Below are 47480 nucleotides of genomic sequence, written 5' to 3'. Positions count from 1 at the left end.
CCGCTACGACAAACACCCCGACCGCTACCTCGCCGCCATCACCCTCGCCAGCACCCTCATCTGGCTCGACCGATGATCGACAAGACGCCCCCTAGGCCTTGTCCGGCCTAAGGCCGCGGGTACGAGCCCCCGAACCCCGCCGCGAGCGGCATCCGCAGACCCAGCGGCGGGGGAGCGGCCAGCGCGTCCGTCACGGGCCGGGCCACCGGCCGGGCGAAGAGCGAGCCGAGGGCGAAGTCCGCGGCGAGCGCCTGGACCTCGGCCGCGTACTGGCGCAGCGCGTGCCCGTCCGAGTGGACCTCGAAGCGGCAGGTGTCGCGGTTGGCCTTCTTCGCGCGCGCCGCGAAACGGAACGACAACTCGGGATCCGTACGGGCGTCGTTCGTGCCGTGCACGATCAGCACCCGGCGCCCCACCAGCTGCCGCACCGGCTCCGGCTCCGCCGCCACGTCGTCCTCAGGCAGCCACGGCGCCAGCGCCACGACCGCGCCGACCGCGTCGTGCCCGGCGGCCCGCAGCGCCGCCCGCGCCCCCATCCCGTGGCCCACGAGACAGACCGGGACGTCGCCGTACCGGCGTACCGCCTCCGCGACCGCCCAGGAGGCGTCCGCCGCGAGCTCCGCGTCCGTGCCGTTCCACCCACGGCCCCGATACCGCACCACATGCCCCACGAGCCCCTCGGCCCGCCCGGCCCTGACGAGCGCCCGCCCGAGCGGCAGAACCCCCAGATGTGCCCGTGCCGAAGCGCGCCGTCCCGACATCGGCTCACCGTCGGGCAGCAGCAGCACCACGCCGCCCACCGCCGCCGACCGGGAACCTCCAACGGGACGGCCGAGCCGGGGTCTCCGGGCCTCGGACGGCCCCACGAGTGCGTAGTGCGCCATGGTGGAACAGTCTCAGAAGCCGAGGTGTACGCCACCCGTACACGCGGTCACCGTTACGTATCGCCGGTGGACCGAACGGCCGCTAGCCCGAAGCCCGTTCGAAGCGGGTCGCGGTCCCGATGGCTTCGAAGCCCTTGCGGCCGTACCAGCGCTGGGGCCAGTCCGTCGGGCGTGCCGTCAGGAAGCGGGTGGTGCAGCCCGCGTCCGCGGCCAGGTGCAGCGCCGTGTCCAGGACGGCGCCCGCGTGGCCCTGCCCGAGGTGGGCCTCGGCCGTGACCAGGTCATCGATCTGCGCGATCCCGGCCGCCGGGTCCATGTAGAGGTCGACCCACGCCGCCACCTCGCCGTCGGAGGAGTACGAGGCGAGGAACCGTACGACCTCGGCGCCCCGCCGCCGGGCCGCCCGCCGCTCCACCATGTCGCGGACGTGCTCCGGCGAGGCGTCCGGCGCGAAGCGGCTCCAGGAGGCGATGGCGGGCTCCCGCAGCACGTCCAGGTCCACCTCCCGCGCCCCGCCGTGGGCGGGCACCGGGCCGCGGTGGCACATGACGAGGGAGGTCGAGTGCCCGTACCCGGCCCGCTCCATGGGCTCCCGGCAGGCCGCGGCGACCTCCTCGTCGAGGACCTGCGCATGGCGGTACGGGAGGGAGCCCTGGAGTGCGTCCGCGAGGCCCGGCAGCTCCTCGGGGTCGACCGGCCCGTCGACCAGCAGGTGGTTGTTCCCCCGCGACAGCGCGTACGCCTCGTCGAAGACCGCGAAGCCGCCGGGGAAGTCGACCGTACGGGCCGCCTGCCGACGGCGGAAGGCGGACAGGAAGCCGTGGACGCGCGGGAGTTCGGAGTCGGTGGTCAGAGAAGTCATGCGGGCAGACTAGGTGGGTCGGTCGTCGCCACGCACGTGAGAAATCCGGGTGCGGATACGGCGCCACGAGGCGCGCTCTACGCGCGTAGGGGCTAGAGTGCGGCAATGACGAGCCAGACCCCCAACGTCCCCACCGCGGACCAGATCCGCCGTGCCCCGAAGGTGCTGCTCCACGACCACCTCGACGGCGGCCTGCGCCCCGGCACGGTCATCGAACTCGCCCGCGACCAGGGCTACGAACAGCTCCCCGAGACCGAGCCCGACAAGCTCGGCATCTGGTTCCGCGAGGCCGCCGACTCCGGCTCCCTGGAGCGGTACCTGGAGACCTTCGCGCACACCTGCGCCGTCATGCAGACCCGTGACGCCCTGGTCCGGGTCGCCGCCGAGTGCGCGGTCGACCTCGCCGAGGACGGGGTCGTGTACGCGGAGGTGCGCTACGCCCCCGAGCAGCACCTGGAGGCCGGTCTCACCCTCGAAGAGGTCGTGGAGGCCGTCAACGAGGGCTTCCGGGAGGGCGAGCGGCAGGCCAGGGCCAACGGCCACCGCATCCGGGTCGGCGCCCTGCTCACCGCCATGCGGCACGCCGCCCGCGCCCTGGAGATCGCCGAACTCGCCAACCGCTACCGCGACACCGGCGTCGTCGGCTTCGACATCGCGGGCGCCGAGGCCGGCTACCCGCCCACCCGCCACCTCGACGCCTTCGAGTACCTCAAGCGGGAGAACAACCACTTCACGATCCACGCGGGCGAGGCCTTCGGGCTGCCCTCCATCTGGCAGGCGCTCCAGTGGTGCGGCGCCGACCGGCTCGGGCACGGCGTCCGGATCATCGACGACATCGAGGTCGCGGAGGACGGCTCGGTCCGCCTCGGCCGGCTCGCCGCCTACGTCCGCGACAAGCGGATCCCCCTGGAGATGTGCCCCACCTCCAACCTCCAGACCGGCGCCGCCGACTCGTACGCCGCGCACCCGATCGGCCTGCTCCGCAAGCTGCACTTCCGTGCCACGGTCAACACCGACAACCGGCTGATGAGCGGCACGAGCATGAGCCGGGAATTCGAGCTGCTGATCGACGCATTCGGATACACGCTCGACGACATGCAGTGGTTCACCGTCAATGCGATGAAATCAGCGTTCATTCCTTTCGATGAACGCCTGGCCATGATCAACGACGTGATCAAGCCCGGATATGCCGAGCTCAAGTCCGAATGGCTGTTCCAGCAGACCGCTGCGACCAGCGAAGCTTCCCGTATGGAGGGCTGAGGGCCGTCCTGCGGAAAGGTGCGGAGCGACCGGGTCGGCGCGACACCCGGTCGCTTTCCGGTGTTTGCGGAGGGGTCGCCCACTGGTTAGGTTGCAGAGCCGCTCTGCATTCCCAGGATTTCCCCTCCCGGCTTTCCCCGAAGCCCCCGGATTCCCCAAGGAAGATTTTCAGATGAAGCAGTCTGCCGCCAAGAAGCTCGGTGTCGCCGCTCTCGGTGCCGCTTTCGCCGCCGCCGCCGCGGGTACGGCCTCCGCAGCGCCGTCCCTGCCGGTCGGCGCCGACGCGCTGGGCACGGTGACCCAGGCCGTCCCGCTGGGTGACGGTCTCACCACGCTCCCTGACGGCGCCGGCGAGTCCCTCGGTGCCGGTCAGGGCGCCCTCGGCCAGGGTGTCGACCAGGGCGTGAAGCAGCTCCCGGTCGCCGCCGGCCAGGCCACCCAGGCCACCCAGAACCTCCCGCTCGACGCGGCGGCCGGCGGCCTCGGCGCCACCCCGCTCGGCCCGGTCTTGGGCCTGCTCGGCGGCCTGCCGGTGGGCGGCGCCCTCGGCTGACCTCAGCCGCACACGCCGAAGGGGCGCGCACCCGGAATCCCGGGCACGCGCCCCTTCGGCGTGTGCGGCTGCGCGCTGGACTACCAGGCCGTGCTCGCGCTCTTCTCCTGCGGCAGGAACACCCACAGCGCCAGGTAGATGAGGAACTGCGGGCCGGGCAGCAGACACGAGACCAGGAAGATCACGCGCATCGTCGTCGCGGAGGTGCCGAAGCGCCGGGCCAGCGCCGCGCACACTCCACCGATCATGCGTCCTTCACGAGGGCGGACGAGAGCGGCCATGGTGGGCTCCTTCGGAATCGTTTTCCGGGAGCCGCTCCGTCGGGCTCCCGATGACTCCATGGTGCCGCGGGGAGGGGGGACGAAGCGTCGGTCTACCGGGCGATCGGGACCCTGGGAATCGTCGGGGTCGAACCCTGAGGCGTCTCGTTCCGCAGGAGGGGGGCACCCTCACCCGGCCCCGTCCCCGCGGAAGACCTAGGGGGTGCCGCCGACCTGCGGCGCAGCCGCGCCCGGCCGACCGGCACGAGGAGGACATGGGCGAGCGCCACGCCCGCGGTGTTGAGGAGTACGGAGTCCACGTCCACGACCTGACCCGGTACGGCGGTCTGCAGCAGCTCCACGGCCAGCGACACCAGCGCGCCGGCGGCGGTCGTCCGGGCCAGCGAGGCCCAGCGGGAGACGTCGAGCCGCCCGTCGGCCATCGGGAGCAGCACCCCGAGCGGGGCCAGGAGCAGCAGTCCCTCGCCGATCAGCCGGGCCGCCTCGGCGCCGCCGAGCGCCAGATCGGCCCGGAGCCCGGCCAGCGGGATCGTGTTCGGCGCGGTCACCCAGGCCACGTCGCGTGGCCGCAGGCTGACCCAGGCGACGAGCAGCAGATGCGCGAGGAGGCCGATGAACCCCACCACGCGGACGACCACGGCGGCACTGCCGCCCGAACCTTGACGCTGCACGCCCCCCAAGACGCCCACCACGGCGGAATCGGTTCCGCCGCGTCGGCGCCGGACGGCGGAGCCGCACCCCGGACCGGCCGTCGGACCGGCCGCGGGCGCCCTCGGCCGGCACCGGGACGCGGGTGCCAGGGGCGACACCGGGGACGCGGTCCTGCCCGCAGCGGCCCGTCCGGCGGGGCTGTCCGCCGGGATCACCCCGCGGGACCGTTCGCCGGGATCACCCCGCGGGCGTGGTCCCCGGGACCGCCGGGCCGGTCGTCGTACCGCTCGTCTCCGTACCCGTCGGGGTGGCCGTCGCCGCGGCCGGAGGTGCGGTCGTCGCAGGAGTGGACTCCGGACGCTCCTTCAGCTCCGTCGTGCACTGGTAGCGCTTCGGCGCGTACGGGCCGGGGCCGGCGAGGAGGACCGTGTGGTCGCCCGCGCCCGCCGAGCTCGCCGAGAAGGTGCAGACGATCTGCGAGAGCGCGACCGGCGTCAGGTCCTCGGGCTGCCGGCTCAGCCGCAGCGTGCCCGCCGGGTCGCCCTTGTCTCCGCCGCCGACCACGAGCGGACCGCGCACCGCGGTCGTGAACCCGGCGTGCCGCTCGTCGTCGGAGGGCTCGGCGAGGAGCTGCGCGAGCAGCCCCTTGGCCGTCACCACCGGATCGCCGCCCGCCTTCTCCTCCGGCAGCGGGGTCCTGCGGTCCACGGCCTCCAGCTGCGAGCCGCACACCAGGAACACCCGGACGGGCACCCCCTGCGCGGCCGTCGCCGAGGCGCTCTCGCCGGTCACGCTGCACGGCACCCGGGACGGGGCCGCGCCCGCGTCCACCGGGACGGACGTCGTCCTGATGCCGCAGCCCGTGACGAGCGCGGTGAGCGCGGCGGCCGCCAGGACGCCCGTACCGACCGATCGGCCACGATTCGAACGGCCACGATTCGACCGGCCACCAGCCGGTCGGTCACCGGTCGGTCGGTCACCGGTCGACCGGCCATCTGCCGTACGGCCGAAGGTGCGGCGCCTCACGCTTCCTCCACCTCGCCCTGGCTGCTGCGGGTCTGGACCTCGCGGGTGATCCCCGAGGCGTCCAGGGGCAGCCGCAGCACGAACACCGCGCCGTCCACCGCCCCGTCCTCGCCGGTCGAGTTGGCGGCCGTGATCGAACCGCCGTGGATCAAGGCGTTCTCCATCGCGATCGACAGGCCGAGCCCGCTCCCGTCCGACCTGGGCCGGGAGGCGCTCGCCTTGTAGAAGCGGTCGAAGACGTGCGGCAGCACCTCCTCGGGGATGCCGGGGCCGTGGTCGCGCACCGCGATGACCAGCTCGTCGTCCTCCGTACGCACCGAGACCCGGACCGGCGAGCCGCCGTGCTTCAGTGCGTTCCCGATGAGGTTCGCCAGGATCACGTCGAGGCGGCGCGGGTCGAGCGGCGCCACGATCCCGCGCTCGGCGTCGAGATCGACCGCGTCCAGCCAGGCCCGCGCGTCGATGCACGCGGTGATCTGGTCGGCGATGTCCACCTCGTCGAGGACGAGCCGGGCGGTGCCCGCGTCGAAGCGGGTCACCTCCATCAGGTTCTCCACCAGGTTGTTGAGGCGATGGGTCTCGCTCACCACCAGCGCCACCGCCGGGGCGATCATCGGGTCGAGCGAGTCCTGCTCGTCCTCCAGGACCTCCGTGACGGCGGTCAGCGCGGTCAGCGGGGTCCGCAGCTCGTGCGACATGTCGGCCACGAAGCGCCGGCTGGACTCCTCCCGCGCGCTCATGTCCGCGACCTTCTTCTGCAACGACTCGGCCGCGCTGTTGAACGTCCGGGTCAGGTCGGCCAGTTCGTCCGCGCCGGTGACCCTCAGTCGGGTGTCGAGCTTCCCCTCGCCGAGCTGCTTGGCCGCCTCGCCGAGCCGGTGCACCGGGCGCAGCACGGTCGTCGCCGCGACCTGCGCGAGCAGCACGGACCCGGCCACGGCGAGCGCCGTCGCGATCCCCAACGACCAGCCGAGCGAGTTCAGATCGGCCTTCTCGGCCGCCAGCGACTTGAACATGTAGCCGGCGGGCCCGCCGCCGTCGATCCGCGTCCCGCCGACCAGGTACGGCGTCCCGTCCCGCTCCGTACGCTGCCAGAACAGGTGGTACGGATACGGGTTGGCCTCCGTCACGGGCCGCTCGGTGTCCACGGCGTCCCGCAGCGGGCGCGGCACGTCGGCGAGCGTGAAGTCGTCCGGGTCGGAGGCGCCGACGATCGGCTTGCCCACGGCCCGCTCGCCGAGCAGCAGCACCTGGTAGCCGGCGCTTCCGCTCGCCATCTGCTCGGCGGTCCGCCGCAGATCGTCCTCGGTGGGCCGCAGCGGCAGCGTCGCCGCCCGGTTCTGCATCTCCTGCCGGAAGTCGTTGAGCGCCCCGTCCTGGGTACGGGTGAGCACCGCCTCGCGGTTCAGCCAGTACGCGATGCCGGAGGCGGCGACGGCGGCGGTGAGCGCGACCAGGGCGAAGACGACGACGAGCCGCAGCCGCAGGCTGGAGAGCCGCAGCCGCGCGAGGATCCCCTTGCTCACGCAGGAACGTCCAGCCGGTAACCGACCCCGCGGACGGTGCGGATGAGCGTCGGCGAGGACGGCACGTCCTCCACCTTGGCGCGCAGCCGCTGCACACAGGCGTCGACGAGCCGCGAGTCGCCCAGGTAGTCGTGCTCCCACACGAGCCGCAGCAACTGCTGCCGGGAGAGCGCCTGGCCGGGCCGCCGGCTCAGCTCCAGGAGCAGCCGCAGCTCGGTCGGGGTGAGCTGGAGGTCCTCGCCGTTCTTGGTGACCGTCATCGCGGACCGGTCGATCACGAGCGAGCCGTACGTCGCGGAGTCCGTCGACTCCCGCTCGCCGCGCCGCAGTACGGCCCGGATGCGGGCGTCGAGGACCCGGCCCTGCACCGGCTTCACGACGTAGTCGTCGGCCCCGGACTCCAGGCCCACGACCACGTCGATGTCGTCGCTGCGCGCGGTCAGCAGAATGATCGGCAACTGGTCGGTGCGGCGGATGCGCCGGCAGACCTCGAAACCGTCGATGCCGGGCAGCATGACGTCGAGCACGACCAGGTCCGGCCGCTGCTCACGCAGCAGCTGGAGGCCGTCCTCACCGGTCGCGGCGGTGGCCACCCGGTGGCCCTGCCGGGACAGGGAGAGTTCGAGGGCCGTGCGGATGGCGTCGTCGTCCTCGATCAGCAGCAGAAAAGGCACGCAGTCATTCTGTCGCATGCGGCCGTCCGAGGACGACCGCTCGTGGACTCGCTTCTGTTCCGTCCCCTGTGACACGGCTGTGACAGTCGGCGGACACCGCCATGAAGTCCGATGGGCAAGCTTCTTGGCACACGGACCGAAACACACTCCAACCGACGGGGGGCGCACGATGAACGCACTGCACAGCACCACCTCAAGCGCAGTAGTCACGCGTCTCCACGACGTCGTACGGAGCACCGAGAAGTCCGGCGCGGTGAACGGGCGGGGGTGCGTTCGCAGCGTCGGGCGTCAGCGCAAGGCGCCGTACATGGTGGCCGTTGCTGACGGGGGAGCGGCGTACGGGGAGGTCACGGGGGAGCGTTCCTGTTCGGAGGCCGAGTTCACGGCCTACGTCCAGGAGCGTCGTGCCTCCCTGTACGCCACCGCCTACCACCTGACCGGTGACCGTTTCGAGGCCGAGGACCTGCTCCAGAGCGCGCTGTTCTCCACGTACCGCGCCTGGGACCGGATCAGCGACAAGGCCGCGGTCGGCGGTTACCTCCGCCGGACGATGACCAATCTGCACATCAGCGCGTGGCGCCGGCGCAAGCTCAACGAGTACCCGACCGAGGAACTGCCCGAGACGGTCGGCGAGACGGACGCGATGCGCGGCACGGAGCTGCGCGCCGTGCTGTGGCAGGCGCTGGCCCGGCTGCCCGAGCTCCAGCGGACGATGCTGGTGCTGCGCTACTACGAGGGCCGGACCGATCCGGAGATCGCGGAGATCCTGGACATCAGTGTCGGCACGGTGAAGTCGAGCATCTGGCGCTCGCTGCGGCGACTGCGCGAGGACGAGGTGCTGAGCTTCGGCCGTGACGAGGAAGAGTCCTTCGGCGAGCTGGTGGCCTGAAGGCCGGGGGGAAAGACCCACGGGGGCCTACGGGGGAAACGGGGCCTGCGGGGAGACCGTACGGGGGTACGGGGGAAAAGAAGCGGGTCGTACGAGCTGGGGGGCTCGTACGACCCGCTTCGTGTGGTGCCCGGGCGCCGGCGCTCAGAGGGCCGTCGGCGTGCGGTGTCGGCCCGCCGCCGCGGCGGCGAGGCGGCCCAGGGCCTCGTCCTTGGCGCAGGGGTGGGCGCCCAGCTCCGTCTGGCGGGCCACGATGCCCCGCTCGGAGCGCATCAGGCGCCAGCCGCGGCGCAGCAGGAACGGCACGGACTTCCGGCCCTCCCTGAGGTCCCGGAGAAGCCGGCGGCGGAACGTCGTCGAAGGTCGGCCGCGGAGGCAGAGCGCGTCGGCGAGGACGTCGAGCTCACGGCAGCGGGACACGATCTCGGCCGCGAAGATCCCCTCCGCCACGAACAGCGGGGTCCGCTCGATGTCGAGCCGCTCGCGGCCCACGCGGGAGCTGGTGGCGAGGTCGTACACGGGGACGTCGGTCCGCCCCGTACGGCACAGCTCGACGATGGCGGAGACGGCGGCCTCCGCGTCCCAGGACCGTGGCGAGTCCCAGTCGATGTCCGCGCTGCCGTCGACGAGCGGGAGCGACGGGTCGTCGCCCTCCTTGTAGAAGTCGTCGAGGCGCAGGACCGGGAGGCCGGCGACGGCGGCGAGCGACGACTTGCCGGAGCCGGACGGGCCGGAGAGCAGGACGACGCGGGTCGGGATCGGTAGGGAACTCACGGGACACCAGTGTGAACCATTCCCCCGTGCGGTGGACCCCCGAGGAAGGCCGTTGGTATCGAGCATCACACCTCAACTACTGTCGGTGTCCGATCGATTACCCCGTGGAAGCCTCGGAAGGAACATCATGGCGCGTCACGCAGAACCCCGGACCCCCCGTCGCAGCGCCCTGCTCAAGGCCGGGCTCACCGTCACGGCGGCCGGTGCCGCGGTGCTCGGCGCGGGCGCGGCGGCCCAGGCGGTCGCCCCGGTGCCGCTGCCCGTCGACTCGCTGACCCGGACGGACGCCTCCGCGGCCGGGGCGGGCGCGCTGAGCGGCGTCACCCACGGCGTCGGCCCGCTGACCCGCCTTCAGCTGGACCCGCTGGCCAAGACGGGCGTCGACCCGCTCGCCAACGGCCTCGGCACCCAGGTCGCCGACTTCAAGCCCGTCGGTACGAACCTGGTGACCGACCACCTCACGCAGGGCGGGGCGGTCGCGGACCTGCCGGTGGCGGGTCCGCTGACGCAGCAGCTGCTTCCCGGCTGACGGGCGGCGGAGGCTCAGTGCCTGCCCCGGCGGAGCCAGCCCTGCGCCCTGCGGGGCTCCGGCAGCTTCACCGGGCCGCCGTCGTCCGTCCGTCCGCTGTGGGGCTGCAGCCGCTTCAGACGCGCGCGCCACGGGCCGTCGGCCAACTGCAGCTGGACGAGGAGCGGACCCTCGGGCAGTGGCACGGTCTCCCGGTGCCTGCCGACCTCGTTGACGAGGGGGCCTCCCGGCTCCGGGAGGGTGGTGGGGTCGTCGTGCCCCGTCAGCTCGAAGAGGTAGACGATGAAGTTCTCCTTGCCGCGGTAGTGGAAGCCGATGTCGGCCACCCCTCCCGTGTGCAGCAGGACGTCCGGGCCACGGCCCTCCAGGGCGTCCTCCGTCAGGCGCCGGGCCGCTGCCAGCGGCAGGATCCGCATCCGCCAGGGCCGGTCCGCCGTCAGCTTCAGCCGCAGCCGCCCGTTCCCGGGGACGGTGGTGAGCATGCGGCCCTGGAAGTCGTCCTCTCCGCTGTTGACGAGGTAGTCGCCCTCCTTGTTGCGCTGGTCGAGGGGCCACAGGCCGGTGTATCCGTCCCTCTCGACGGCGAGTTCGACCAGGACCGGGCCCGGCGGGAGGTCCTCGACAGTGATGACCTCGTTGTGTCGGCCGCTGAGCGTGTGCGGCTCGAAGACGGCCCCGAACGTCCGGTCCGGCGGATGCAGCTTCGGCACGGGCGGGGGAGTCACCACCGTGGGTGTGGGTGTGGGTGTGGGTGCGGGTGCCGGAGGCGGCGCGAAGGCCGGGGCCGGGTCGGCGGGCGGCGTCTGGACGGCGGGTGGGGCTGTGACCGGGGTGGCGGGCGAGGGCTCCTCCGCCACGTCCACGCCGTGGTCCTCCGCCAGGCGTTCGAGCCCGTCCAGGTACCCCTGGCCCACCGCGCGGAACTTCCAGCCGCCCGCCCGTCGGTACAGCTCCGCGAGCACCATCGCCGTCTCGCCGCCGGCGTCGGTCACCTCGTATCCCACGACCGTCGTGCCGTCCGGTGCGAACGCCTCCACGGACAGGTCGCGCACGTCCCGCAGCGCGCCGTTCTCCCTCGACGCGACCACGAGGACGCGGGAGATCTCCTCCTCGACCGCCGTGAGGCCGGTCTCCAGCCACACCGTGCCGTCCTCGCCGTCGGCCAGCCGCACCGCGCCGGACGGATGGACCGGCGCACCGTGGAACACGATGTCGGCGTCCCCCCGGACCCTGCCCTGCTCCGTCAGCAGCAGCGCCGCGACGTCGACCCCGTGCCGTACGGCGACGCGCAGCGGCACCGTCGGGACGAAGGCGTTGTCCCCCTTGATCAATCCCCGCATCATGATCGGATCTTGCGCTGGCAGGGGCCCGTGGGGCAAGACCCACGAGAAGAGTCGGGAACGGGAACGGCCCCCCGGGTGCGTACACCTGGGGGGCCGTTCCGGCGGAGTCAGTACGACGAGCCCGAGGCTCCCAGGGAGCCCGTCGGGTGCCAGACCGTCTTGGTCTCCAGGAACGCGGTCATGCGGTCCGTGCCCGGGGACTCGGCGAAGTCCTCGGTACGGGGACGGAGCACGCGCTTCAGGTTGTCCGCCGCCGCGATCTCCAGGTCACGGGCGAGGTCGCCCTCGGTCGCGCCCGTCAGGTCGATCCCGTTGACGTCCTGGTGGGCCGCCAGATGCGGGCCCATCTCGGAGGCCTTGCCGGAGAGGATGTTCACGACACCGCCCGGCAGGTCGGAGGTGGCGAGCACCTCGCCCAGGGAGAGGGCGGGGAGGGGGGACTTCGCGCTCGCGATCACCACGGCCGTGTTGCCCGTCGCGATCACCGGGGCGATCACCGAGACCAGGCCCAGGAACGACGAGTCCTGGGGGGCGACCACGGTGACGACGCCGGTCGGCTCGGGCGAGGACAGGTTGAAGTACGGGCCCGCGACCGGGTTGGCGCCGCCCACGATCTGGGCGATCTTGTCGGTCCAGCCCGCGTACCAGACCCAGCGGTCGATCGCCGCGTCGACGACCACGGCCGCCTTCGACTTCGACAGGCCCTCCGCGTCCGCGACCTCGCGGACGAACTGATCGCGGCGGCCCTCCAGCATCTCGGCGACGCGGTAGAGGACCTGGCCGCGGTTGTACGCGGTCGCGCCCGACCAGCCGCCGAAGGCCTTGCGGGCGGCGACGACCGCGTCACGGGCGTCCTTGCGGGAGGAGAGGGGCACGTTCGCCAGCCACTTGCCCTTCGAGTCCGTCACCTCGTACACCCGGCCGCTCTCGGAGCGGGGGAACTTGCCCCCGACGTACAGCTTGTAGGTCTTGAAGACGTTGAGACGCGTCTGCTGCTCAGACATCGAGGTAGGCCTCCAGACCGTGGCGGCCACCCTCGCGGCCGAAGCCCGACTCCTTGTAGCCGCCGAAGGGCGAGGTCGGGTCGAACTTGTTGAACGTGTTGGCCCAGACGACACCGGCGCGGAGCTTGGACGCGACCGCGAGGATGCGGGAGCCCTTCTCCGTCCAGATGCCGGCGGACAGGCCGTACTGGCTGTTGTTGGCCTTCGCCACGGCCTCGTCCGGCGTACGGAACGTCAGCACCGACAGGACCGGGCCGAAGATCTCGTCGCGGGCGACCGTGTGCGCCTGCGTGACGCCCGTGAAGAGCGTCGGGGCGAACCAGTAACCGGCCGACGGGATCTCGCAGGGGGCGGTCCAGCGCTCGGCGCCCTCCGCCTCGCCCCGCTCCACCAGCGAGGTGATGCGGGCCAGCTGCTCCGAGGAGTTGATGGCGCCGATGTCGGTGTTCTTGTCCAGCGGGTCGCCGAGGCGGAGCGTGGAGAGGCGGCGCTTCAGGCTGTCGAGCAGCTCGTCCTGGATCGACTCCTGGACCAGCAGGCGCGAGCCCGCGCAGCAGACCTGGCCCTGGTTGAAGAAGATGCCGGTGACGATGCCCTCGACGGCCTGGTCGATGGGGGCGTCGTCGAAGACGATGTTCGCGCCCTTGCCGCCCAGCTCCAGGGTGACCTTCTTGTCCGTGCCGGCGATCGAGCGCGCGATGGACTTGCCGACCGCGGTCGAGCCGGTGAAGGCGACCTTGTTCACGTCCGGGTGCTCGACCAGAGCGGCGCCGGTGTCCCCGTAACCGGGAAGGATGTTGACGACGCCCTTCGGCAGCCCGGCCTGGCGGCAGATGTCCGCGAAGAACAGGGCGGAGAGCGGGGTCGTCTCGGCCGGCTTCAGGACGACCGTGTTGCCCGTCGCGAGCGCCGGGGCGATCTTCCACGCCAGCATGAGGAGGGGGAAGTTCCAGGGAATGACCTGGCCCGCCACGCCCAGCGGGCGCGGGTTCGCGCCGTAGCCGGCGTGGTCGAGCTTGTCGGCCCAGCCCGCGTAGTAGAAGAAGTGCGCGGCGACCAGCGGGAGGTCCGCGTCGCGGGTCTCCTTGATCGGCTTGCCGTTGTCCAGGGTCTCCAGGACGGCCAGCTCGCGGCTGCGCTCCTGGATGATCCGGGCGATGCGGAAGAGGTACTTGGCGCGCTCGGAGCCGGGCAGCGCCGACCACTTCTCGAAGGCCTTCCGCGCCGCCTTCACCGCGCGGTCCACGTCCTCGGCGCCCGCCTGGGCGACCTCGGACAGGACCTCCTCGGTGGAGGGGGAGACGGTCTTGAAGACCTTGCCGTCGGCCGCCTCGACGAACTCACCGTCGATGAACAGGCCGTAGTTGGGGGCGATATCGACGACGGACCGGGACTCGGGCGCCGGTGCGTACTCGAATACAGATGCCATGTTGATCAGTCCACCGTCACGTAATCGGGGCCGGAGTAACGGCCGGTCGCCAGCTTCTGGCGCTGCATCAGCAGGTCGTTGAGCAGGCTGGAAGCGCCGAAGCGGAACCAGTGGTTGTCCAACCAGTCCTCGCCCACGGTCTCGTTGACGAGCACCAGGAACTTGATGGCTTCCTTGGTGTTGCGGATGCCGCCGGCTGGCTTCACGCCGATCTGCACGCCGGTCTGCGCGCGGAAGTCGCGCACGGCCTCCAGCATGAGCAGGGTGTTGGCGGGCGTGGCGTTGACCGCGACCTTGCCGGTCGAGGTCTTGATGAAGTCCGCGCCGGCCATCATGCCGAGCCAGGAGGCGCGGCGGATGTTGTCGTACGTGGACAGCTCGCCGGTCTCGAAGATCACCTTGAGGCGGGCGCGGTCGCCGCACTCCGCCTTGATCGCGGCGATCTGCTCGTAGACCTTCAGGTAGTGGCCCGAGAGGAACGCGCCACGGTCGATGACCATGTCGATCTCGTCGGCGCCCGCGGCGATGGCGTCGGCCGTGTCGGCCAGCTTCACGGGGAGCGCGGCGCGCCCGGCCGGGAAGGCGGTGGCGACCGAGGCGACCTTGACGCCGGAGCCCGCGACGGCGGCCTTGGCGGTGGCCACCATGTCCGGGTAGACGCAGACGGCGGCGGTCGTCGGGGTCGTGCGGTCGGTCGGATCGGGGTTGACGGCCTTGGCGGCGAGCGCCCGGACCTTGCCCGGGGTGTCCGCGCCTTCGAGCGTCGTCAGGTCGATCATGGAAATGGCCAGGTCGATGGCATAGGCCTTCGCCGTGGTCTTGATCGAGCGGGTGCCGAGGGACGCGGCGCGCGCCTCCAGGCCGACGGCGTCGACGCCGGGCAGCCCGTGGAGGAAGCGGCGCAGCGCACCGTCGGACGCGGTCACGTCGGCGAATGCGGAAGCTGCGGATGCAGTGGTGGGCATGGTCACCAGTCGAGCATATCTACGCGCGTAGCGACCTGTACAGGGGAGCTCTGTCATGGAGCCCGAGGTCACAGGGGGTCGTGCGGCGTGGTGACTCCTGTCACAGGCCCGTGACATGGAGCGGACGACTCCTGAATACAAGATCATTAGATTTTTTCTTGCAGCCAGCCAGACCTCACCGGAATCAGTCGGACCGAGAAAAAGCGGCATGCGACTCGCCCGCCACTCACCTGAATCACAGGAGTCGTTATGCGCACCGCCCTTCGCACCGCCGTCGCCGTCGCCCTCGTCGCGGGCGTCGCGATCACCACTCCGGCGCTCACCGCCGGTGCCGCCTTCGCCGTCGACGGGCCGGTGGCCGCGCAGCAGGCGGGGACGTCGCGGGGGACGTCGGCCGGCACGTCGGACGCGAAGTCGGCTGGGAAGTCGGACGCGAAGTCGGACACGAAGCCGGCCGCGAAGCCGGGCGCCCCGGCTCCGACCGCGACAGCGACCGTCGCGGCTCCGCCTGTCTCGGCTCCGGCCACGACGGCTCCGGCGACCTCGGCCCCGGCGACCTTGGCTCCGGCGACTTCGGCTCCGGCGACCTCGGCCACGGCCGCCGCGCCGTCGGCGGGCTCCGCGAAGGGCACGCTCGTCCGTACGCAGACCCTGATCACCGGCACCGTCGCCAAGATCTACAAGGTCAACGCCCTGCACTACCGCGCCGAGCTCTTCCGCCAGGGTCACCCGGTCGGTGTCCTCGACGCGAACACCCGCTCCGTCGCCGGGCAGGACAACGGCGAGTTCCTCGTCCTGAACCCGGACGGCACCAGCCACAACTGGATCGGCAACACCGCCCCCGGCGTCCCCGGCATCTACCGGCTCGCCGACGGCACCGTCGTCGAGCTCGGCAAGAAGAACGGCGTCTTCGGCCTCCAGCTCATCGACCCCGCCACGGACAAGGGCAGCGGCTACATCTACGTCCACGGCGGCAGCAAGGTCTACTTCTTCGGCAAGGCCGTCGTCGTCCTGGACGAGGGCGGCTCCTTCTCCGCCTACGTCCCCGGCTCGTCGAAGCAGGCCGCCCCGCAGCCGTACGGCATGGGCGGCAACGGACAGGGCGAGCCCGCCCCGGTCGACAAGGACACGCTCGGCGCGTGCACGATCGCCTCGACCGTCAGCATCGGCGCGGGCGCGAAGGCCAAGCTGATCATGAGCCCGCAGGGCCCGAAGGCCAAGCTCACCACCGCGGACGCCAACGGCGCCGACAAGGTCTTCGCGACGCTCGACCGGAAGCACCCCGCGCTGCCGAAGAGCGCCGGCATCGTCGCCCGGATCGTCGACGCGAACAGCACCGCTCCGTCGCTGTACACCAAGGTCGAGGGCGGCACGGCCAAGGGCGCCACGCACGCCTTCCCGAAGCTGCCGAAGGGCTGCAAGCTCGCCCCGGTCAAGGGCGCCGTCACGAACGGCACCGGCAAGGCCGGGGGCACCGGCGCCACCGTGCACGCGGGCCAGACCTCCGTCATCCCGCGCGGCGGCGTCGCGGCCGGTGCCGAGCTCGGCACCGAGGCCGCCGGTGGCGAGGGCGGCTCCACCGCCCTGATCGCCGTCGGCGCGGGCGCGGCCTCGGCCACCGCCGTGGGCCTCGGCTTCGTCGCCCTGCGCCGCCGGTCCGCCGCCCGCGTCTGAGCCGTCTCGCCTGAGATGTCTCGTCCGAGCCGTCTCGCCTCAGACGTCTTGCCTGAGCCGTGTCGCCTGAGCCGTCTCGTCCGATCGCCTCGTCCGAGCCGTCTCGTCCGAGCCGTCCCTCGTCTCCTCGCCCTTGACCCGAGCAGGAGCACCCCACCCCGGACCGGCCGCCGCCCTCCACGCGGCGGCCGGTCACACCCCGTCCGGAGTCGTCCCGTGAGCGCCCGTCCCCGTTCTCGTACCACCGCGGCCCTCCTCGTCGTGGCCGCCCTCACCGGGCTCGTCGGCTGCTCGGCCGGGGCCGCGCCCACCGCCGCCGCCCCGCCCGCGCGCGTCGCCGAGGCCACCGCGCCCGCGCCGACGGCGAGCACCGCCCCCGCCCGGCCGCTGGCCCGCTCGCTGCCCGTCCGCGTCCAGGTGCCCAGCGCGGGCGTGGACACCGGCCCCGTCCTGGAGCTGGGGCTCGCCGCCGACGGCACCGTCGAGGTGCCCTCGGTCGCGGACGCCGACCGCATCGGCTGGTACGACAAGGGCGTCACGCCCGGCGAGACCGGCCCCGCCGTCCTCATCGGCCACTTCGACACCGCCCGCGGCCCCGCCGTCCTGAAGAACGTCTCGCGGGTCCGGGTGGGCGACGAGATCGCCGTGACCCGGGCGGACGGCAAGGTCGCCGTGTTCCGTGTCAGGGAGCTGGAGCAGGTCGACAAGAAGACCTTCCCGACGGCCAAGGTGTACGGCGACACCACGCGCCCCGAGCTGCGCCTCGTCACCTGCGGCGGAGAGCTGGTCGAAGGCCACCGGCCCGGCAACATCATTCTGTACGCGGATCTCGTGGCCACGCGGGCCGCCTGAGCCCTCGGCGGCCCGCTGAGGCAGAATCGGCGGCATGACGACCCCGGAGCCGACCCCCGAGCCGACCCCTGAGCCGACCCCCAAGGCGGGCCACGAGCCGAAGCCGGAGGCCGGGCAGCAGTTCGCCGACCGCGTCTTCCGCTCGCCCCTCGGCATCGCGAGCGGCGTGTTCCTGCTGATCCTCGCGGTCCTCTTCGGTGGCGACGCGCTGCTCCGCGGCGAGGGCAGGACCCCCTGGGTCGCGCTCGCGGGGATCGTCCTCGTCGTCCCGCTGATCGTCGCGTTCACGATCCGGCCCGCCGTGTACGTCAACGACCGGCGGCTCCGCATCCGCAACCCGTTCCGGTCGATCACGCTGCCCTGGGCCTCGGTCGCCGACATCCGCGCCGGCTACTCCAGCGAGGTCTTCACCCAGGAGGGCGCCAAGTACCAGCTGTGGGCCGTCCCCGTCTCGCTGCGGCAGCGGAAGAAGGCGGCGCGGCGTGCCGCCCGCGCCTCGCAGGACGATCCCCACGGCCGTACCTCCGTCACCGCCGACGTGCGGGACAACGCGTCCCGGACCGCGCCCAGCGACCAGACCATCGCCGATCTGCGCGACCTCGCCGAGCTGCACGCCGGTGACCCGGGTGCGCAGGGCGCGCCGCAGGTGCGCTGGGCGTACGAGATCATCGGCCCCGCGGTCGCCGGGCTGCTGCTCCTCGTGATCCTCCTCGCCACGGGCTGACCCTCCTCGCGAGGAGCCAACCGCCAACCGCCGACCGGCCGACCCGCCCCCTCCGCCCCCGCCCGGGCCCCGGGGCGGGGTGCCCACGTCGCCGGTGTCCAAGGGGCAACGGTCCGGTGAAGCGTGCCACCGGCAATTGGTTTAGCACCCAACTTTCACCCCCGTCTCAATAGATTGCGCTTGCCGAGACTGTGGGGGTGGGGGCGATGACCAAGGACACCGGTGTGTCCACGACGCGCTGTCTGGTCGACTTAGGGACCGACGGGCGCTACGGATGGCGACTCGTCGCCCAGAACGGACGGGTCGTCGCGCGGTCGGGGGGCTGCTACGACGACCACGACGGGTGCAGGGACGCCTTCCTGGCCCTGTGCGCCGGACACGAGACCATGGCCGGCGGCGTGCAGCACACCGCCGACGGCAACGGCTGGGTCTGGCTGCTGCGCGACACCGAGGGGCGGACCACCGCCCTCTCCGGCCGCTCCTACGAGCGGCACTCCACCTGCCGTACCGCGTACCAGCGCTTCCGCGCCCTGCTCGCCGCCGAAGGCCAGCGATGGACGACAACCGCTTTATGGTGAACGGAAGTTGCCCCGCGCACGCCCCTCGTTCACGTCTCGTGGCGCACACGTCAACCAGGCGGGACTTACGTCCTTCCCGTGACGACCGAGACCCTTGACCCGCTGCCCGGACCGCCGGCCGGCAAACCGGCGGACCCGCCGCCCGACACGCCGCGACGGCTCCACGCCGACCCCGGCCTTCCCGACCGGGTCTTCCGCACCGTCGCCCGCACCGGCGGCGGCCTCGTCCTCGCGGTCATGCTCCTCGTCGGCGGCTTCCTGCTCCTGCGCGCCTGGCAGGCCCTCGACCGCGCCGGACTCTCCTTCCTCACCACCGAGAGCTGGGAGCCCGACGCCGGACGCTTCGGCATCGCCGCGGTCCTCCTCGGCACCGTCCTCATCGCCCTCGTCGCGATCGTCGTCGCCGTCCCGCTCGCCACCGGCGCCGCGCTCTACATCTCCGAGTACGCCGCGCCCCGGCTGCGCCGCACGCTCGTCTCCACCGTCGACCTCATGGCCGCCGTGCCCTCCGTCGTCTACGGGCTGTGGGGCGTCTTCTGGCTGGAGGAGTCGATCCTCCCGATCGCCCGCTGGATCTCCGCCTACCTGGGCTGGATCCCGTTCCTCCGGGTCGACGGCGCCGACCCCGACGACCCGCTCGCCCCGCCCACCGTCTACACCTCGTCCACCTTCGTCGCCGGCCTCGTCGTCGCGATGATGGTCGCGCCGATCATCTGCTCGATCATGCGCGAGGTCTTCTCCCAGGCGCCGGCCGGCGAACGCGAGGGCGCCTACGCGCTCGGCGCCACCCGCTGGGGCATGATCCGCAGCGTCGTCCTGCCCTTCGGCAGGGGCGGCATGATCGGCGGCACCATGCTCGGCCTCGGCCGGGCCCTCGGCGAGACCATCGCCGTCTACATGGTCATCTCGCAGGTCTTCACCATCCAGTGGCACGTCCTGCAGACCGGCACCAGCTCGGTGTCCTCGCTCATCGCCCTGCGCTACGGCGAGGCCACCCCCTTCGGCATGTCCGCGCTCATGGCCGCCGGCTTCGCGCTCTTCGTCATGACCCTGATCGTCAACTTCGCCGCCTCGTCCATCGTCGCCCGCAGCCGCTCCGGCGCCACCAGCGACGCCTAAGGGGACCCGAACCACATGACCATCGCCCCCGAGCGGCCACGGCTGAGCCCGCCCGCCGCACCCGCCCCGCCGCCCGGACCCGAGCGGCGGCGCTCCACCGGCAGCGTGCGCCCCACCGACGTGTACGCCGTGCTCGGCGCCGCGGTCGCCTCGCTCGCCCTCACCTGGCTGCTCTTCGCCCGCCTGCTGCCCTTCAGCGGCGCCGTCGGCTTCGTCCTCGTCGCGTACGTCCTCTTCCTCGGGCTCTACGCGCTCCTCGTCTCCTTCGACGAGGACGGGCCCGCCGTCCGGGACCGGATCGCCGGGGTCGTCGTGCGCAGCCTGGGGCTCGTGCTCCTCGTCGTCCTTGTCTTCGTCGTCGCCTTCACCCTGTGGGAGGGCCGCGAGGCCCTCGTCCACCTCAACTTCTTCACCGAGGACATGAGCCTCGCCGGGCCCCTCGAACCCCTCGACGTCGGCGGCATCCTGCACGCCGTCGTCGGCACCCTCGAACAGGTCGGCATCGCCCTCGCGCTCACCGTGCCCTCCGGCATCGTCTGCGCGGTCTTCCTCAACGAGGTGCCAGGACCCTTCGCGCGCCTGGTCCGCACGATCGTCGAGGCCATGACGGCGCTGCCGTCGATCGTCGCGGGCCTCTTCATCTACGCGACCGTCATCCTGGCCCTGGGCACGGAGCGGTCCGGCTTCGCCGCCGCCCTCGCCCTCTCCGTGATGATGCTCCCGATCATCATCCGCGCCGCCGACGTCGTCATCCGGCTGGTCCCCGGCACGCTGCGGGAGGCCTCGTACGCCATGGGGTCCTCGCGCTGGCGCACGGTCTGGCACGTCGTCCTGCCGACCGCCCGCTCCGGGCTGACCACCGCCGTCATCCTCGGCACCGCGCGCGGAGTGGGGGAGACCTCGCCCGTGCTGCTGACCGCCGGCTTCACCGCCGAGCTGAACGCGCTGCCGACCTCCGGCGCCCAGGTCTCCCTGCCGCTCGCCACCTTCGAGCTCGTCAAGTCACCCGAACCGAACATGATCGCCCGCGGCTTCGGCACCGCCGCCGTCCTCATGCTGCTCGTCCTGCTGCTCTTCGTCCTCGCCCGGATCGCGGGCGGCCGCGGCCCCGGGCAGCTGACGAAGCGCCAGGAGCGGCGCAGGGCCGAGGCGTCCCGGAAGGACGCGGCCCGGCAGGCCGCCGGCCCCCGTCCGGGCCGATCCGTACCCGCACCGTCGAGGAGTACGCCGTGAGACCCGTCCCCGCCACCCGCAGCCTCCTGGGGCTCGCCGCCGCCCTGTGCGCGCTGCTCGCCCTCCTCGTCCACCCGCCCGCCGCCCAGGCCGCCGGGTACACCAAGATCACCGGCTCCGGCTCGACCTGGAGCTCCAACGCCGTCGAGCAGTGGCGCCGCAACATCGGCGCCAACATCGGGCTGACCGTCAACTTCAACGCCAACGGCTCCTCCCAGGGCCGCGAGCAGTTCAAGAACGGCACCGTCGACTTCGCCGTCTCCGAGATCCCGTACGGCCTCAAGGACGGCAACGCCACCGACGTACCGCCGCGCCGCGGCTACGCGTACATGCCGATCGTCGCCGGCGGCACCGCCTTCATGTACAACCTCCGGATAGGCGGCCGGCAGGTCACCAACCTGCGTCTCTCCGGCGCCGTCCTGGCCCGGATCTTCACCGGGCAGCTGACCATGTGGAACGCGCCCGAGATCAAGGCCGACAACCCCGGCCTCACCCTCCCGGCTCGCCGCATCGTGCCCGTCGTGCGCTCCGACGGCTCGGGCACCACGGCCCAGTTCACGACCTGGCTCGCCAAGGAGCACGGCGGCGTCTGGGACGACTACTGCCGGCGCGCGGGCCGCCAGACGCCCTGCGGCATGACGTCCTACTTCCCCGTCGCCCCCGGTGCCACGGCCGTCGCCAAGTCCGGCTCGCTCGGCGTCTCCGCGCACGTCCGCCAGCCGCAGGGCGAGGGCGCCATCACCTACGTCGAGTACTCGTACGCGGTGAACGCCCACTTCCCGGTCGCCAAGATCCTCAACTCCGCCGGGTACTACGTCGAACCGACCGCCTCCAGTGTCGCCGTCGCCCTGCTCGACGCCCGCATCAACGAGAACAAGTCCTCGACCGACTACCTGACCCAGATCCTCGACGGCGTCTACCGGTCGAGGGACGCGCGCAGCTACCCGCTCTCCAGCTACAGCTACATGGTCGTCCCCACCACGGAGACCGCCCCGCACACCCAGGAGAAGGGGCGCTCGCTCGGCACCTTCGCCCGCTACTTCCTCTGCGAGGGCCAGCAGCAGGCCGAGGAGCTCGGCTACTCGCCGCTGCCGAGGAACCTCGTCCAGGCCGGCTTCGAACAGGTCCGCCGGATACCCGGGGCGCCCACCGGCGCCGTCGACCTCTCCGACTGCCGCAACCCCACCTTCTCGGCGGACGGCACCAACACCCTCGCCAAGAACGCGCCGAGGCCGAAGGACTGCGACAAGCGCGGCGCGACCCAGTGCGCCGACGGCACGGGCGGCGCGCGCGGCACGGCCACGCCGGTGAACAACGGCGGGTCGAGCGGGGGCGGGACCGCCAACGGCGGCTCCGGCAGCGGTGGCTCCACCTCCGCGACGTCGACGGGCGGGAACGGGAGCGGGAGCGGTGGCTCCGGTACGGGCTCGGGCTCCGGCGGCTCGGGTTCCTCCACCGGCGGAGGCGCCACGGGCTCCGGCACCGGCGGCTCCGGTACGGGCTCGGGCCCGGGGTCCTCGACCGGCGGAGGCGGTACGGGCTCGGGTTCCGCCACCGGCGGGGGCGGTACGGGTTCGGGTTCCGGGGCCTCGACCGGCGGAGGCGCCACGGGCTCCGGGACCGGCGGCGCGGCCGTCGACCCCGACACCGGCGAGCTCCTCGCCGGGGGCTCCGACGGCGGCGCCACGGGCGGCGGCGGCACGGGCACCGGCCAGGACTCCGGCGGCGGCATGATCGTCGGCACCCCGGTCACCCTCGCCGCCGACACGGGCGCCGGACTGCGCGGGCTGCTCATGGCCCTCTCCGCCGTCCTGCTGCTCGCCACGGTCATCGCACCCCCGCTCGTCGGCCGCGCCCTCGCGGCCCGCGCCCGGCGCGACGGAGGCATCCGATGAGGACCACCACCCGACGCCGCACCGCCGGCCTCGGCGCGCTCCTCGCCGCCGTCGCCCTCGCCCTGGTCCCGCTGCCGCGGGACACCGTCGCGGTCGCCGCAGAGCCGAAGAGCTCGGCGATGACGAAGCGCGGCACGGCGGGCCCGTACGACGACTTCTCCGGCCTGGAAGTGACCGTCCATCAGACGGAGAACCTGCGGGCGCAGGGCCTGAAGGTCACGTGGAAGGGCGGGAAGCCGACGCAGGGGACCGCCACGGACTACCTCCAGATCATGCAGTGCTGGGGCGACGATCCGGCTGGGCCGAAGCGGGAGCAGTGCCAGTTCGGCGCCGGGGCGACCAACGGAGGCAACTACGGCACGCACATCGCCCGCCGTGAGCTCGTGGTCGGCACCGACCCGCTGGAGCGGGAGTACGACGAGCCGATCCCGAGCCCGGAGTACCCGGGGCAGATGTCCGACCCGTTCATTCCCTTCACCCCGGTCTCGGGCCCGCCGACGACGAAGGCCACCGACTGGACGTACTTCAGCTCCAACGACACGAACGAGGAGTTCTTCGTCACCACCCAGCCCGACGGCACGGGCGAGGCGGCCGTCAACCTCCAGTCCACGCGGGAAGCCCCGCACCTCGGCTGCGGCGACCCCGTCGGCACGGGTGAGAACGTCACCGGACGGCGCTGCTGGCTCGTCGTCGTGCCACGCGGCTCCCACGAGCCGGACGGCTCGACCGGCACGAACCACCGCCCGCACACCTCGGCGTTCTCCACGACCAACTGGAACCAGCGGATCGTCTTCCCGCTCGACTTCCTGCCGGTCCGCGAGGCATGCCCGGCCGACAAGGCGGAGCGCCGTATGACGGGCTCCGAGCTCGTCACGGACGCGATCACGTCCTGGCAGGCGGCGCTGTGCGCGGACGGCACCACCCGCTTCACCTTCACCCAGCGCGGCGAGGACCTGGCCCGGGGCAATCTGCTGCACCCCACCTCCACCTCACCCGGCCTCGCCTTCACCGTAGAGCCGGTGGAGGGCGGGGAGAAGGCGGGCTTCGTCCACGCGCCGGTCGCCGTCAACGCGCTCACCGTGGGTCTCTACTGGGAAGCGCACCAGATCGGCCTCGTCAAGGACCTGAAGCTGAGCGCCCGGCTCCTTGCGAAGCTGCTCACGCACTCGTATCCGTACGACATCCGGCTCCTCAGCAACACGGCTCCGGTGCCGGACCACCTGAAGGAGAACCCGGCGTCCATCGTCCTGGATCCGGAGTTCCACAAGCTCAATCCGGATTTCCAGCGGGTCGTGCAGGGAGCGGCGAACTATCCGGGCGGAATTCTGCTCTCCGCCGAACGCTCCGACACCACGAGGGTCGTCTGGGACTATCTGCGGAGCGATGCGGAGGCGCGCGCCTTCCTCGAAGGGAATCCGGACCCCTGGGGGATGAAAATCAATCCCTACTTCAAGGATCTGGGGCTTGTCACCGAAGGGTCCGACGAATTTCCCAAGGCCGATCCCACCGAGACGGAACTCGTCGACGGCGAGTCGAAGATCCGGTACGGGATCACCGAGCGCTCGCCCTACGCGATCGACATGCACGACGCCGCCCGCTGGGTCCGGCGAGGGACCAACAACGCCAAGGACCGGGCTGTCCACGACTCGACCACCAACGGTCTGAAGCTCGTCAGCGGCGACGTCTTCCCCGGCTCCCGCCGCGCCTACGGCCTCACCGACGCGGCTTCGGCATCCCGCTACCAGCTCCAGATCGCCGCCCTGCCGAACGCCGACGGCACATACGTCCGGCCCACGGCCTCGTCCATGCTCAAGGCCGTCGAGCAGTTCAAGGACTCGGCCGTGCCCGGGGTCCTCGCCCCGGACCCCGCGCGGGCCAAGGACGGTGCCTACCCACTGACGATGGTGGCCTACGCAGCCGCCTCCACCGGCCTGCCGGCCGACGCGCGCAAGGACTACGCGCGCGTGATGCGGTACGCGGCCGGGCCCGGGCAGCAGCAGGGCACGGCCCCGGGTGAGCTGCCCTTCGGCTACGCGCCGATGCCCGCGAAGCTGAAGCTCCAGGCGGAGGCCGCGGCCGGCCGCCTGGAGCGCGGTGTCCCGGCGGGGCCGGGGACGACGACCGGAGGTGCGGGCTCCGGGTCGGGTTCCGGCTCAGGCTCCGGTTCCGGCGGCGGGGCGGGCGCGGGGTCCGGTTCGGGGTCCGGCGGGACGACGGGCTCCGGCTCGTCCTCCGGCTCCGGCTCCGGGTCGGGCGGCACGGCGGGCGCCTCGGGCTCGGCCTCCGGTGCCGGATCCGACTCGGGCGGCGGGGGCGCGAGCGGCGGTACGGCCGGAGGCACGGACACGAACTCGGCCGCCACCACCCCGCCGTCCTCGGCGCCGCCGCCGGCCTCCGGCGGTGGCGGGAACGGCTCCGGGGGCGCACCGGGGGAGAAGCTCGCCGACACCGGCAGCACCCCCTCCCAGGTCCTCGGCGTCATCCGCTGGGTCCTTCTCGCGGTCCTCCTCGTCGGCGGAATCGCCGGCCTCGCGGGGCCTGCCGTCCTGGGGTTCGCCGGCCGTCGCCGAATTCCCTTGGATTCACCTAGGACAGGAATTCGTCACCTGAAGAGCGACTGAACGTGGTGGTTCCCCGAACTGCCCGTACGGAATTGTTGTTCCCGGCCGGTCGACGGGTCGGCCGGGAAAACAATCCGGATTCTCTTGTACGTCCATTCCATGACATCCGTTTCCACGGAGGAGATCAGAAGTGAACGTCAAGTCCCGCGCTCGTATCGGTGCCGCCCTCGGTGTGGCCGCCCTCGGCCTCGGTGTCGCCCTCGCCCCCGCCGCGCAGGCCGACCCCAACCCGATCACCCAGTACCGCACCCTGGCCGGTACCGGATCCGACACGACCCAGGACGTCCTGAACGGCCTCGGCAACGTCGTCGTCAACGCCTTCAACCAGAAGATCATCGCCTCCTGGGACGCCACCGGCTCCGCCACCATCAAGACCAAGGCGACCGGCTGTGTGATCAACCGGCCCAACGGCTCCTCGGCCGGCATCGACGCCCTGCGCAACGCCGTGGACACCAACTCGGGCTGCCTCGACTTCGCCCGCTCCTCGCGCGGCCCGGTCGACACCAGCACCACGGACCTGACCTGGATCCCCTTCGCCAAGGACGCGGTGTCCTGGGTGAAGCGCTCCGACAGCGCCCTGCCGTCCGACCTGACGGCGGCCCAGCTGAAGGGCATCTACGAGTGCACCACCACGTCCCTCAACGGCGTGGCGCTCACCCCGATCCTGCCGCAGGCCAACTCCGGCACCCGTCAGTTCTTCCTCTCCTCCATCGGCGTGACCACGCCGGGCGCCTGCGTCCAGCAGGGTGTCCAGGAGAACGACGGCGCCGTCCTCGACACGGCCGGTGACATCGCGCCCTACTCCGTCGCCCAGTACACGGCGCAGGAGAAGGCCGTCGTCACGGACCGCCGCGGCGCCGCCGTGCTCGGCTCCGTCGGCACCGTCGCGCCCCGCAACGCCGACAAGACGCTCAACCTGTCCTTCCCCTTCACCCGTGACGTCTACAACGTCGTCCCGACCGCGAAGCTGACGAACGCCACGATCGCCTCCACCTTCGTCGGCTCGACCTCCAAGGTCTGCGCCGCCGGCACGACGATCGCCAACTACGGCTTCGGCACCCTCGGCACCGCCTGCGGCGCCACGACCGTCAAGGGCGAGCGCTGATCACCACGCTCCCGTAACCGCGCGACGGCCGGGCCCCCCTGGGTGCCCGGCCCCACGGCGTACCCGTACGCGCCCGTCATCCCCTTCCACGGTCGCATCACCGTCCACCCGCCTCGGAGGAACCCCACCCCATGAACCGCGTCGCACCCCTCAGATCACCCGTGGCCCTGCTCACGGCACTCGCCCTCCTCTGCGGCACGCTGGCGATCGTCCTGGCCCTGTCCACCTCCGCCGCCGCGGTCACCCGGCACGGCACCCTCACGCTCACCCCGGCCTCGGGCGCCGTCTCCGCCGGTCCGACCTCCGTCACCGCGACGGCGGCCTGCCCCGCGCCGGGCGCCCCGGACAAGCCGTACGTCAAGGGCGTCCTCGCCCTCGTCAACCCCGGCGACCCGACCGTCAGCGCGCCGATCGCCGAGATCGTGCCCGGGGGACCGCTCGGCACCACCCCGATATCCGGCCCGCTCAGCGCCTCCGGCGCCGGCTACGCCACGCTCCAGGACCGGCTGCGTGAAATCGTGCCCTCCGGGCCCCTCGACGGCCGGTACGAGCTGCGGCTCTCCTGCGAGACGGTCGATTCCGAGGCGCGCGCGGAGTACTTCTCGCAGATGATCGAGGTCACCGGCGAGAACTGGGCCGCCGTCAGCCAGCAGGCGACCAATCTGATCGTCGGCAGCGACAGCGCGACCCCGCCCATCAGCCGGCCCTTCCCCATCCGGGCCGAGATCCAGCCGGCGTCCGCCGCAGGCACGGTCACCTTCCTCACGCTCGTCGACGCAGAGGTGGTCGAGCTCGCGACGAAGGAACTGGTCGACGGAAAGGCGGAGATCACCGCCACCATGCACGACGTGGTGAACCTGCCGTTCCCCGTCCTGGCGCAGTACACCCCCGCCGACTCCGCGGCCTATGCGCCGACCTCGTTCCTGGCCGCGTTCGCGGCGGGCGAGGCCGTCACCCCCACCCCCACCCCCACAGGCACCGGTACGCCGACCGGCACCGGCACGCCCACCCCCACCGGCACGCCGACCCCGACCGACGACCCCACCCCCACCGACACGCCCACACCGACGGACACGCCCAGCGAGACCCCCTCCGAGACCCCGAGCGGCACCGCGAGCCCGACCGGCAGCGGGACGCCGTCGCCGACCGGCACCGCCGACGGTGACACCACGGGCGGCACCTCCGGCGGCTCCGGCGACGGTACGTCCGGCGGGTCCGGTACGGGCGGCGGCTCGGACTCGGGCGGCTCCGGTACGAGCGGCGGATCCGGCACCAGCGGCGGATCCGGCTCCTCCGGCTCCGGCAACACCACCACCACCAACGGCGGCAACGGCTCCCTCGCCGCCACCGGCACCTCCTCCGCCGCGTCCGCCGCCCTCGGCTCACTCGCGCTCTGCCTGCTCGGCGCCGCGGCCGTCCTCCAGAACCGCCGCCGCAAGGCGAAGGCCCCGCGCCCGTGACCACCGCGACGCCACCCGCAGCCGCCCCCCGCGCCGGGCTCGCCCTGGCCGGGGCGGCGCTGTGCGTCCTCGCCGCGCTCCTCATCGGCTTCGCCGCCAACCTGACCGTGGTCGGCCACCTCCAGCACGCCCGCGACCAGTCCACCGCCTACGACGACCTGCGCGAGCAACTCGCCCTCGGCACCGCGCCCGTGGGCCAGTCGACGTACGACGGCAAGCCCCTCGCCCTCGGCGCCCCGGTCGCCCTCCTCCGCATCCCCGCGCTCGGGATCCGCGAGGTCGTCGCCGAGGGCACCACCTCCGGCGTCCTCATGTCCGGACCCGGCCACCGCCGGGACACGGCCCTGCCCGGCCAGGCCGGGGCCAGCGTGATCATGGGACGCCAATGGGGGTACGGCAGCCCGTTCAACGACGTCCACCGCCTGCCGCCCGGCGCCCGCGTCGAGGTGACGACCGGCCAGGGCAAGGCCGTGTACGAGGTGACGGCCATCCGCCGCCCCGGCGACCCGAACCCCGCCCCCCTCGGCGCGGGGGAGGGACGGCTCACGCTGATGACCGCCAGCGGCGGCGCGTACACCCCCGAGGACGTCCTCCGGGTCGACGCCAAGCTGATCGGCGACGCACAGCCCAGCCCCGCCCGACCGCTGCGCCCCGGCTGGATCACCGCCGCCGAGAAGCCGCTCGCGGGCGAGTCCGACGTCTGGCCCGGGATCTTCCTCGGCGTCCAGGCGCTGCTCGCCGCCGCGATCCTCACCGTCCTCGCCCGCCGCCGCTGGGGCGCCCGGCAGACCTGGGTCGCCGCCGTCCCGGTCCTGGTCGCCCTCGGGGTCCTCGTCTCCGGGCAGCTGACCCGGCTCCTCCCCAACCTCCTCTGACCGCAAGGGAGTCACCGCCCGTGACCGATCTCGCCGACACCGTCACCCTGCCGCCCCTGCCGCCCGTGCCGTCCGGGACGCCCGGGCCGTCCGGGCGCGGGGACGCCCCGGTCCCGTCCCGCGCCGCCGCGCTCGAAGCCGACGCCGTGTCCGCCTGGTTCGGCGACCGCAAGGTCCTCGACCGGGTCTCGCTCGCCATGCCCGCCCGCGAGGTCACCGCCCTCATCGGCCCCTCGGGCTGCGGCAAGTCCACCTTCCTGCGCATCCTCAACCGGATGCACGAACTCACCGGCACCGCCTCGCTCGCCGGCCGCGTCCTCCTCGACGGCTCCGACATCTACGACCGGGGCCGCCGCATCACCCACGCCCGCCGCGAGATCGGCATGGTCTTCCAGAAGCCCAACCCGTTCCCCGCGATGTCCCTGTACGAGAACGTCCTCGCCGGCCTCAAGCTGGGCGGCATCCGGGCGGGCAAGGAGGCCAAGGACGACCTCGTCGAGGAGTGCCTGACCCGGGCCGGGCTCTGGAACGAGGTCAGGGACCGGCTGCGGCAGCCCGGCGGGGCGCTCTCCGGCGGCCAGCAGCAGCGCCTCTGCATCGCGCGCTCGCTCGCCGTGCGCCCCCGAGTCCTGCTCATGGACGAGCCCTGCTCGGCGCTCGACCCGACCTCCACCCGGCGCGTCGAGGAGACCATCGCCGAACTGAAGGCGGAGGTCACCGTCGTGATCGTCACCCACAACATGCAGCAGGCGGCCCGGGTCTCCGACTCCTGCGCGTTCTTCCTCGCGGAGCAGGGCACCCCCGGCGTGATCGTCGAGCACGGCCCGACGGAGACGATGTTCGGCTCGCCCCGGGACCCGCGGACCGCCGACTACGTCAACGGCCGCTTCGGCTGACCCCGGGGAAGGTCGCCGATTTCACCCGGACGGACGAAAGGGCCGGTACGGAATCACTTCCGCACCGGCCCCACGACGCACAGCTCCGGGTCAGAGTCCCGCGGCCGCGCTCAGATCCCGCTTGATCGCGGTCAGCAGCTCCGCGCCCTTCGCGCGCGCCGGCGCGAGCCCGCGTGCGTCGGCGACCGGGACGACGACCTCCAGGTAGCACTTGAGCTTGGGCTCGGTGCCGCTCGGGCGGACGATCACCCGGGCCTTGTAGTCGCCCTCCAGGTGGTAGCGCAGCCCGTCCGTCGGCGGCAGCGTCTCCGTGCCCTTCGTCAGGTCCTCCGCCGAGACGACGGTCAGACCGGCGAGGGACACCGGCGGGCGCTCGCGGAGCGCGGCCATCGCGTTCGCGATGACCGACAGGTCCTCGACCCGTACCGACAGCTGGTCCGTGGCGTGCAGCCCGTGGGCCACCGCCAGGTCGTCGAGCAGGTCGAGGAGCGTGCGGTCCTGCTCCTTGAGGACCGAGGCCAGCTCGGCGACGAGCAGCGCCGCCGTGATGCCGTCCTTGTCGCGGACGCCCTCCGGGTCGACGCAGTAGCCGAGCGCCTCCTCGTAGCCGTACCGCAGCCCCTCGACGCGGGCGATCCACTTGAAGCCGGTCAGCGTCTCCTCGTACCCGACCCCGGCCGCTTCGGCGATCCGGCCCAGGAGGGAGGACGACACGATCGACTCGGCGAACACGCCCGTCGCGCCCTTGTGCACCAGGTGCGCGGCGAGCAGCGCGCCCACCTCGTCGCCGCGGAGCATCCGCCAGCCGCCCTCGACGGAGGCGTCCGGCACGGCCACCGCGCACCGGTCGGCGTCCGGGTCGTTGGCGATGACCAGGTCGGGGTCCACGGCCCGGGCCGCCTCGAAGGCGAGGTCCATGGCACCCGGCTCCTCCGGGTTCGGGAAGGCGACCGTCGGGAACGCCGGGTCGGGCTCGGCCTGCGCGGCGACGAGCGCGGGCGGCGGGAAGCCGGCGCGGCCGAAGGCCGCCGTCAGGACGTCCTTGCCGACGCCGTGCATGGCCGTGTAGACGGTCCGCGCGGTCCGGGGGGACCCGGGCGTCAGGACGGCGTCCGTACGCGCCAGGTAGGCCTCCAGGACCTCGTCGCCGAGGGTCTCCCAGCCGGTCTCCGGGCGGGGCACGTCCGCGAGGGAGCGCACCGCGTCGATCTCGGCGGCGATCTCCGCGTCCGCGGGCGGCACGATCTGCGAGCCGTCGCCCAGGTAGACCTTGTAGCCGTTGTCGCGCGGCGGGTTGTGGCTCGCGGTCACCTCGACACCGGCGACGGCGCCCAGATGCCTTATGGCGTACGCGAGGACGGGCGTCGGCAGCGGGCGGGGGAGCACGGCCGCGCGGAGTCCGGCGCCGATCATCACGGCGGCGGTGTCGCGGGCGAAGTCGGCGGACTTGTAGCGGGCGTCGTAGCCGATCACGACGAGACCGCCGGTCTCGCCCTTGGCCTTCAGGTACGCGGCGAGGCCGGCGGCGGCCCGGATGACGACCGAACGGTTCATCCGCATCGGCCCGGCGCCCAGCTCGCCCCGGAGCCCGGCGGTGCCGAACTGGAGGGTGCCGGCGAAACGGGCGGTGAGCTCGTCGCTCGCGCCGCCGTCGAGGAGCGTGGCCAGCTCCTCCCTGGTCTCCGGGTCGGGGTCCTCAGCGAGCCAGGCCTGGGCCCGGGAGAGGAGGTCGTCCTGCGTCACGGTGTGCCTTTCGGGGTGCGGGAGGGAGGGGTGCGGGGGTGGCCGCTGCGCGGAGCCTTTCCCCACCCCGCCCCTTCCCGAACTGGGGGCAAGCCCCCAGACCCCCGTACGGCCTGCGGCCGTGCCCTCAAACGCCGGGCGGGCTGAATTTCAGCCCCGCCGGCGTTTGAGGCGCGGGGTCCGGGGCAGGCCCCGGTTTCGGGAAGGGGCGGGGTGGGGGAGAAGCCCCGCGCAGCGGTCCTCGCCGACCGTCAGATGCGGTCCAGGACCCGCGTCAGCAGCTCGCCCATCCGCGCCGCCGAGTCGCGCCCCGCCTGGAGCACCTCTTCGTGGTTCAGCGGCTCGCCCGAGAGCCCCGCCGCCAGGTTCGTGACGAGCGAGATGCCCAGGACCTCGGCGCCGGCCTCGCGGGCCGCGATCGCCTCCAGGGTCGTGGACATGCCGACGAGGTCGCCGCCCATGGCGCGGACCATGTTGATCTCGGCCGGGGTCTCGTAGTGCGGCCCGGGGAACTGGACGTAGACGCCCTCCTCCAGGGTCTCGTCGACCTCCTTGCACAGCGCGCGCAGCCGCGGCGAGTACAGGTCGGTGAGGTCCACGAAGTTCGCGCCGACGATCGGGGAGGCGGCCGTCAGGTTGATGTGGTCGCTGATCAGGACCGGCTGGCCGGGGCGCATGCCCTCGCGGAGGCCGCCGCAGCCGTTGGTCAGGACGACGGTCTTGCAGCCGGCGGCGACGGCGGTGCGCACGCCGTGGGCGACGGAGGCGACGCCCCGGCCCTCGTAGAAGTGGGTGCGGCCGAGGAAGACCAGCGCGCGCTTCTCGCCGATCTTGTACGAGCGGACCGTGCCGCCGTGGCCCTCGACGGCCGGCGGCGGGAAGCCGGGGAGCTCGGTCACCGGGAACTCGGCCTCGGGCGCGCCGAGCGCGTCGACGGCGGGCGCCCAGCCCGAGCCCATGACCAGGGCGACGTCGTGGTTCTCGACGCCGGTCAGCTCGCGCAGACGGGCGGCAGCGGCCTCGGCGGCCTCGTACGGGGTGGCAGTTGCGTTCACTGACTCTCTCGCCTCGGGGAGGGGGGTCCGAGGGGAGCCCCGGACGGATTTGGTACGCGCAGAAGCGTAGCCGGAGAATGCCTACGCGCGTAGATGACGATGCTGACGGACATGCGATCGTTGTCTTGTCGTTTCCGACGAACGGGGGATTCGCCCGCCCCGGACGGATCGAACGGCTCAACAGGGACGCTTGCGCAACTCCATCACGTAGTCGTGCGGCGCGCCCGCCGATTCGGCCGCGTCCGCGACCTCGCCCAGGTACCGCGCGGACGGCAGCCCGCCCTCGTAGCCGTTGAGGACGTACACCCAGGCCGGCTCCTCGCCGTCGAGCGTGTCGACCCGGATCCGCATCCGCCGGTAGATGTCCAGGCCCACGCCCTCCCACCGGTCCATGGAGTCCTCGTCCATCGGCGCGATGTCGTACAGCGCCACGAAGACCTGTGAGCGGGGGGCCTCCACGATGGTGGCAAGCGCGCCCTCCCAGCCCATCTGCTCGCCGCCGAAGGTGAGCCGCCAGCCGTTCAGCCAGCCGGTGCCGCGCAGCGGGGAGTGCGGTGCGCGGCGGCTCATCAGCCGCGCGTCGAGGTTGCCGGCGAAAGCGGCGTAGAGCGACATGGGACCGAGAGTACGGGAGGGGGCGGGGTGTCCGCCGAACTCCCGGACTCCGCGGTGACGCCCGTACGGAGCCCCGGCGCGAGGCCGCGCCGGGCGTGCGGGAGAATGGGGTACGCACTTGAAGCGTGCGGGACAATGGCGTACGCACTGCACCCCAGCGGGGGGACCCCCCGGCAGAACGAGACGCGAGGCGTAGATCCCAGTGACCCGGATCGTGATCATCGGTGGCGGACCCGGCGGATACGAGGCGGCCTTGGTGGGCGCCCAACTCGGCGCGGAGGTGACCGTCGTCGACTGCGACGGCCTCGGCGGCGCTTCCGTCCTGACCGACTGTGTTCCCTCGAAGACGCTCATCGCCACGGCCGAGGTGATGACCACCTTCGACTCCTCCTACGAGGAGCTCGGCATCATCGTCGCGGACGACACCCCGCACGTGGAGCAGGCCGCCCGCGTCGTCGGCGTGGACCTCGGCAAGGTCAACCGACGGGTGAAGCGCCTCGCGCTCGCCCAGTCGCACGACATCACCGCCTCCGTCACCCGGGCGGGCGCCCGGGTGCTGCGCGGCCGCGGCCGGCTCTCCGGCCGGCAGGCCGTGGACGGCTCCCGCCAGGTGATCGTCACCGCCGTCGACGGCACGGAGGAGACGCTCACCGCGGACGCCGTGCTCATCGCGACCGGCGGCCACCCGCGTGAGGTGCCCGACGCCAAGCCGGACGGCGAGCGCATCCTGAACTGGACCCAGGTCTACGACCTCAAGGAGCTCCCCGAGGAGCTCATCGTGGTCGGTTCCGGCGTCACCGGCGCCGAGTTCGCCGGCGCCTACCAGGCGCTCGGCTCCCGGGTCACCCTCGTCTCCTCCCGCGACCGCGTCCTGCCGGGCGAGGACCCGGACGCCGCCGCCGTCCTGGAGGACGTCTTCCGGCGCCGCGGCATGAACGTCATGGCCCGCTCCCGCGCCGAGTCCGCCAAGCGGGTCGGCGACCGGGTCGAGGTCACCCTCGCGGACGGCCGGGTCATCTCCGGCACCCACTGCCTCATGGCCGTCGGCGCCATCCCGAACTCGTCCGGAATGGGTCTGGAGGACGCCGGCGTCAAGCTGAAGGACTCCGGTCACATCTGGACCGACAAGGTCTCCCGTACGAGCGCCCCCGGCGTCTACGCGGCCGGTGACGTCACCGGTGTCTTCGCGCTCGCCTCGGTCGCCGCCATGCAGGGCCGTATCGCGATGTACCACTTCCTCGGCGACGCGGTCACCCCGCTCAATCTGAAGACGGTCTCCTCCAACGTCTTCACGGACCCCGAGATCGCCACCGTCGGCTACACGCAGGCCGACGTGGACGCGGGCAAGATCGATGCCAAGGTCGTCAAGCTGCCGCTGCTGCGCAACCCCCGCGCGAAGATGCAGGGCATCCGGGACGGTTTCGTCAAGATCTTCTGCCGCCCGGGCACCGGCATCGTGGTCGGCGGCTGCATCGTCGCCCCGAAGGCGAGCGAACTGATCCACCCGATCTCGATCGCGGTCGACAACAATCTGACCGTCGAACAGATCGCAAATGCTTTCACCGTGTACCCCTCTCTGTCGGGCTCGATCGCGGAAGTGGCACGGCAGTTGCACACCCGAAAGTCGGCGGGCGAGGCGTAGCACCCCGCTCGGGTGGGTCTCCGGGACCGCTCCCGCCTGCGGGAACGGTTCGCCGACTCGGACAACCCCCGGCAAGGCGGGGCATAGCCCAGGCATCGAGCGGATCAACGACGGGGTCTCCCATATCACTTGGAGGCCCCGTCCATGCGCATCTTCTGCAATTCGGCGCATAGTGCTGAAAAGTATCGGCCGGTCACGTTACTGTCAGTTTCGTGTTCGCTGCAGAACGTCGCCAGTTGATCCTCGAAATGGTGCGAGCCAATGGGGCCGTGTCGCTCCGCGAGCTCGCCCGCGTCGTCCAGACCTCGGAGGTGACCGTACGGAGGGACGTACGGGCACTCGAGGCAGAAGGACTCCTCGACCGCCGCCACGGCGGTGCGGTGTTGCCGGGCGGATTCACGCGAGAATCCGGCTTCCCGCAGAAATCCCATCTCGCCACGGCGGAGAAGACGGCCATCGCCGACGTCGCCGCGAGCCTCGTCGAAGAGGGCGAGGCCATCGTCGTCGGTGCCGGGACGACCACCCAGGAGCTGGCTCGCCGGCTCGCCCGCGTGCCCGGTCTGACCGTCGTCACCAACTCCCTGCTCGTCGCCCAGGCCCTCGCCCACGCCAACCGGGTCGAGGTCGTCATGACGGGCGGCACCCTGCGCGGCTCCAACTACGCCCTCGTGGGCAGTGGGGCCGAGCAGTCGCTCCAGGGGCTGCGGGTCTCCCGGGCCTTCCTCTCCGGGAGCGGGCTCACGGCCGAGCGCGGGCTCTCCACGTCCAACATGCTCTCCGCGAGCGTGGACCGGGCCCTGGTGCAGGCGGCGGCGGAGGTCGTGGTCCTCGCCGACCACACCAAGCTCGGCGCCGACACCATGTTCCAGACGGTGCCGACGGACGTCATCACCCGCCTGGTGACCGACGAGCCCCCGGCCCACGACGAGCGGGCCGCCTCCGAGCTCCAGGCCCTCGCCGACCAGGGCGTGCAGATCGCCGTCGCGGGTACGGGCCAGGGTCCCGGCTCCGTCGGCGGTGAGCAGCACCCCCCGGGCGTCCGGCCCCGACGTGACATGCCGCTCCCCGTCCAGCGCGGACGGATGGCGGCCGGTCAGTTCCGGGGGCCCGGCGGGGGAATGGCGGCGGAGACGCTGGAGCGCACGGCCCGGGTCGCGGACATGCGCCGCCGCTGACCCGTCACCTCACCGAAGTTCCGAAGTGCGAGGGACCCTCCCCCAGGGGTCCCACGGCCACCACGTCAGTTCTTGAGTCCCCGCAGGGTCAGTGCGAGCAGGCGGTCCGCCAACTCCACGTCCTCCGGGCACTGTTCCGCCGCCAGCGCGATCGCGTTGGTGAGCTGCATCAGGTCGCCGATCGACACGTCGGCGCGTACCTGCCCCGCCTCCTGGGCGCGCCCGAGCAGCGCCTCGCCCGCTTCGCGCAGCGGCACGCTGCACGAGGCGAGCGCCGAACTCCGGTCGTACGAGGCGGACATCAGCGCGTGCGCGAGCCCCCGGTACTCGCCCGCGTGGGCGATCAGGGCCCGCAGCCACTCCACGAGCGCCCGACACGGCTCGGCCGCCTCCGCCAGCTCGTGCGAGCGGTTCAGGAGCGCCGCCAGGGCCTCCTGGAAGACGGCGTTCAGCAGATCGGCCCGGGTGGGGAAGTGGCGGTAGAGGGTGCCGATCCCGAGGCCCGCACGGCGGGCGACCTCCTCCAGGGGCGCGTCCGTGCCGTGTTCGGCGAAGGCGGCCCTGGCCTCCGTGAGCAGCCGCTCGTGGTTGCGCCGCGCGTCGGCTCGCATGACGGAGGTCCTCCCCTGGGGTGTGTCTCGACTGGGGGTGTCTCGACGGAAGGGCCCGCAGGCTGCTGCCTGCGGGCCCTTCGTACCGTACGTGCCGCGACGTCAGTCCTTGATGTCGCAGATGGTGGCGCCGGAGGTGACCGAGGCGCCGACCTCGGCGCTCAGGCCCTTGACGGTGCCGGAGCGGTGGGCGTTGAGGGGCTGCTCCATCTTCATGGCCTCCAGGACGACGATGAGGTCGCCCTCCTTGACCTCCTGGCCCTCCTCGACCGCGACCTTCACGATCGTGCCCTGCATCGGGGAGGCGAGGGTGTCGCCCGAGGCGGTCGGGCCGGACTTCTTCGCCGCCCGGCGCTTCGGCTTCGCACCCGCCGCGAGCCCGGTGCGGGCCAGCGTCATGCCGAGCGAGGACGGCAGGGAGACCTCGAGGCGCTTGCCGCCGACCTCGACGACGATCGTCTCGCGGCCCGACTCGTCCTCGTCCGCGTCGGCACCGGCCGGCGCGAACGGCTTGATCTCGTTGACGAACTCGGTCTCGATCCAGCGGGTGTGGACCCGGAACGGGTCCGCGGTGAACGCCGGGTCGACGACGACGGCCTGGTGGAACGGGATGGCCGTGGCCATGCCCTCCACCTTGAACTCGGCCAGGGCGCGGGCGGCGCGCTGGAGCGCCTGCTCGCGGGTGGCGCCGGTGACGATCAGCTTGGCCAGGAGCGAGTCCCAGGCCGGGCCGATCACGGAGCCGGACTCGACGCCCGCGTCGAGGCGGACACCGGGGCCCGAGGGGGCGTCGAAGACGGTGACGGTGCCGGGGGCGGGCAGGAAGCCGCGGCCCGGGTCCTCGCCGTTGATACGGAACTCGAAGGAGTGACCGCGGACCGCCGGGTCGCCGTAACCGAGCTCCTCGCCGTCGGCGATGCGGAACATCTCGCGGACCAGGTCGAGGCCGGTGACCTCTTCGGTGACCGGGTGCTCGACCTGGAGGCGGGTGTTGACCTCCAGGAAGGAGATCGTGCCGTCGGTGCCGACGAGGAACTCGACCGTGCCGGCGCCGACGTAGCCGGCCTCCTTCAGGATCGCCTTCGACGCCGCGTACAGCTCGGCGTTCTGCGCCTCCGTCAGGAACGGCGCCGGCGCCTCCTCGACCAGCTTCTGGTGGCGGCGCTGGAGCGAGCAGTCACGGGTCGAGACGACGACCACGTTCCCGTGGGTGTCGGCCAGGCACTGGGTCTCGACGTGCCGGGGCCTGTCGAGGTAGCGCTCCACGAAGCACTCGCCGCGGCCGAAGGCCGCGACGGCCTCGCGGACGGCGGAGTCGTACAGCTCGGGGACCTCTTCCAGGGTCCGGGCGACCTTCAGACCGCGACCGCCGCCACCGAAGGCGGCCTTGATCGCGATCGGCAGCCCGTGCTCCTCCGCGAACGCGACGACCTCGTCCGCACCCGAGACCGGGTCGGGCGTGCCGGCGACCAGCGGGGCGCCCGCGCGCTGCGCGATGTGACGGGCCGCCACCTTGTCGCCCAGGTCGCGGATGGCCTGCGGCGGCGGGCCGATCCAGATCAGACCCGCGTCCAGGACGGCCTGCGCGAACTCGGCGTTCTCGGAGAGGAAGCCGTATCCGGGGTGGACGGCGTCCGCACCGGCGTCCTTCGCGGCCTGCAACACCTTGGCCATGTCCAGATAACTGGTCGCGGGAGTGTCACCGCCCAGGGCGAACGCCTCGTCAGCCGCCCGGACGTGCAGAGCGTCCCGGTCCGGATCGGCGTACACGGCCACGCTGCCGATACCCGCGTCCCGGCACGCCCGGGCCACACGGACAGCGATTTCGCCACGGTTGGCGATGAGCACCTTGCGCACGATGGCTCCCTCCTTGAAACAAGCTGAGTTTAGGGACTGCCGACACGGCCTTTCGACCCGTCCCCAGTGGTGAGCTTGCCCACACGGAGCGTGACCCCGGGCCTGCTCGGGTCGTGAATTCCCTTGTCGCACCACGGTACGCAGGGTTCCTTTACGGCACAGTAGCTCCGAGGTGTGGCGCAGGTCTCTGTTCGTCCGGCCAGTCGCCATTCGGGTTTCTTTGTCGGGTCTCTACGAACGGCCCGTGGATTCTTTGCCGAGCGACCGGCCACACCCGCCCGTGTGCGAACTCTTGTCCGCAGGTTTACCGGCCAGTAGCCTTCGCGCTGTCGATCGTACTGTCGGTAACAGGCGAATGCAGGGGGTGGCCGAGGTGGCCCGCAGACCGATAGCTCTCGTGACGGCGGCGGTGCTCTTCCTCGAAGCGCCCGGCATCGTCGCGATCAACGCCGTCATGGCGGGCTTCGTGGAGGCCCAGTCGATGTCCCTCGATGGGATGGACCCGGACGCCATGGTCGCCGGCACCTGGGGGCTCGGCATCGGTTCCGGTGTCGCGCTCGTCCTGTGCGGCCTCGTCGCCCTCGTCGCGGGCATCCGCGACCGCCGCCCGGGCCGCGCGGGCCGGGGCCTGCTCATCGGCTGCGCGGTCGTGCACGGCATCCTCGGCGCGGTCGCCGTCGGCCTGATCGGCTGGGGCGCGTTCGCCTTCCTGATGGCGGTCGTCGGACTCGTCGTCCTCACCCTGGTGGCGTACGGGAAGGCGTACGGAGACGGGGCCGGGGCTCCTGAGGAGGCGCCGGCCGCCGCCTGACCGATCGGCCTTCGCCTGACCCTCAGGTCCAGAGGTCGGTGATCTCGACGTCCAGCTTCCTCAGGAGCGTGCGCAGCAGCGGCAGCGACAGGCCGATCACATTGCCCGGGTCCCCGTCGATGCCGTCGATGAACGGCGCCGAGCGCCCGTCCAGGGTGAACGCGCCCGCCACGTGCAGCGGTTCGCCGCTCGCCACGTACGCGGCGATCTCCGCGTCCGTCGGCTCGCCGAACCGGACCACGGTGGAGGCCGTCGCCGACTCGTAGCGCTTCGCGGCCGTGTCGTACACGCAGTGACCGGTCTGGAGGATGCCGACCCGGCCGCGCATCGCCTTCCAGCGGGCGGTGGCCTCCTCGGCGTCGGCCGGCTTGCCGAGGGCCTGCTTGTCGAGCTCCAGGACCGAGTCGCAGCCGATGACGAGCGCGCCGAACACCTCCGGTCGGGCGGCCACATGCGCGGCCTTGGCCTCCGCGAGGGCGAGCGCGAGCTCGGCCGGGGTCGGGGCGTGGACCTTGTCCTCGTCGACGCCGCTCACGATCACCTCGGGGGCGAGTCCGGCCTGCCGGAGCAGCCCGAGCCGGGCGGGGGATGCGGAGGCGAGGACGACACGGCGCGGTTCAGCAGTCATGGGGTCAGCGTAGCCAGTGCCGTGCTCACTTCGCGCTGACCACGATCATCTCCACCACCATCGCCAGCGCGAGGATGACGCCCGCGCGGCGGAGCATCGCCTGCATCTCGCGCATGAACCTCGGCGGCTCGTTCTTCGGGTCGGACCACAGCATGCTCCGATCCTCCGGGTGGGGCGCGCGGGGCGCCTGAGTACGGATACTCAAGCGCCCCCGTACCGAGGGACTATTCGGGGGCGGCGGCCCCCTCGGGGCGGTGGAACACCCCGGCGCGCGCGGCCGCGAGCGCCGCCTCCGCGGCCCGTTCGGCCACGTCCGCGGTGAGCTCCTCGTGGGTGACGGCGAAGCGGTAGTAGAGCGGCGCGGAGACGGCGCGGAGCAGCTCCACCGGGTCCGTGTCCGCGGGGATCTCGCCGCGCGCCACGCCCCTGGCGACGACCGGGGCCCATTCGGCGAGCCGGGTCCGGTAGAAGCCGGCGAGCGCGCGGGCGCACTCCTCGTCGCAGGCCGCCGCGGAGATGACCGCACGGAAGACGGCGCCCATCCGGGGGTCGGTCAGGGTGTCCCGTACGAGTTCGGCGTTGGCCCGCAGGTCGCCCGCGAGGCCGCCGGTGTCGGCGGCGGGCAGCGACTGCTCCGCCATGTCGTGCAGGAGGTCGGTGACGAGGCCGACGGGGGAGCCCCAGCGGCGGTAGACGGTGGTCTTGCCGACGCCCGCGCCGGCGGCGATCCGGTCCATGTTCAGGGCGTGGAAACCGGCGTCCGCGAGGGCGTCCCGGGTGGCGTCGAGGACGGCCTCGCGCACCTTCGCGGTGCGGCCGCCGGGACGCAGGGTGCCGGGCGAGGCCGGTCGGCTCTCAGTCAAACGGGTCTCCTGTTCCATTAAGGCCTTCGACTCTGCTACGGTACGGGACATCTTAACGGAACCGCTCTCCCATTAAGGGGTCGTGCGTCATGGTCGCCCTGGATCTCCCCACGCCCACGGAACGCGCCGAAGCCCGGATGACCGGCCGGATGCGGCTCGTCCTCGTCGTCCTCCTCCTCGCCCAGTTCATGCTCGCCGTCGACTTCTCGATCCTGAACGTCGCGCTCCCCGTCATCGGCCAGGGACTCGGCTTCAGCCTCGGCGGCCTCCAGTGGATCGCCACCGCCTTCGCCCTCGCCGCCGCCGGCTTCACCCTCCTCTTCGGGCGCGTCGCCGACCTCGTCGGCCGCCGCCGCCTCTTTCTCGGCGGCATGGCACTCCTCGGCGTGTCCTCCCTCGTCGGCGGACTCGCCACCGGCCCCGAGATGCTCATGGCCGCCCGCGTCGCCCAGGGCCTCGCCACCGCCGCCGTCACCCCCGCCGGGCTCTCCCTGCTCACCGCCTCCTTCCCGGAGGGCCCGCTGCGCGCCAAGGCCCTCGGCCTCAACGGCGCCCTGATGTCCGCGGGCTTCACCACCGGCGCGATCCTCGGCGGCGTCCTCACCGACCTGCTCTCCTGGCGCTGGGCGTTCCTCGTCAACGTGCCGGTGGCCCTCGCCGTCCTCCTCGTCGCCCCCGCCGTCATCGCCGAGAGCCGCCCCGCCGTCCGCCCCCGCCTCGACATCCCCGGCGCGGTCACCGTCACCGGCGGACTCCTCGCCCTCGTCTACGGCCTCACGGTCGCCGGCGAACACGGCTGGACCGACCCCACCGCGCTCACCGCCCTCGCCGCGGGCGCCGCCCTCCTCGTCGCCTTCGTCCTCGTCGAACGACGGGCCGCCTCACCGCTCGTCCCCGTCCACGTCCTGAAGCGCCGCACCGTCGTCTGGGGCAACCTCGCCGGGCTCGTCGCCTTCGTCACCGAGACGTCGCTGGTCTTCCTCATGACCCTGTACCTCCAGGACGTCCTCGGATTCTCGCCGCTCGCCGCAGGGCTGTCCTTCGGCGTCCTCGGCGCCGGCACGATCCTCGGCGGAGTCTTCGCCTCCCGCTTCATCGGCCGCTTCGGCGCCCGCTCCGCCCTCGTCGCCGGCGGACTCCTCCAGGCCGCCGCCACCCTCGCCCTGTACGGGCTCGGCGACGACCGCGGCAGCCTCGGACTGCTGCTCGCCGCGACCTTCGCCGGCGGCGTCGGCAACATGCTCGCGATCGTCGGCTTCATGGTCACCGCCACCTCGGGCATCCCCGACGGCGAGCAGGGCATGGCGACCGGGCTCGCGACCATGACCCAGCAGATCGGCATCACCATGGGCACGCCGATCATGAGCGCCGTCGTCGTCACCGCGCCCGTCCTCCTCGACGGCATCGGCCTCGCGGTCCTCGTCAATGCGGCGATCGTCGCGGTCGGAGCCGTACTCGCGGGTGTCTTCCTCGGACGCAGATGACGCCGTGCACATGGCGAAAGGCCGGACCCCCCGCACACGGGGTCCGGCCTTCCGTCATGGGACGGCGCCGACTACGACACGGACTACGACGCCGACTACGACGACTCGACTACACGGGCCAGTACGACCTGGCCCAGGCCCGCGGGCCCGGCCGGTGGCGTACCGTCCGCGCGATACGGGACGGATCCGACCAGCCCTCCGGTATCGCCGGGCCGCCGCCCTCGGCGGACGCCGCCGCCGTGGCCGCGGCCCGGGCCTGGACCACCGCCAGTGCGGCGGCCAGCTCCTCGGGTGTCGGGTTTCCTCGTACGACCTTGATCACAACGGCTCCTTCAGCGCTCGTACGCGGCTTACAGCGGGATGTTGCCGTGCTTCTTCGGGGGCAGGGACTCACGCTTCGTACGCAGCTGGCGCAGCCCCTTCACGATCTGCGGGCGGGTGTCCGACGGCATGACCACGCCGTCGATGTACCCGCGCTCGGCCGCGATGTACGGGTTGAGCAGGGCGTCCTCGTACTCCTGCATCAGCCGCGCCCGCTCGGCGTCCTGGTCCTCCGCCGCGGTGATGGTCCTGCGGTGCAGGATGTTCACCGCGCCCTGCGCGCCCATGACCGCGATCTGCGCGGTCGGCCACGCCAGGTTCAGGTCGGCGCCCAGGTGCTTGGAGCCCATGACGTCGTACGCGCCGCCGAAGGCCTTCCGCGTGATGACCGTGATCAGCGGGACCGTCGCCTCCGCGTACGCGTAGATCAGCTTCGCGCCGCGCCGGATGATGCCGCCGTACTCCTGGTCCACACCCGGAAGGAAGCCGGGCACGTCGACGAACGTCAGCACCGGGATGTTGAAGGCGTCGCACGTCCGGACGAACCGCGCGGCCTTCTCGGACGCGTTGATGTCGAGGCAGCCGGCGAACTGCATCGGCTGGTTGGCGACGACACCCACGGGGAAGCCCTCGACGCGGCCGAAGCCGGTCAGGATGTTCGGCGCGAACAGCGCCTGCGTCTCCAGGAACTCGCCGTCGTCGAGGACGTGCTCGATGACCTTGTGCATGTCGTACGGCTGGTTCGCCGAGTCCGGGATCAGCGTGTCGAGCTCGCGGTCCTCGTCCGTCACCTCGGTGTCGGCGACCTCGGGGAAGGCAGGCGCCTCCGAGAGGTTGTTCGACGGCAGGTAGGACAGCAGGGACTTCACGTACTCGATGGCGTCCTTCTCGTCCCCCGCCATGTGGTGGGCCACGCCCGAGGTCGCGTTGTGCGTCCGGGCACCGCCCAGCTCCTCGAAGCCCACGTCCTCGCCCGTCACCGTCTTGATGACGTCAGGGCCCGTGATGAACATGTGCGAGGTCTGGTCCACCATCACCGTGAAGTCGGTGATCGCGGGGGAGTACACCGCGCCGCCCGCGCACGGGCCGACGACCAGGGAGATCTGCGGGATCACCCCGGACGCGTGGGTGTTGCGGCGGAAGATCTCGCCGTACATGCCGAGCGCGCTGACGCCCTCCTGGATGCGGGCGCCACCGGAGTCGTTGATGCCGATGACCGGGCAGCCGGTCTTCAGCGCGAAGTCCATCACCTTGATGATCTTCTGGCCGTACGTCTCGCCGAGCGCACCGCCGAAGACGGTGAAGTCCTGCGAGAACACGGCCACCGGGCGCCCGTCGACCGTGCCGTAGCCGGTGACGACACCGTCTCCGTACGGGCGGTTCTTCTCCAGCCCGAAGTTGGTCGACCGGTGCCGGGCCAGCTCGTCCAGCTCGACGAACGACCCTTCGTCGAGGAGCAGGGCGATCCGCTCGCGCGCGGTCAGCTTGCCCTTCGCGTGCTGCTTCTCCACCGCGCGCTCCGAGCCGGCGTGCGTGGCCTCGTCGATACGGCGCTTGAGGTCCGCGATCTTGCCCGCGGTCGTGTGAATGTCGATCTCGTACTGCTCTGCCGGCTCGGACATCGGGATGCGGCTCCCTGCCTGGTCACGGGGGGTTCGTTGACTACGAATGGGCTACTGCTGAGCTACTGACCCGTAGCGTATCGACGCCGATACGGTTCGGCACTGCGGTGTTTGCCACACCTAGTCTGGCTTGCATGACGACCTCTCACGGTTCAGGACGGCCCTGGTCCGACCTCGACCGGCCCCCGCTGAACGCCCCCGCCCTGCGTCGCGCGCTCGTGCAGCCCGGTGGTCTGTGGACCTCGCTCGACGTGGTCACCACCACCGGCTCCACCAACAGCGACCTCGCCGCCCGCGCCGACGAGCTGCCCGAGGGAGCCGTGCTCGTCGCCGAGGAGCAGACCTCGGGGCGCGGGCGCCTCGACCGCAGCTGGACGGCGCCCGCCCGGTCCGGGCTCTTCCTCTCCGTGCTCCTCAAGCCGGACGTGCCGGTGCACCGCTGGGGCTGGCTCCCGCTGCTCACCGGCGTGGCCGCCGCGACGGGCCTCGCGAAGGCCGCCGGGACCGACATGTCCCTCAAGTGGCCGAACGACCTCCTGGTTTCCGTCGGAGGCGAGGAGCGCAAGACCGGCGGCATCCTCGCCGAGCGCGCCGGGGAGGACGCCATCGTCGTCGGCCTCGGCGTCAACGTCACGCTCCGTGAGGAGGAACTGCCCGTCCCCGCGGCCGGGTCCCTCCTCCTTGCCGACGCCGTCTCCACCGACCGCGACACCCTCCTGCGGGCCGTCCTGCGCTCCCTCGCCCAGTGGTACGGCGACTGGGTGCGCGCCGACGGCGACCCCGAGGCCTCGGGCCTCCAGGCGGCCTACGCGGCCGGCTGCGCGACCCTCGGCCGCCGCGTGCGGGCCGACCTGCCCGGCGAGCGGATGCTGGAGGGCGAGGCGGTCGCCCTGGACGGCGACGGGCGCCTCGTCGTGGCCACGGAAGGCGGCGGCACGGAGGCCGTCGGCGCGGGCGACATCGTCCACCTGCGGACACCCGCCTGACGGCGCGGGAAGGGCGGCGACGGGCCGGACAACGGTTCACGGGGCGGAATGGCTCGCCGTTCAGGCGTGAGCCATTCCACACCTGCCGTATCGTGGAGCGCGATCCAGGCGACAGATCGGCAGGACAAGTGGGCAGGGAACGGGCAGGAGGCGGCCGGTGACCGTCGACGACGCGAACGCGGGCGGCGAATCCGAGCCACCCGCGTACCCCGCACCGGAGCCCTCCGCGTACCCCACCCCCCACCACGAGGTCGACCACACGGCCGAGCCGAGCGACGACCCCCTCGCCATCCGGCTGGAACAGCTGATCCTCGGCGCCGACCGCCGCTACACCCCGTTCCAGGCCGCCCGCACCGCCGGTGTCTCCATGGAGCTCGCCTCCCGCTTCTGGCGCGCGATGGGCTTCGCTGACATCGGCCAGGCCAAGGCGCTCACCGAGGCCGACGTCCTCGCGCTGCGCCGCCTCGCCGGTCTCGTCGAGGCCGGGCTGCTCAGCGAGCCCATGGCCGTGCAGGTCGCCCGCTCCACCGGACAGACCACCGCCCGGCTCGCCGAGTGGCAGATCGACTCCTTCCTGGAGGGCCTCACCGAGCCCCCCGAGCCCGGCATGACCCGCACCGAGGTGACGTATCCCCTCGTCGAGCTGCTCCTGCCCGAGCTGGAGGAGTTCCTGATCTACGTGTGGCGGAGGCAGCTCGCCGCCGCCACCGGCCGGGTCGTGCAGGCCGCCGACGACGAGGAGATGGTCGACCGGCGGCTCGCGGTCGGCTTCGCGGACCTCGTCGGCTTCACCCGGCTCACCCGCCGCCTGGAGGAGGAGGAGCTCGGCGAACTCGTCGAGGCCTTCGAGACCACCTGCGCCGACCTCGTCGCCGCACACGGCGGCCGGCTCATCAAGACCCTCGGCGACGAGGTGCTCTACTGCGCCGACGACCCCGGCACGGCCGCCGAGATCGCGCTCCGGCTCATCGAGACCCTCGGCCACGACGAGACGATGCCCGCACTGCGCGTCGGCATCGCCTTCGGCACGGTGACGACCCGCATGGGCGACGTCTTCGGCACGACCGTGAACCTCGCCAGCCGCCTCACCTCGATAGCTCCGAAGGACGCCGTCCTCGTCGACGGCGCTCTCGCGGCGGAGCTGTCCAGGACCGGCGACGCGCCCGTCTCGGAGACGGAGGCCGCCGAGGAGGCGGCCCTCGCGGAGAAGGAGGGCCGGAAGCCCGCCACGTACCGCTTCGCGCTCCAGCCGATGTGGCAGCGGCCCGTGCGCGGCCTCGGCGTCGTGGAGCCCTGGCTCCTGACCCGCCGCCCGACCTAGGATCTCCCGTGAACGCCCGTTAACCGTCGTTAACGGGTCCTGGATCGGGAGGGTGTGCGGCACATGTCCGAGCAGCGTTTTGGTGAGTTCGTGGTGGTCCGGAAGGACGGGAACGGGCATGTCGCCGAGCTCGTCCTCGACCGGCCCAAGGCGATGAACGCCGTCTCCTCCGAGATGGCCCGCTCCCTCGGCGCGGCCTGCGCGGCGCTCGCCGCCGACGCCTCCGTCCGCGTCACCGTCCTCACCTCCTCGAACGACCGGGCCTTCTGCGTCGGCGCCGACCTCAAGGAGCGCAACTCCTTCACCGACGCCGAGCTCGTCCGGCAGCGCCCGACCGCCCGCGCCGCCTACACCGGCGTCCTCGAACTGCCGATGCCGACCGTCGCCGCCGTGCACGGCTTCGCCCTCGGCGGCGGCTTCGAGCTGGCGCTCGCCTGCGACGTGATCGTGGCCGACGCGACCGCCGTCGTCGGCCTCCCCGAGGTCTCGGTGGGCGTCATCCCCGGCGGCGGCGGTACGCAGCTCCTCCCGCGCCGGGTGGGCGCGGCGCGCGCCGCCGAGCTGGTCTTCACGGCCCGCCGTGTGGAGGCGGCGGAGGCCCGCGAGCTGGGCCTCGTCGACCTCCTGGAGGAGGACGCGCGGACGGCCGCCCTGGAGCTGGCCGGGCGCATCGCGGCCAACTCGCCGGTGGGCCTGCGCGCCGCCAAGAAGGCCATGCGCCTCGGTCAGGGACTGGACCTGCGGGCGGGCCTGGAGGTCGAGGACGCGGCGTGGCGTTCCGTGGCGTTCTCGGGGGACCGGGCCGAGGGCGTGGCGGCCTTCAACGAGAAGCGGAAGCCGGAGTGGCCGGGCGAGTGAGCGAGGGGGCGAGGGGAGTCCCCCGTCCGGATTTTCGCTTCATGTCACTTTCTGTGACGTCTCGCGAGGGAAAACGGACTAATACTCCCTAAGCTGGAGGAATGGGTGAGGATGTGCGGCTGCGGGCCGTAGTGGCGCTGGCGCAGGGGATGGCGGCGGCGCACACTCCACGCGAGTTCTGGCGGGCGGCGGCGCTCGGGTCCTGC

The 47480-nt window shown here is 72.5% G+C and carries 46 protein-coding genes (1 of these 46 only partly in view); 24 read left to right on the top strand and 22 right to left on the bottom strand.

Going from position 1 to position 47480, the window contains the following annotated elements:
• Positions 1-107 precede the first annotated feature (107 nt).
• Both ACIBG6_RS37765 and ACIBG6_RS37760 read right to left on the bottom strand, forming a co-directional pair.
• Positions 108-884, bottom strand: coding sequence for an alpha/beta hydrolase (locus ACIBG6_RS37765; RefSeq protein ID WP_399227294.1), 777 nt, complete (start codon positions 882-884; stop codon positions 108-110).
• 82 nt (positions 885-966) lie between these two features.
• Positions 967-1746: a GNAT family N-acetyltransferase gene (locus tag ACIBG6_RS37760; protein WP_399227293.1), complete on the bottom strand. Its 780-nt coding sequence runs from the start codon at positions 1744-1746 to the stop codon at positions 967-969.
• A gap of 105 nt (positions 1747-1851) precedes the next feature.
• Here ACIBG6_RS37760 and ACIBG6_RS37755 point away from each other — a divergent pair, with 105 nt between their 5' ends.
• Together ACIBG6_RS37755 and ACIBG6_RS37750 are read left to right on the top strand one after the other, a co-directional pair.
• Positions 1852-3006 (top strand): adenosine deaminase, encoded by a 1155-nt coding sequence (locus tag ACIBG6_RS37755; protein WP_399227292.1) that lies wholly within the window; start codon positions 1852-1854, stop codon positions 3004-3006.
• 172 nt (positions 3007-3178) lie between these two features.
• Positions 3179-3559 (top strand): hypothetical protein, encoded by a 381-nt coding sequence (locus ACIBG6_RS37750; protein ID WP_399227291.1) that lies wholly within the window; start codon positions 3179-3181, stop codon positions 3557-3559.
• Between the two features lie 80 nt (positions 3560-3639).
• Here ACIBG6_RS37750 and ACIBG6_RS37745 read toward each other — a convergent pair whose 3' ends face one another.
• The 5 genes from ACIBG6_RS37745 to afsQ1 form a co-directional block, all read right to left on the bottom strand.
• On the bottom strand, positions 3640-3840 hold the full coding sequence (locus ACIBG6_RS37745; RefSeq protein ID WP_317598590.1) for a PspC domain-containing protein: 201 nt from the start codon (positions 3838-3840) through the stop codon (positions 3640-3642).
• Between the two features lie 92 nt (positions 3841-3932).
• Positions 3933-4511, bottom strand: a complete 579-nt coding sequence (locus ACIBG6_RS37740; RefSeq protein WP_399227290.1) for a VanZ family protein — start codon at positions 4509-4511, stop codon at positions 3933-3935.
• 217 nt (positions 4512-4728) lie between these two features.
• The gene (locus ACIBG6_RS37735) at positions 4729-5517 is read right to left on the bottom strand and encodes a hypothetical protein (protein WP_399227289.1); all 789 of its coding nucleotides are present in this window, start codon (positions 5515-5517) and stop codon (positions 4729-4731) included.
• Positions 5514-7043, bottom strand: a complete 1530-nt coding sequence (locus ACIBG6_RS37730; RefSeq protein ID WP_399227288.1) for an ATP-binding protein — start codon at positions 7041-7043, stop codon at positions 5514-5516. The genes ACIBG6_RS37735 and ACIBG6_RS37730 overlap by 4 nt, the downstream gene beginning before the upstream one ends.
• On the bottom strand, positions 7040-7717 hold the full coding sequence (afsQ1, locus tag ACIBG6_RS37725) for a two-component system response regulator AfsQ1 (RefSeq protein WP_017239746.1): 678 nt from the start codon (positions 7715-7717) through the stop codon (positions 7040-7042). Before afsQ1 ends, ACIBG6_RS37730 begins: the two co-directional genes overlap by 4 nt.
• Positions 7718-7886: 169 nt before the next feature.
• Between afsQ1 and ACIBG6_RS37720 the strand changes: the two genes are divergently transcribed.
• Positions 7887-8606 (top strand): SigE family RNA polymerase sigma factor, encoded by a 720-nt coding sequence (locus ACIBG6_RS37720; protein WP_386296806.1) that lies wholly within the window; start codon positions 7887-7889, stop codon positions 8604-8606.
• A gap of 144 nt (positions 8607-8750) precedes the next feature.
• On the opposite strand, the gene ACIBG6_RS37715 is transcribed toward ACIBG6_RS37720, so the two are convergent.
• Positions 8751-9446, bottom strand: a complete 696-nt coding sequence (locus tag ACIBG6_RS37715) for an ATP-binding protein (RefSeq protein ID WP_399227287.1) — start codon at positions 9444-9446, stop codon at positions 8751-8753.
• Between the two features lie 61 nt (positions 9447-9507).
• Between ACIBG6_RS37715 and ACIBG6_RS37710 the strand changes: the two genes are divergently transcribed.
• Complete coding sequence (locus ACIBG6_RS37710; RefSeq protein ID WP_399227286.1) at positions 9508-9909, top strand: hypothetical protein; 402 nt, start codon at positions 9508-9510, stop codon at positions 9907-9909.
• Positions 9910-9923: 14 nt separating this feature from the next.
• Here ACIBG6_RS37710 and ACIBG6_RS37705 read toward each other — a convergent pair whose 3' ends face one another.
• The 4 genes from ACIBG6_RS37705 to deoC form a co-directional block, all read right to left on the bottom strand.
• A complete protein-coding gene (locus ACIBG6_RS37705; protein WP_399227285.1) occupies positions 9924-11252 on the bottom strand; it encodes a TerD family protein in 1329 nt (442 codons plus the stop codon).
• A 107-nt stretch (positions 11253-11359) separates the two neighbouring features.
• Complete coding sequence (locus tag ACIBG6_RS37700; RefSeq protein ID WP_399227284.1) at positions 11360-12256, bottom strand: aldehyde dehydrogenase family protein; 897 nt, start codon at positions 12254-12256, stop codon at positions 11360-11362.
• Positions 12249-13685 carry an aldehyde dehydrogenase family protein gene (locus ACIBG6_RS37695; RefSeq protein ID WP_399227283.1) on the bottom strand — a complete coding sequence of 479 codons (1437 nt, stop codon included), beginning with the start codon at positions 13683-13685 and terminating at the stop codon, positions 12249-12251. The genes ACIBG6_RS37700 and ACIBG6_RS37695 overlap by 8 nt, the downstream gene beginning before the upstream one ends.
• 5 nt (positions 13686-13690) lie before the next feature.
• Positions 13691-14650, bottom strand: coding sequence for a deoxyribose-phosphate aldolase (deoC, locus tag ACIBG6_RS37690; protein WP_317598598.1), 960 nt, complete (start codon positions 14648-14650; stop codon positions 13691-13693).
• A 249-nt stretch (positions 14651-14899) separates the two neighbouring features.
• Between deoC and ACIBG6_RS37685 the strand changes: the two genes are divergently transcribed.
• The 12 genes from ACIBG6_RS37685 (at position 14900) to ACIBG6_RS37630 (ending at position 29682) form a co-directional block, all read left to right on the top strand.
• Positions 14900-16324: a hypothetical protein gene (locus ACIBG6_RS37685; RefSeq protein ID WP_399227282.1), complete on the top strand. Its 1425-nt coding sequence runs from the start codon at positions 14900-14902 to the stop codon at positions 16322-16324.
• 216 nt (positions 16325-16540) lie between these two features.
• The gene (locus ACIBG6_RS37680; protein ID WP_399227281.1) at positions 16541-17176 is read left to right on the top strand and encodes a class F sortase; all 636 of its coding nucleotides are present in this window, start codon (positions 16541-16543) and stop codon (positions 17174-17176) included.
• 34 nt (positions 17177-17210) lie between these two features.
• The gene (locus ACIBG6_RS37675) at positions 17211-17900 is read left to right on the top strand and encodes a PH domain-containing protein (protein ID WP_399227280.1); all 690 of its coding nucleotides are present in this window, start codon (positions 17211-17213) and stop codon (positions 17898-17900) included.
• A 206-nt stretch (positions 17901-18106) separates the two neighbouring features.
• On the top strand, positions 18107-18478 hold the full coding sequence (locus tag ACIBG6_RS37670) for a DUF1508 domain-containing protein (protein ID WP_399227278.1): 372 nt from the start codon (positions 18107-18109) through the stop codon (positions 18476-18478).
• Positions 18479-18556: 78 nt separating this feature from the next.
• Positions 18557-19597, top strand: a complete 1041-nt coding sequence (pstC, locus tag ACIBG6_RS37665; RefSeq protein WP_399227277.1) for a phosphate ABC transporter permease subunit PstC — start codon at positions 18557-18559, stop codon at positions 19595-19597.
• Between the two features lie 15 nt (positions 19598-19612).
• The gene (gene pstA / locus ACIBG6_RS37660; protein WP_399227276.1) at positions 19613-20830 is read left to right on the top strand and encodes a phosphate ABC transporter permease PstA; all 1218 of its coding nucleotides are present in this window, start codon (positions 19613-19615) and stop codon (positions 20828-20830) included.
• Positions 20827-22725: a phosphate ABC transporter substrate-binding protein PstS gene (gene pstS / locus ACIBG6_RS37655; RefSeq protein ID WP_399227275.1), complete on the top strand. Its 1899-nt coding sequence runs from the start codon at positions 20827-20829 to the stop codon at positions 22723-22725. Before pstA ends, pstS begins: the two co-directional genes overlap by 4 nt.
• A complete protein-coding gene (locus ACIBG6_RS37650) occupies positions 22722-25346 on the top strand; it encodes a hypothetical protein (RefSeq protein WP_399227274.1) in 2625 nt (874 codons plus the stop codon). The genes pstS and ACIBG6_RS37650 overlap by 4 nt, the downstream gene beginning before the upstream one ends.
• A gap of 130 nt (positions 25347-25476) precedes the next feature.
• Positions 25477-26451 carry a hypothetical protein gene (locus ACIBG6_RS37645; RefSeq protein ID WP_399227273.1) on the top strand — a complete coding sequence of 325 codons (975 nt, stop codon included), beginning with the start codon at positions 25477-25479 and terminating at the stop codon, positions 26449-26451.
• A gap of 131 nt (positions 26452-26582) precedes the next feature.
• The gene (locus ACIBG6_RS37640; RefSeq protein ID WP_399227272.1) at positions 26583-27911 is read left to right on the top strand and encodes a hypothetical protein; all 1329 of its coding nucleotides are present in this window, start codon (positions 26583-26585) and stop codon (positions 27909-27911) included.
• Positions 27908-28786, top strand: coding sequence for a sortase (locus tag ACIBG6_RS37635; protein ID WP_399227271.1), 879 nt, complete (start codon positions 27908-27910; stop codon positions 28784-28786). The genes ACIBG6_RS37640 and ACIBG6_RS37635 overlap by 4 nt, the downstream gene beginning before the upstream one ends.
• A 146-nt stretch (positions 28787-28932) precedes the next feature.
• Positions 28933-29682, top strand: a complete 750-nt coding sequence (locus ACIBG6_RS37630) for a phosphate ABC transporter ATP-binding protein (protein ID WP_329625593.1) — start codon at positions 28933-28935, stop codon at positions 29680-29682.
• 90 nt (positions 29683-29772) lie between these two features.
• Here ACIBG6_RS37630 and ACIBG6_RS37625 read toward each other — a convergent pair whose 3' ends face one another.
• The 3 genes from ACIBG6_RS37625 to ACIBG6_RS37615 all read right to left on the bottom strand — a co-directional run bounded on the left by ACIBG6_RS37625 (position 29773) and on the right by ACIBG6_RS37615 (position 33095).
• Positions 29773-31425, bottom strand: a complete 1653-nt coding sequence (locus ACIBG6_RS37625; protein ID WP_399227269.1) for a phospho-sugar mutase — start codon at positions 31423-31425, stop codon at positions 29773-29775.
• Positions 31426-31676: 251 nt separating this feature from the next.
• A complete protein-coding gene (locus ACIBG6_RS37620; RefSeq protein ID WP_329621535.1) occupies positions 31677-32480 on the bottom strand; it encodes a purine-nucleoside phosphorylase in 804 nt (267 codons plus the stop codon).
• A gap of 177 nt (positions 32481-32657) precedes the next feature.
• Complete coding sequence (locus ACIBG6_RS37615) at positions 32658-33095, bottom strand: gamma-glutamylcyclotransferase (protein ID WP_384142043.1); 438 nt, start codon at positions 33093-33095, stop codon at positions 32658-32660.
• A gap of 202 nt (positions 33096-33297) precedes the next feature.
• Here ACIBG6_RS37615 and ACIBG6_RS37610 point away from each other — a divergent pair, with 202 nt between their 5' ends.
• Positions 33298-34737 (top strand): NAD(P)H-quinone dehydrogenase, encoded by a 1440-nt coding sequence (locus tag ACIBG6_RS37610; protein ID WP_329621533.1) that lies wholly within the window; start codon positions 33298-33300, stop codon positions 34735-34737.
• 248 nt (positions 34738-34985) lie between these two features.
• Positions 34986-35912: a DeoR/GlpR family DNA-binding transcription regulator gene (locus tag ACIBG6_RS37605; protein ID WP_399227298.1), complete on the top strand. Its 927-nt coding sequence runs from the start codon at positions 34986-34988 to the stop codon at positions 35910-35912.
• A 65-nt stretch (positions 35913-35977) separates the two neighbouring features.
• On the opposite strand, the gene ACIBG6_RS37600 is transcribed toward ACIBG6_RS37605, so the two are convergent.
• Positions 35978-36523 (bottom strand): TetR/AcrR family transcriptional regulator, encoded by a 546-nt coding sequence (locus ACIBG6_RS37600; RefSeq protein WP_399227268.1) that lies wholly within the window; start codon positions 36521-36523, stop codon positions 35978-35980.
• Positions 36524-36625: 102 nt separating this feature from the next.
• A complete protein-coding gene (locus ACIBG6_RS37595; protein WP_399227267.1) occupies positions 36626-38380 on the bottom strand; it encodes an acetyl/propionyl/methylcrotonyl-CoA carboxylase subunit alpha in 1755 nt (584 codons plus the stop codon).
• A 355-nt stretch (positions 38381-38735) separates the two neighbouring features.
• Here ACIBG6_RS37595 and ACIBG6_RS37590 point away from each other — a divergent pair, with 355 nt between their 5' ends.
• Positions 38736-39191 carry a hypothetical protein gene (locus ACIBG6_RS37590; protein WP_399227266.1) on the top strand — a complete coding sequence of 152 codons (456 nt, stop codon included), beginning with the start codon at positions 38736-38738 and terminating at the stop codon, positions 39189-39191.
• A 22-nt stretch (positions 39192-39213) separates the two neighbouring features.
• Here the strand turns inward: ACIBG6_RS37590 and ACIBG6_RS37585 are convergent, their stop codons facing one another.
• The 3 genes from ACIBG6_RS37585 to ACIBG6_RS37575 all read right to left on the bottom strand — a co-directional run bounded on the left by ACIBG6_RS37585 (position 39214) and on the right by ACIBG6_RS37575 (position 40733).
• A complete protein-coding gene (locus tag ACIBG6_RS37585; RefSeq protein ID WP_399227264.1) occupies positions 39214-39819 on the bottom strand; it encodes a nucleoside triphosphate pyrophosphatase in 606 nt (201 codons plus the stop codon).
• Positions 39820-39844: 25 nt separating this feature from the next.
• The gene (gene mmpB, locus ACIBG6_RS37580) at positions 39845-39973 is read right to left on the bottom strand and encodes a morphogenic membrane protein MmpB (protein ID WP_399227263.1); all 129 of its coding nucleotides are present in this window, start codon (positions 39971-39973) and stop codon (positions 39845-39847) included.
• Between the two features lie 70 nt (positions 39974-40043).
• Positions 40044-40733, bottom strand: a complete 690-nt coding sequence (locus ACIBG6_RS37575) for a TetR/AcrR family transcriptional regulator (protein WP_399227262.1) — start codon at positions 40731-40733, stop codon at positions 40044-40046.
• A 38-nt stretch (positions 40734-40771) separates the two neighbouring features.
• On the opposite strand from ACIBG6_RS37575, the gene ACIBG6_RS37570 reads away from it, so the two are divergent.
• Positions 40772-42166, top strand: coding sequence for an MFS transporter (locus tag ACIBG6_RS37570; RefSeq protein WP_399227261.1), 1395 nt, complete (start codon positions 40772-40774; stop codon positions 42164-42166).
• 109 nt (positions 42167-42275) lie between these two features.
• Here the strand turns inward: ACIBG6_RS37570 and ACIBG6_RS37565 are convergent, their stop codons facing one another.
• Entirely contained in the window at positions 42276-42488 is a 213-nt protein-coding gene (locus ACIBG6_RS37565; RefSeq protein WP_384142072.1) for an acyl-CoA carboxylase subunit epsilon, read from the bottom strand.
• Between the two features lie 28 nt (positions 42489-42516).
• Positions 42517-44109, bottom strand: a complete 1593-nt coding sequence (locus ACIBG6_RS37560; RefSeq protein WP_399227260.1) for an acyl-CoA carboxylase subunit beta — start codon at positions 44107-44109, stop codon at positions 42517-42519.
• A gap of 134 nt (positions 44110-44243) precedes the next feature.
• Between ACIBG6_RS37560 and ACIBG6_RS37555 the strand changes: the two genes are divergently transcribed.
• From ACIBG6_RS37555 to ACIBG6_RS37540, 4 genes are all read left to right on the top strand, one after another.
• Positions 44244-45095, top strand: coding sequence for a biotin--[acetyl-CoA-carboxylase] ligase (locus ACIBG6_RS37555; protein WP_399227259.1), 852 nt, complete (start codon positions 44244-44246; stop codon positions 45093-45095).
• A 157-nt stretch (positions 45096-45252) separates the two neighbouring features.
• Complete coding sequence (locus ACIBG6_RS37550) at positions 45253-46416, top strand: adenylate/guanylate cyclase domain-containing protein (protein WP_329621522.1); 1164 nt, start codon at positions 45253-45255, stop codon at positions 46414-46416.
• A 63-nt stretch (positions 46417-46479) separates the two neighbouring features.
• Positions 46480-47274 carry an enoyl-CoA hydratase/isomerase family protein gene (locus ACIBG6_RS37545; protein ID WP_399227258.1) on the top strand — a complete coding sequence of 265 codons (795 nt, stop codon included), beginning with the start codon at positions 46480-46482 and terminating at the stop codon, positions 47272-47274.
• A 101-nt stretch (positions 47275-47375) separates the two neighbouring features.
• Positions 47376-47480 carry the 5' end (the start) of a diguanylate cyclase domain-containing protein gene (locus ACIBG6_RS37540; protein ID WP_399227257.1) on the top strand. 1170 nt of this gene lie beyond the right edge of the window, so only the first 105 of its 1275 coding nucleotides appear in the window; it begins with the start codon at positions 47376-47378; the stop codon falls past the right edge of the window.

The organism is Streptomyces sp. NPDC050842 (genome assembly GCF_044456565.1).
In the GTDB taxonomy this organism is placed as follows: domain Bacteria; phylum Actinomycetota; class Actinomycetes; order Streptomycetales; family Streptomycetaceae; genus Streptomyces.
Note: the sequence above shows the minus strand (reverse complement) of the source record. Positions and strands in the feature narration are given on the sequence as shown.

What these genes read in the sequence shown, in the direction of transcription:
- ACIBG6_RS37675 (WP_399227280.1), top strand. Translation starts at nt 17,211, where the DNA reads ATGACGACCCCGGAGCCGACCCCCGAGCCGACCCCTGAGCCGACCCCC.
- ACIBG6_RS37585 (WP_399227264.1), bottom strand. Translation starts at nt 39,819, where the DNA reads ATGACTGCTGAACCGCGCCGTGTCGTCCTCGCCTCCGCATCCCCCGCC.
- ACIBG6_RS37590 (WP_399227266.1), top strand. Translation starts at nt 38,736, where the DNA reads ATGCAGGGGGTGGCCGAGGTGGCCCGCAGACCGATAGCTCTCGTGACG.
- ACIBG6_RS37695 (WP_399227283.1), bottom strand. Translation starts at nt 13,685, where the DNA reads ATGGCATCTGTATTCGAGTACGCACCGGCGCCCGAGTCCCGGTCCGTC.
- mmpB (WP_399227263.1), bottom strand. Translation starts at nt 39,973, where the DNA reads ATGCTGTGGTCCGACCCGAAGAACGAGCCGCCGAGGTTCATGCGCGAG.
- ACIBG6_RS37600 (WP_399227268.1), bottom strand. Translation starts at nt 36,523, where the DNA reads ATGCGAGCCGACGCGCGGCGCAACCACGAGCGGCTGCTCACGGAGGCC.
- ACIBG6_RS37710 (WP_399227286.1), top strand. Translation starts at nt 9,508, where the DNA reads ATGGCGCGTCACGCAGAACCCCGGACCCCCCGTCGCAGCGCCCTGCTC.
- ACIBG6_RS37745 (WP_317598590.1), bottom strand. Translation starts at nt 3,840, where the DNA reads ATGGCCGCTCTCGTCCGCCCTCGTGAAGGACGCATGATCGGTGGAGTG.
- ACIBG6_RS37575 (WP_399227262.1), bottom strand. Translation starts at nt 40,733, where the DNA reads ATGTCCCGTACCGTAGCAGAGTCGAAGGCCTTAATGGAACAGGAGACC.
- pstA (WP_399227276.1), top strand. Translation starts at nt 19,613, where the DNA reads ATGACCATCGCCCCCGAGCGGCCACGGCTGAGCCCGCCCGCCGCACCC.
- ACIBG6_RS37685 (WP_399227282.1), top strand. Translation starts at nt 14,900, where the DNA reads ATGCGCACCGCCCTTCGCACCGCCGTCGCCGTCGCCCTCGTCGCGGGC.
- deoC (WP_317598598.1), bottom strand. Translation starts at nt 14,650, where the DNA reads ATGCCCACCACTGCATCCGCAGCTTCCGCATTCGCCGACGTGACCGCG.
- ACIBG6_RS37760 (WP_399227293.1), bottom strand. Translation starts at nt 1,746, where the DNA reads ATGACTTCTCTGACCACCGACTCCGAACTCCCGCGCGTCCACGGCTTC.
- ACIBG6_RS37715 (WP_399227287.1), bottom strand. Translation starts at nt 9,446, where the DNA reads ATGCTCGATACCAACGGCCTTCCTCGGGGGTCCACCGCACGGGGGAAT.
- ACIBG6_RS37755 (WP_399227292.1), top strand. Translation starts at nt 1,852, where the DNA reads ATGACGAGCCAGACCCCCAACGTCCCCACCGCGGACCAGATCCGCCGT.
- ACIBG6_RS37640 (WP_399227272.1), top strand. Translation starts at nt 26,583, where the DNA reads ATGAACCGCGTCGCACCCCTCAGATCACCCGTGGCCCTGCTCACGGCA.
- ACIBG6_RS37670 (WP_399227278.1), top strand. Translation starts at nt 18,107, where the DNA reads ATGACCAAGGACACCGGTGTGTCCACGACGCGCTGTCTGGTCGACTTA.
- ACIBG6_RS37650 (WP_399227274.1), top strand. Translation starts at nt 22,722, where the DNA reads ATGAGGACCACCACCCGACGCCGCACCGCCGGCCTCGGCGCGCTCCTC.
- ACIBG6_RS37750 (WP_399227291.1), top strand. Translation starts at nt 3,179, where the DNA reads ATGAAGCAGTCTGCCGCCAAGAAGCTCGGTGTCGCCGCTCTCGGTGCC.
- ACIBG6_RS37705 (WP_399227285.1), bottom strand. Translation starts at nt 11,252, where the DNA reads ATGATGCGGGGATTGATCAAGGGGGACAACGCCTTCGTCCCGACGGTG.
- ACIBG6_RS37545 (WP_399227258.1), top strand. Translation starts at nt 46,480, where the DNA reads ATGTCCGAGCAGCGTTTTGGTGAGTTCGTGGTGGTCCGGAAGGACGGG.
- ACIBG6_RS37605 (WP_399227298.1), top strand. Translation starts at nt 34,986, where the DNA reads ATGGTGCGAGCCAATGGGGCCGTGTCGCTCCGCGAGCTCGCCCGCGTC.
- ACIBG6_RS37615 (WP_384142043.1), bottom strand. Translation starts at nt 33,095, where the DNA reads ATGTCGCTCTACGCCGCTTTCGCCGGCAACCTCGACGCGCGGCTGATG.
- ACIBG6_RS37700 (WP_399227284.1), bottom strand. Translation starts at nt 12,256, where the DNA reads ATGTCTGAGCAGCAGACGCGTCTCAACGTCTTCAAGACCTACAAGCTG.
- ACIBG6_RS37560 (WP_399227260.1), bottom strand. Translation starts at nt 44,109, where the DNA reads ATGTCCGAGCCGGCAGAGCAGTACGAGATCGACATTCACACGACCGCG.
- ACIBG6_RS37765 (WP_399227294.1), bottom strand. Translation starts at nt 884, where the DNA reads ATGGCGCACTACGCACTCGTGGGGCCGTCCGAGGCCCGGAGACCCCGG.
- ACIBG6_RS37720 (WP_386296806.1), top strand. Translation starts at nt 7,887, where the DNA reads ATGAACGCACTGCACAGCACCACCTCAAGCGCAGTAGTCACGCGTCTC.
- ACIBG6_RS37555 (WP_399227259.1), top strand. Translation starts at nt 44,244, where the DNA reads ATGACGACCTCTCACGGTTCAGGACGGCCCTGGTCCGACCTCGACCGG.
- ACIBG6_RS37570 (WP_399227261.1), top strand. Translation starts at nt 40,772, where the DNA reads ATGGTCGCCCTGGATCTCCCCACGCCCACGGAACGCGCCGAAGCCCGG.